51 protein-coding genes (2 of these 51 only partly in view) are annotated in these 57199 nt (G+C 69.1%); 19 read left to right on the forward strand and 32 right to left on the reverse strand.

Annotation, left to right across the window (positions count from 1 at the left end):
* Positions 1-395, forward strand: the 3' portion of a protein-coding gene (locus ASE43_RS01555; protein WP_057159231.1) for an acyltransferase family protein. Its footprint begins 1726 nt before the window's first position; the window shows 395 of its 2121 coding nt (coding positions 1727-2121); its start codon lies beyond the left edge, outside the window; its stop codon occupies positions 393-395.
* Positions 396-413: 18 nt separating this feature from the next.
* Here the strand turns inward: ASE43_RS01555 and ASE43_RS01560 are convergent, their stop codons facing one another.
* Positions 414-1271 (reverse strand): alpha/beta hydrolase, encoded by an 858-nt coding sequence (locus tag ASE43_RS01560; protein WP_057159232.1) that lies wholly within the window; start codon positions 1269-1271, stop codon positions 414-416.
* Between the two features lie 311 nt (positions 1272-1582).
* Between ASE43_RS01560 and ASE43_RS01565 the strand changes: the two genes are divergently transcribed.
* Entirely contained in the window at positions 1583-2404 is an 822-nt protein-coding gene (locus tag ASE43_RS01565; protein WP_162258739.1) for a right-handed parallel beta-helix repeat-containing protein, read from the forward strand.
* 217 nt (positions 2405-2621) lie between these two features.
* Here the strand turns inward: ASE43_RS01565 and ASE43_RS01570 are convergent, their stop codons facing one another.
* The 4 genes from ASE43_RS01570 to ASE43_RS01585 form a co-directional block, all read right to left on the reverse strand.
* Positions 2622-3329 (reverse strand): hypothetical protein, encoded by a 708-nt coding sequence (locus tag ASE43_RS01570; RefSeq protein WP_056174527.1) that lies wholly within the window; start codon positions 3327-3329, stop codon positions 2622-2624.
* Positions 3330-3385: 56 nt separating this feature from the next.
* Positions 3386-6073, reverse strand: coding sequence for a methionine synthase (gene metH / locus ASE43_RS01575; protein WP_056174529.1), 2688 nt, complete (start codon positions 6071-6073; stop codon positions 3386-3388).
* A 136-nt stretch (positions 6074-6209) separates the two neighbouring features.
* Positions 6210-7319 carry a homocysteine S-methyltransferase family protein gene (locus ASE43_RS01580; RefSeq protein ID WP_057159234.1) on the reverse strand — a complete coding sequence of 370 codons (1110 nt, stop codon included), beginning with the start codon at positions 7317-7319 and terminating at the stop codon, positions 6210-6212.
* Between the two features lie 2 nt (positions 7320-7321).
* Entirely contained in the window at positions 7322-8290 is a 969-nt protein-coding gene (locus tag ASE43_RS01585; protein WP_057159235.1) for a metalloregulator ArsR/SmtB family transcription factor, read from the reverse strand.
* Positions 8291-8586: 296 nt separating this feature from the next.
* Here ASE43_RS01585 and ASE43_RS01590 point away from each other — a divergent pair, with 296 nt between their 5' ends.
* From ASE43_RS01590 to ASE43_RS01605, 4 genes are all read left to right on the forward strand, one after another.
* A complete protein-coding gene (locus ASE43_RS01590) occupies positions 8587-9807 on the forward strand; it encodes an acyl-CoA dehydrogenase family protein (protein WP_343123518.1) in 1221 nt (406 codons plus the stop codon).
* 230 nt (positions 9808-10037) lie between these two features.
* Positions 10038-15080 carry an NAD-glutamate dehydrogenase domain-containing protein gene (locus ASE43_RS01595; RefSeq protein ID WP_057159237.1) on the forward strand — a complete coding sequence of 1681 codons (5043 nt, stop codon included), beginning with the start codon at positions 10038-10040 and terminating at the stop codon, positions 15078-15080.
* 144 nt (positions 15081-15224) lie between these two features.
* Positions 15225-15995, forward strand: a complete 771-nt coding sequence (locus ASE43_RS01600; protein ID WP_056174538.1) for an NAD kinase — start codon at positions 15225-15227, stop codon at positions 15993-15995.
* A 210-nt stretch (positions 15996-16205) separates the two neighbouring features.
* Positions 16206-17111: a 5'-nucleotidase gene (locus ASE43_RS01605; RefSeq protein ID WP_056174539.1), complete on the forward strand. Its 906-nt coding sequence runs from the start codon at positions 16206-16208 to the stop codon at positions 17109-17111.
* A gap of 9 nt (positions 17112-17120) precedes the next feature.
* Here ASE43_RS01605 and ASE43_RS01610 read toward each other — a convergent pair whose 3' ends face one another.
* On the reverse strand, positions 17121-17681 hold the full coding sequence (locus tag ASE43_RS01610) for a DUF2939 domain-containing protein (protein ID WP_056174542.1): 561 nt from the start codon (positions 17679-17681) through the stop codon (positions 17121-17123).
* A gap of 219 nt (positions 17682-17900) precedes the next feature.
* Here ASE43_RS01610 and ASE43_RS01615 point away from each other — a divergent pair, with 219 nt between their 5' ends.
* Entirely contained in the window at positions 17901-18122 is a 222-nt protein-coding gene (locus tag ASE43_RS01615) for a hypothetical protein (RefSeq protein ID WP_157499609.1), read from the forward strand.
* A 75-nt stretch (positions 18123-18197) separates the two neighbouring features.
* Here the strand turns inward: ASE43_RS01615 and ASE43_RS01620 are convergent, their stop codons facing one another.
* From ASE43_RS01620 to ASE43_RS01675, 12 genes are all read right to left on the reverse strand, one after another.
* Entirely contained in the window at positions 18198-18884 is a 687-nt protein-coding gene (locus ASE43_RS01620; protein ID WP_057159239.1) for a DUF2461 domain-containing protein, read from the reverse strand.
* A gap of 161 nt (positions 18885-19045) precedes the next feature.
* Positions 19046-20488 (reverse strand): exodeoxyribonuclease I, encoded by a 1443-nt coding sequence (sbcB, locus tag ASE43_RS01625; RefSeq protein WP_057159240.1) that lies wholly within the window; start codon positions 20486-20488, stop codon positions 19046-19048.
* A gap of 4 nt (positions 20489-20492) precedes the next feature.
* Complete coding sequence (locus tag ASE43_RS01630; RefSeq protein WP_057159241.1) at positions 20493-21863, reverse strand: NAD(P)/FAD-dependent oxidoreductase; 1371 nt, start codon at positions 21861-21863, stop codon at positions 20493-20495.
* A gap of 90 nt (positions 21864-21953) precedes the next feature.
* Complete coding sequence (locus tag ASE43_RS01635; RefSeq protein ID WP_057159242.1) at positions 21954-22253, reverse strand: GIY-YIG nuclease family protein; 300 nt, start codon at positions 22251-22253, stop codon at positions 21954-21956.
* A gap of 62 nt (positions 22254-22315) precedes the next feature.
* On the reverse strand, positions 22316-23602 hold the full coding sequence (gene kynU, locus ASE43_RS01640; protein ID WP_057159243.1) for a kynureninase: 1287 nt from the start codon (positions 23600-23602) through the stop codon (positions 22316-22318).
* Between the two features lie 4 nt (positions 23603-23606).
* Positions 23607-23975, reverse strand: a complete 369-nt coding sequence (locus ASE43_RS01645; protein ID WP_057159244.1) for a 5-carboxymethyl-2-hydroxymuconate Delta-isomerase — start codon at positions 23973-23975, stop codon at positions 23607-23609.
* A 9-nt stretch (positions 23976-23984) separates the two neighbouring features.
* On the reverse strand, positions 23985-24995 hold the full coding sequence (locus ASE43_RS01650; RefSeq protein WP_057159245.1) for an amidohydrolase family protein: 1011 nt from the start codon (positions 24993-24995) through the stop codon (positions 23985-23987).
* A gap of 239 nt (positions 24996-25234) precedes the next feature.
* Positions 25235-25765, reverse strand: a complete 531-nt coding sequence (locus tag ASE43_RS01655; protein ID WP_056174560.1) for a 3-hydroxyanthranilate 3,4-dioxygenase — start codon at positions 25763-25765, stop codon at positions 25235-25237.
* Between the two features lie 3 nt (positions 25766-25768).
* Positions 25769-26212 carry a RidA family protein gene (locus tag ASE43_RS01660; protein ID WP_057159246.1) on the reverse strand — a complete coding sequence of 148 codons (444 nt, stop codon included), beginning with the start codon at positions 26210-26212 and terminating at the stop codon, positions 25769-25771.
* Positions 26209-26874 carry a carbonate dehydratase gene (gene can / locus ASE43_RS01665; RefSeq protein ID WP_056174563.1) on the reverse strand — a complete coding sequence of 222 codons (666 nt, stop codon included), beginning with the start codon at positions 26872-26874 and terminating at the stop codon, positions 26209-26211. Before can ends, ASE43_RS01660 begins: the two co-directional genes overlap by 4 nt.
* A 21-nt stretch (positions 26875-26895) precedes the next feature.
* A complete protein-coding gene (locus tag ASE43_RS01670; protein WP_057159247.1) occupies positions 26896-28260 on the reverse strand; it encodes a hypothetical protein in 1365 nt (454 codons plus the stop codon).
* Between the two features lie 8 nt (positions 28261-28268).
* The gene (locus ASE43_RS01675; RefSeq protein WP_057159248.1) at positions 28269-29696 is read right to left on the reverse strand and encodes an aldehyde dehydrogenase; all 1428 of its coding nucleotides are present in this window, start codon (positions 29694-29696) and stop codon (positions 28269-28271) included.
* Between the two features lie 273 nt (positions 29697-29969).
* On the opposite strand from ASE43_RS01675, the gene ASE43_RS01680 reads away from it, so the two are divergent.
* The 9 genes from ASE43_RS01680 to ASE43_RS01720 all read left to right on the forward strand — a co-directional run bounded on the left by ASE43_RS01680 (position 29970) and on the right by ASE43_RS01720 (position 42571).
* Entirely contained in the window at positions 29970-31598 is a 1629-nt protein-coding gene (locus ASE43_RS01680) for a TldD/PmbA family protein (RefSeq protein ID WP_056174569.1), read from the forward strand.
* Positions 31599-31619: 21 nt separating this feature from the next.
* Positions 31620-32954 carry a TldD/PmbA family protein gene (locus tag ASE43_RS01685; RefSeq protein ID WP_056174572.1) on the forward strand — a complete coding sequence of 445 codons (1335 nt, stop codon included), beginning with the start codon at positions 31620-31622 and terminating at the stop codon, positions 32952-32954.
* A gap of 97 nt (positions 32955-33051) precedes the next feature.
* Positions 33052-34677 (forward strand): TldD/PmbA family protein, encoded by a 1626-nt coding sequence (locus ASE43_RS01690; RefSeq protein WP_057159249.1) that lies wholly within the window; start codon positions 33052-33054, stop codon positions 34675-34677.
* Between the two features lie 62 nt (positions 34678-34739).
* Positions 34740-35444, forward strand: coding sequence for a DUF4159 domain-containing protein (locus tag ASE43_RS01695; protein ID WP_057159250.1), 705 nt, complete (start codon positions 34740-34742; stop codon positions 35442-35444).
* 22 nt (positions 35445-35466) lie between these two features.
* On the forward strand, positions 35467-36465 hold the full coding sequence (locus ASE43_RS01700; RefSeq protein ID WP_057159251.1) for a MoxR family ATPase: 999 nt from the start codon (positions 35467-35469) through the stop codon (positions 36463-36465).
* Positions 36466-36490: 25 nt separating this feature from the next.
* A complete protein-coding gene (locus tag ASE43_RS01705) occupies positions 36491-37387 on the forward strand; it encodes a DUF58 domain-containing protein (RefSeq protein ID WP_057159252.1) in 897 nt (298 codons plus the stop codon).
* Positions 37384-38547, forward strand: a complete 1164-nt coding sequence (locus ASE43_RS01710; protein ID WP_057159253.1) for a BatA domain-containing protein — start codon at positions 37384-37386, stop codon at positions 38545-38547. The genes ASE43_RS01705 and ASE43_RS01710 overlap by 4 nt, the downstream gene beginning before the upstream one ends.
* The gene (locus tag ASE43_RS01715) at positions 38544-40718 is read left to right on the forward strand and encodes a hypothetical protein (protein ID WP_057159254.1); all 2175 of its coding nucleotides are present in this window, start codon (positions 38544-38546) and stop codon (positions 40716-40718) included. The genes ASE43_RS01710 and ASE43_RS01715 overlap by 4 nt, the downstream gene beginning before the upstream one ends.
* On the forward strand, positions 40715-42571 hold the full coding sequence (locus ASE43_RS01720) for a hypothetical protein (RefSeq protein ID WP_057159255.1): 1857 nt from the start codon (positions 40715-40717) through the stop codon (positions 42569-42571). The genes ASE43_RS01715 and ASE43_RS01720 overlap by 4 nt, the downstream gene beginning before the upstream one ends.
* On the opposite strand, the gene ASE43_RS01725 is transcribed toward ASE43_RS01720, so the two are convergent.
* The 6 genes from ASE43_RS01725 to asnS form a co-directional block, all read right to left on the reverse strand.
* The gene (locus tag ASE43_RS01725; RefSeq protein WP_057159256.1) at positions 42568-43095 is read right to left on the reverse strand and encodes a hypothetical protein; all 528 of its coding nucleotides are present in this window, start codon (positions 43093-43095) and stop codon (positions 42568-42570) included. The two genes, ASE43_RS01720 and ASE43_RS01725, sit on opposite strands and share 4 nt — an antisense overlap.
* A 13-nt stretch (positions 43096-43108) precedes the next feature.
* Positions 43109-43894, reverse strand: a complete 786-nt coding sequence (locus tag ASE43_RS01730) for an SDR family oxidoreductase (protein ID WP_056174585.1) — start codon at positions 43892-43894, stop codon at positions 43109-43111.
* Between the two features lie 35 nt (positions 43895-43929).
* Positions 43930-44553: an FMN-binding negative transcriptional regulator gene (locus ASE43_RS01735; RefSeq protein WP_057159257.1), complete on the reverse strand. Its 624-nt coding sequence runs from the start codon at positions 44551-44553 to the stop codon at positions 43930-43932.
* A 7-nt stretch (positions 44554-44560) separates the two neighbouring features.
* Entirely contained in the window at positions 44561-44884 is a 324-nt protein-coding gene (locus ASE43_RS01740) for a hypothetical protein (protein ID WP_056174587.1), read from the reverse strand.
* An 11-nt stretch (positions 44885-44895) separates the two neighbouring features.
* Positions 44896-45201 carry a hypothetical protein gene (locus tag ASE43_RS01745; RefSeq protein ID WP_056174588.1) on the reverse strand — a complete coding sequence of 102 codons (306 nt, stop codon included), beginning with the start codon at positions 45199-45201 and terminating at the stop codon, positions 44896-44898.
* 117 nt (positions 45202-45318) lie between these two features.
* Complete coding sequence (gene asnS, locus ASE43_RS01750) at positions 45319-46719, reverse strand: asparagine--tRNA ligase (RefSeq protein WP_057159258.1); 1401 nt, start codon at positions 46717-46719, stop codon at positions 45319-45321.
* A gap of 117 nt (positions 46720-46836) precedes the next feature.
* On the opposite strand from asnS, the gene ASE43_RS01755 reads away from it, so the two are divergent.
* The 3 genes from ASE43_RS01755 (at position 46837) to ASE43_RS01765 (ending at position 50325) form a co-directional block, all read left to right on the forward strand.
* A complete protein-coding gene (locus tag ASE43_RS01755; protein WP_200956195.1) occupies positions 46837-47922 on the forward strand; it encodes a DUF2891 domain-containing protein in 1086 nt (361 codons plus the stop codon).
* A gap of 89 nt (positions 47923-48011) precedes the next feature.
* Complete coding sequence (locus ASE43_RS01760; protein ID WP_056174597.1) at positions 48012-48350, forward strand: iron-sulfur cluster assembly accessory protein; 339 nt, start codon at positions 48012-48014, stop codon at positions 48348-48350.
* A gap of 217 nt (positions 48351-48567) precedes the next feature.
* Positions 48568-50325, forward strand: a complete 1758-nt coding sequence (locus ASE43_RS01765; RefSeq protein ID WP_082607038.1) for a DUF885 domain-containing protein — start codon at positions 48568-48570, stop codon at positions 50323-50325.
* 352 nt (positions 50326-50677) lie between these two features.
* On the opposite strand, the gene ASE43_RS01770 is transcribed toward ASE43_RS01765, so the two are convergent.
* The 8 genes from ASE43_RS01770 to ASE43_RS01805 all read right to left on the reverse strand — a co-directional run.
* A complete protein-coding gene (locus ASE43_RS01770; protein WP_056174599.1) occupies positions 50678-51883 on the reverse strand; it encodes a TraB/GumN family protein in 1206 nt (401 codons plus the stop codon).
* 124 nt (positions 51884-52007) lie between these two features.
* A complete protein-coding gene (locus ASE43_RS01775) occupies positions 52008-52748 on the reverse strand; it encodes a hypothetical protein (RefSeq protein WP_057159260.1) in 741 nt (246 codons plus the stop codon).
* A gap of 235 nt (positions 52749-52983) precedes the next feature.
* Positions 52984-53910, reverse strand: coding sequence for an alpha/beta fold hydrolase (locus ASE43_RS01780; RefSeq protein ID WP_056174605.1), 927 nt, complete (start codon positions 53908-53910; stop codon positions 52984-52986).
* A 22-nt stretch (positions 53911-53932) separates the two neighbouring features.
* Positions 53933-54544, reverse strand: a complete 612-nt coding sequence (locus ASE43_RS01785) for a TetR/AcrR family transcriptional regulator (RefSeq protein WP_056174606.1) — start codon at positions 54542-54544, stop codon at positions 53933-53935.
* A 75-nt stretch (positions 54545-54619) separates the two neighbouring features.
* Complete coding sequence (locus ASE43_RS01790; protein ID WP_235568625.1) at positions 54620-55165, reverse strand: GNAT family N-acetyltransferase; 546 nt, start codon at positions 55163-55165, stop codon at positions 54620-54622.
* A complete protein-coding gene (locus ASE43_RS01795) occupies positions 55162-56049 on the reverse strand; it encodes a carbon-nitrogen hydrolase (protein ID WP_057159261.1) in 888 nt (295 codons plus the stop codon). Before ASE43_RS01795 ends, ASE43_RS01790 begins: the two co-directional genes overlap by 4 nt.
* A 95-nt stretch (positions 56050-56144) precedes the next feature.
* On the reverse strand, positions 56145-56561 hold the full coding sequence (locus ASE43_RS01800) for a hypothetical protein (protein ID WP_057159262.1): 417 nt from the start codon (positions 56559-56561) through the stop codon (positions 56145-56147).
* Positions 56562-56587: 26 nt separating this feature from the next.
* Positions 56588-57199 carry the 3' portion of an agmatine deiminase family protein gene (locus ASE43_RS01805; RefSeq protein ID WP_057159263.1) on the reverse strand. Its footprint extends 420 nt past the window's final position, so the window shows 612 of its 1032 coding nt (coding positions 421-1032); its start codon lies beyond the right edge, outside the window — the gene reads right to left on this strand; its stop codon occupies positions 56588-56590.

A 57199-nucleotide genomic window follows, 5' to 3' on the forward strand; every position in this document is an offset into this window, starting at 1 on the left:
TGGCGCAGCGCGGCGTGCGCATCGTGTTCGAGGCGCCCAAGCCCTTGCTGCGCGCGCCGCCCTACCGCTGTTCGGATTGGTTCAATCGCGACAATCCGATCTGCGCGCGCGGGCTGACCGTGGAGCGCGATTTCCTGCAGCGTTACCGGGCGCCGGCGGTGACGGCCTTGCAGCAGATCGCCGCGCAGGTGCCGGGCGCCAGCGTCTGGGACCCGTTCCCGCTGCTATGCCCCGGCCAGACCTGCGCGGCGCTGCGCGATGGCCGCCCGCTGTATTTCGACGGCGACCACCTCAGCGGCTACGGCAATCGCGTGCTGTTGCCGGGCTTCGCCGCGCACCTGGACGGTTTGAAGACGGGCGCGTCGGCTCCGGCTGTGGCCGCGCCCGCGCAGTAAGGTTCAGGGCGCGCCGGTTCAGGCGGCTTGCATCGCCTGCGTCGCGCCGTCGGCGGCGGCGGCAGGGCGCATGCGCGCGATCATCGCCGCGATCGCCTGTGCGGTGTCCAGCGGCCGCTCCATCGGAAACAGATGGCTGCCTTCTATCCAGGCCCAACGCCCGTCGACCAGACGGCGCGTGGCCGCGCTGCCGGCATGGCGCAGTTCGCGCGAACGCGTGCCGGCCAGGAAGGCCACCGGCACGCGCAGCCGCGGGGCCAGGTCGCCCAGCGCGGTGGTCGGCAGGCTGCGGTAGATCGCGTATTCGGTCTCGCGCACGAACGCCAGTTCGCGGCCGCCGTCGTCGGCGATGCGGGTGCCGTGTTCGACATAGTCCCGCAGCACGCGCGGGTGCCAGCGTGCGAACGCGGGCTTGGCCTGGAAATGCGCGAGCACCGCCTCACGGTCGGGCCAATGCTTGCGTCGCTGTAGGGTCGCGCGCATCGGCATCAGCAGATTGTCCAGGCCGGTGCGGCGGCCGATCGCGACCAAGTGCGCGCGCCAGCCCGCGATCAACGGCGAATCCAGCATCACCACGCCGGCCACGCGCGCGCCCAGCGGCGCGTCGGCCAGGCGGTGCGCGGCGAGCAGGCTGAGGTAGCCGCCCAGCGAGTGGCCGACCAGCCAGATGCGGCGCGCATCGCCAGCCGCGGCATGCACGCGTGCGACCAGTTCCTCGACCAGGTGCGGCCAGTCCGGCGTGACCGGATAGCGCGGGTCGTGGCCGATGCGTTCCGGCCGCTCGATCCGGTAGTCGGCCGCCAGCGCGTCCAGCATCAGTCCGTAAACCGGCGCCGGAAAGCCGTTGGCGTGCGAGAACAGCAGCAGATCGGACATGGCGGGGCGGGGCGAGACGGGCGGAGGATCAACCATACCATTGAGTACGGTTCCGGGGCATCCGCTGGGGACGCGGCGCTGTGGGGACGGAAGTTTTGCCGACCTTCAACCACGAACCGCATTCGCGGCAACGGCGACGATCGAGCGTCGCGCCGTGGCGCGACGCCGCGAACGGACTGTCGCAAGACGCGCACGCCTGGGCGCAGCCGTGGCCGCAAGTCGCGGGCTATGCGACAGCGGCCGCCTAGGATGATCCAGGGCCGATGAGCGGCCCCGCGCCGACCGGCGCGATATCGATCGAGAGGGATTTCATGCGCGTCGTACCGACTCTGGGCCTGGTTTTATCCGGCCTGTTGTGTTCCACCTCCGTGCTGGCCTGCGACACCGTGCTGGCCGCCGATGTTTACGTCATCGACGCGCCCGGCAAGTACTGCCTCAACGCCAATCGCGATCACCCGGTCGCCATCGACGCCTCCGATGTGGAGCTCGACTGCAAGACCCGCACGATTTCGCGCGGCGATCAGCAAAGTAGGCACATCGGCATCGAAGTACGGCGCCACGACAACGTGACCGTGCGCAATTGCCGCGTCGACGGCTATCCGGTGGGCATCGAAATGCTGATCGAGCGCAACGGCCAGCTCATCAACAACACCGTGAGCAACGCCGGGCAGCCGATTTTCGTCTCCGGCAGCCGCGATCCGCAGGGCTCGCGCCTGACCGGCAACCGGGTCGTGGGCTACGAGCGCCAAGGCCACGAGGTTCCAGCCTGGACACCCGCGATCGAAGTGTGGGATCTGCCCAAGTCGCAGCTGATCAACAACGTGGTCGTGGGCTACCGCGGTAACCGCGGCATCCTGATGATGCGTTCGCCCGAGTCGCAGCTCACCGGCAACCAGATGCTGGATTTCCTGGCCGAGGCCGACGGTGTGATCTCGATGCAGGAATCGCCGCGCACCCGCCTGGTGCATAACACCATCGCCCTGCAAACCGTGCGCGGGCGTTCGGCGGTCAGCAGCGATACCAACGACCACACCTGCGTGGAGAACATCGTGGTCAACGCCATGGGCGGCGGTTTCGAGATCTGCGGGGTGTCGCGCTTTAACGTGGTGCAGCCCTGGATCGAGCCGCACTGAGGTAGGCGCGGGCCGCGGATCGCGCGCGTAACGGCGATCCGCGGCCGGCTTGCACGGGTAGGCCGTGCTTGCCGCGAAGGCGGGGGTCCAGTGACTGCAAAGTCAAGCCTGGCGAGGCCCCTGGATCCCCGCCTTCGCGGGAATCACGGCAGCTCGCCTGTGGCGGTCGGGGCGGCGGCAGGGCCGCTACCAGACCGCGGTGTTCGGGCGACGTCGCTCAGCTGAAGCGCGACAAGGCCTCATGGCTAAGCTCGCGCACCGTAGACACGCCCAGGTCGCGCAGGATGCGGTGGGTGCGGTGCGGCAGCGGCGATTCGTCGATGTCGTGCGGGGCGATGTTCTTGCCGGGCACGCCGGGCAGGAATTCGATGCCGGCCGCGGCGTAGCAGTGCTGGACCAGCGCCGAGCAGTACAGCGCGCCTTCCTTGGCCAGCAGGTTGCTGCGCCGGCGCAGGCGCCGGCTGTGCATGGCCATCAGGGTGCCGACCAGCTCGCTGATCGAATAACTGGACAGGCCCGACAGCAGGTCCAGGCCGGCGATCTGGATCTGGCGGATCTGCGTCTCGTCCAGGCCGAAGTCGAGGATGGCGATGTTCGGGAAGGCCTCGGCGTCGTAATAGCGCTCGACCCGGTTCTCCTGCACGCCCAGACGGATCTGGCGGTAGCGCAGGTCCAGGTCGGACTCGATCACCCACCACTGGCCGTCGACGCGGCGCTCGCTGAAGACGAAGGCGTGCGACCACAGGCTGCGGTGACCGTCGTGGGTCAGCGGCGCCTGCGCCTTGCGGATCAGCTTGTTGATGAAGTCGCGGCCGCCGCACAGGCCGATCCGGCCGGGGCCGGCGTATTTCTCGATGAAGGCCGCGTTGCCGAGGTTGTCGTCGTCGGCGTCGGCATCGTGGTGGGGCGGCAGCGTTTCGCTCATCGGTCGTGCTCGGCAAGGGCGGCGGGCGGGACGGTCGACGAGCGCCCCGCGCGGTGTCACTCCGGATCGTAATCCAGATTCGAGGCCAGCCAACGCTCGGCCTGGATCACGCTCACGCCCTTGCGGCGCGCGTAGTCCTCGACCTGTTCCTTGTTGACCCGGCCGACCACGAAGTACTGGCTGCCCGGATGGCTGAAGTAGTAGCCCGAGACCGCCGCGGCCGGGTACATGGCGTAGCTCTCGGTCAGCTGCAGGCCTGCCTTGTTCTCAGCGTCGAGCAGGCGGAACAGGGTGGCCTTCTCGCTGTGCTCGGGGCAGGCGGGGTAGCCCGGGGCCGGGCGGATGCCGCGATAGCCTTCGTCGATCAGGGCGTCGTTGCTCAGGGTTTCGTCGTCGGCGTAGCCCCAGAACTCCTTGCGCACGCGCTCGTGCAGGCGCTCGGCCAGGGCCTCGGCGAAGCGGTCGGCCAGGGCCTTGAGCATGATCGCGTTGTAGTCGTCGTGGTCGGCCTCGAAGCGCGCCACGTGCGGCTCGATGCCCAGGCCGGCGGTGACGGCGAAGCCGCCGATCCAGTCCTGGCGGCCGGAGTCCTTGGGCGCGATGAAATCGGCCAGGCAGAAGTCGGGGCGGTCGACCGGCTTGTCGGCCTGCTGACGCAGGAAGTGCAGCACCGTGCCGGCCTCGTCGCCCAGCACCACGTCGTCGCCGACGCTGTTGGCCGGCCACAGCCCGAACACGGCCTTGGCGCCGATCCACTTCTCTTCGACGATGCGCTTGAGCATCGCGCGCGCGTCGCGGTAGAGCTCGCTGGCCTGGGCGCCGACGACCTCGTCGGTGAGGATGGCGGGGTAACGGCCGGCCAGTTCCCAGGTGTTGAAGAACGGCGTCCAGTCGATGTAGTCGACCAGCTCGGCCAGCGGATAGTCGTCGAACACGTGCAGGCCGGGCTGGCGCGGCGCCGGCGGCGCGTAATCGGCCCAGCCGCCGTCGTAGCGCTGGCCGCGCGCCTTCTCCAGCGGCACCAGGCGCTTGCCGTCGCCGCGGTTCTTGTGACGCTGGCGGATCTCGGCGTAGTCGGAGGCGTTGGCGGCCACGAACGGTTCGCGCAGCTCGATCGAGATCAGCGACTGGGCCACGCCGACCGCGCGCGAGGCGTCCTTGACCCAGATCGTCGGCGATTTGTAGTGCGGATCGATCTTGAGCGCGGTGTGCGCGCGCGAGGTGGTGGCGCCGCCGATCAGCAGCGGCATGGTGAAGCCCTGGCGCTGCATCTCGCGTGCGACGTGGCTCATTTCCTCCAGCGAGGGCGTGATCAGGCCGGAAAGGCCGATCAGGTCGGCGTTCTCGGCCTTGGCCCGGTCCAGGATGGTCTGCGCCGGCACCATCACGCCCAGGTCGACCACGTCGAAGTTGTTGCAGGCCAGGACCACGCCGACGATGTTCTTGCCGATGTCGTGCACGTCGCCCTTGACCGTGGCCATCACGATCTTGCCGTTGGACTTGCCGACTTCGCCGGTGCGCAGCTTCTCGGCCTCGATGTAGGGCAGCAGGTAGGCCACCGCTTTCTTCATCACCCGCGCCGACTTCACCACCTGCGGCAGGAACATCTTGCCGGCGCCGAACAGGTCGCCGACCACGTTCATGCCGGCCATCAGCGGGCCTTCGATCACGTCCAGCGGGCGCGTGGATTCGGCGCGCGCGGCTTCGGTGTCCTCTTCGATCCACTGGTCGATGCCGTGCACCAGCGAATGGCTGAGGCGGTCGCGCACCGGGCGTTCGCGCCAGGCCAGGTCCTCGACCCGCTTCTCGCCCTTCTTGCCCTTGTAGCGATCGGCGATCTCGAGCAGGCGCTCGGTGCCGTCGGCGCGTCGGTTCAGCACCACGTCCTCGACCCGCTCGCGCAGGTCGGTATCGAGATCGTCGTACAGCGGCAGGGCGCCGGCGTTGACGATGCCCATGTCCATGCCGGCGCGGATCGCGTGGTACAGGAACACCACGTGGATGGCCTGGCGCACCACCTCGTTGCCGCGGAACGAGAACGAGACGTTGGATACGCCGCCGGAGATGTGGCTGTAGGGGAAGCGGCGCTTGAGCTCGCGGGTGGCCTCGATGAAGTCGACCGCGTAGTTGTTGTGCTCCTCGATGCCGGTGGCGATCGCGAACACGTTGGGGTCGAAGATGATGTCCTCGGGCGGGAACCCGATTTCCTCGGTCAGCAGCTTGTAGGCGCGCGAACAGATGTCGACCTTGCGATCGATGGTGTCGGCCTGGCCGACCTCGTCGAAGGCCATCACCACCACCGCCGCGCCGTAGCGGCGCACCAGGCGCGCCTGGCGCAGGAACTCGGCTTCGCCTTCCTTCATCGAGATCGAGTTGACGATGCCCTTGCCCTGCAGGCACTTCAGGCCGGCCTCGATCACGCTCCACTTGGAGCTGTCCACCATCACCGGCACGCGCGCGATGTCCGGCTCGGCCGCGATCAGGTTGAGGTATTCGACCATCGCCTTCTCGGAATCGAGCAGGCCCTCGTCCATGTTGACGTCGATGACCTGGGCGCCGTTCTCGACCTGCTGGCGCGCGACCACGACCGCCTCGTCCAGGCGGCCTTCCATGATCAGCTTCTTGAACTGCGCGCTGCCGGTCACGTTGGTGCGTTCGCCGACGTTGATGAAGTTGCTTTCGGGCGTGATCTGCAGCGGCTCGAGGCCGCTGAGGCGGGTCTGGCGGGGGAGTGCGGTGGTCATCGGGTGTGGGATTCGAAAATGCTCTTGAGGCTGGAAGCTGAGGAGTAGCGACGAGAATCTAGTAACGAGTTGCGGTGCGTCCGCTCTTTGCTGGTTTCTCTCTTTACTCGTTACTGACTTATTGCTCGTTACCGATTCACGCCGCCGCGCTGACCAGTTCCGGCAGGCGTCGCGGCGGCATGCCCTTCACCGCTTCGGCGATCGCCGCGATATGCGCCGGGGTACTGCCGCAGCAGCCGCCGACCAGGTTCAGCAGGCCGGCTTCGGCGAACTCGGACAGCACCGCCGCCATGTCCTCGGGGGTTTCGTCGTAGCCGCCGAAGGCGTTGGGCAGGCCGGCGTTGGGGTGGGCGCTGACATAGGCGTCGGCGACCTGGGCCAGCACGTCGACGTGGGCGCGCAGGTCCTTGGCGCCGAGCGCGCAGTTCAGGCCGATCGCCATCGGCTGGACGTGGCGCAACGAATACCAGAACGCTTCCGCGGTCTGGCCCGAGAGGGTGCGGCCGGAGGCGTCGGTGATGGTGCCGGAGATCATCAGCGGCAGGCGCGCGCCGCGCGCGTCGAAGGCTTCCTCGACCGCGAACACCGCCGCCTTGGCGTTGAGGGTGTCGAAGATGGTCTCGACCATGATCACGTCGGCGCCGCCGTCGATCAGGCCGTCGGTGGCCTCGCGGTAGGCGATGCGCAGCTCGTCGAAGGTCACCGCGCGGTAGCCGGGGCGGTTCACGTCCGGGCTCAGCGAGGCGGTACGGCTGGTCGGGCCGAGCACGCCGATCACGAAGCGCGGGCGCGACGGGTCCAGCGCTTCGGCGGCGTCGCAGGCCGCGCGTGCCAGGCGCGCGCCGGTGGCGTTGAGCTCGTACGCCAGGTGCTCCAGGCCGTAGTCGGCCAGCGAGATCGTGGTCGAGTTGAAGGTGTTGGTCTCGATCAGGTCGGCGCCGGCGGCCAGGTACTCGGCGTGGATGCCGGAGATCACCTCGGGCCGGGTCAGGCTGAGCAGGTCGTTGTTGCCGCGCTGGTCGCGCGCGCAGCCGCAGCCTTCGCCGTGCGCATGGCCGGCCTCGGCCTCGGGCGCGCGCAGGCCGTCGTAGCCCTGGGCGAAGCGTTCACCGCGGTAGGCGGCCTCGTCCAGCTCGTGGCGCTGGATCATGGTGCCCATGGCGCCGTCCATCAGCAGGATGCGTGCGGCGAGCGCGTCTTGCAGGGCGTGCGCACGGGTCGGGTTGAGCCAGGGCAGGGTCTTCATGTTCAGGCCTTCTTGGACGGCTTGCGCGCCGACGTTTCGGCGGGGGGCTTGCGCGCGATCAGGGCGATGACTTCGAAATGCGGCGGCCGGCGCTCGCGGGTCACGGTTTCGCAGCTGACGATCTCGAAGCCGGCCTTGGTCGAGAACTTCTGCAGGTCCTTCTCCGAGAAGCCCAGGTTGACGTGGCCGTAGGCCGCCACCACGCCGCGGTGCTCGTGCCGGGCCAGGCTGGTCAGCAGCAGGCGCCCGCCCGGGCGCAGCACGCGCTCGGCCTCGGCCACCGCCTGCGCCGGGTGCTCGGCATAGGTGAGCGCGTGCATCAACACCACCAGGTCGAAGCTGGCGTCGGGGAAGGGCAGCGCATGCATGTCGCCTTCGCGCACTTCGACGTTGTCGAGCCGACGCAGGCGCTCGGACGCGGCGGCGACCACCTTGGTGCTGGCGTCCAGGCACAGATAGCGGTTGGCGTGCGGTGCCAGCAGTTCGGCCAGTACGCCGTCGCCGGAGGCGATGTCGAGCACGTCGCCGGGCTGCAGCAGAGGCACCGCCGAGCGCGCCAGCGCCTCCCAGGTGCGGCCCGGGGAATAGTGGCGTTCCATGTCGCCGGCGACCGAGTCGGCCCAGTTCTGATCGGCCGCGCGCATCGACAGCACCCCGGCCACGCGCTCGGCGTCCTGGCGCAGCAGGGGATCGTCGCTGCCGGTGCTCAGGGTCTGCCAGAGCGCGCGTTGGGCCTGGTCCAGGGCGGCTTCGTCGAAGCGGTAGTAGGCCGACACGCCGGCGCGCCGATCGCGCACCAGGCCGGCTTCCTTGAGCTTGGACAGGTGGGTCGACACGCGCGGCTGGGCCAGGCGGGTGATCGCCGACAGCTCGGCCACGGTCAGCTCCTCGCCTTCCAGCAGGGTCAGCAGGCGCACGCGGGTGGCGTCTGCGAACACCTTGAGTCGGGACGACCAGCCTTCGAGATCCATGGGTTGAGCCTTAGATATGCGGGATTCGGGAGTCGCGACGGAGAGGACAGGGCGGCGCCGGCGCCGCAGCGGGCACGGGCTGGATCCGCGATCGCCGGCCCTGGCTTCCATCAACCTATCGCGATACAGAGATAAGTGTCCTCCGCGCGCCCGAAAGGGTCAAGTCTTGCGCCGCGCGCGATGCAGCTGGCGTTGGGGTGGGAGGTGGGGTTATTCGGCGCGCGCGGCTACAATTCGCATAGCGGCCGCGGAACGATGGCCGCGGCTCGATCCGCGCGCCGGTTTGCGCGGCGCGGATCCCTGTCCCGGGGGCGGTTTCAGGCCGCCGCCACTCCAGAACCAGCAGAGGTGCCGACGTGGATTTTGGCTTTACCGAAGAGCAGTTGATGATCCAGGACGTGGCGCGCCGTATCGCCCAGGAAAAGATTGCTCCCAGCGCCGAGCACCACGACCGGACCGGCGAATTCCCGCTCGAGAACATCCGCACCCTGGGCGAGAACGGCCTGATGGGCATCGAAGTGCCGGCCGAGTACGGCGGCGCGGGCATGGATCCGATCAGCTACGTGCTGGCCATGGTCGAGATCGCGGCCGGCGACGCCGCCCACTCGACCATCGTGTCGGTGAACAACTCGCTGTTCTGCAACGGCATCCTCAAGTTCGGCACCGAGGAGCAGAAGCAGCTCTACGTGCGCGCGATCGCCGAGGGCCGCGAGATCGGCGCCTTCGCCCTGACCGAACCGCAGTCCGGCTCCGACGCCACTGCGATGCGCTGCAAGGCGGTCAAGCAGGCCGACGGCAGCTTCGTGATCAACGGCAAGAAGAGCTGGATCACCTCCGGCCCGGTCGCCAAGTACATCGTCCTGTTCGCCATGACCGACCCGGACAAGGGCGCGCGCGGCATCACCGCCTTCATGGTCGACACCTCGCGTGCGGGCTTCCACCGCGGCAAGACCGAGCCCAAGCTGGGCATCCGCGCCTCGGCCACCTGCGAGATCGAGTTCGAGGACTACGTCGCCCGTGCCGAGGACGTGCTCGGCGACGAAGGCCACGGCTTCAAGATCGCCATGGGCGTGCTCGACGCCGGCCGTATCGGCATCGCCAGCCAGGCCATCGGCATCGCCCGCGCCGCCTACGAGGCCACCCTGGCCTACGTGCGCGAGCGCAAGGCCTTCGGCCAGCCGATCGGCGCCTTCCAGATGACCCAGGCCAAGATCGCCGACATGAAGTGCAAGCTGGACGCGGCCTTGCTGCTGACCTTGCGCGCGGCCTGGCAGAAGGGCCAGACCGAGAAGAACGGCGGCCGTTTCAGCAACGAAGCCGCGATCGCCAAGCTGACCGCCTCCGAGGCGGCGATGTGGATCGCCCACCAGGCCGTGCAGATCCACGGCGGCATGGGCTATTCCAAGGAAATGCCGCTGGAGCGCTACTTCCGCGACGCCAAGATCACCGAGATCTACGAGGGCACCAGCGAGATCCAGCGCCTGGTGATCGCCCGCAACGAAACCGGTCTGCGCTGATCGCCACGGCATGAAACGCATCGATATGAAGCGCATCGGCTCGTATCGAGTCACCGCCTCACCCGGGGATCGCGCTCGCGGTCTGCGGGTATCAAAGACCGTCAAACGCGACGCGGGCCGCCCGGCCCGCGGAGGCGTCGTTCTGCATCAAGCCGTCACGCCAGCGAACTGAATCTCTTCACGGCCCATGCGCGAGCGTGGGCCTCATTCCATCGGACCTCCAAGTTCCCATGAGCAGCAAACCCAAAGCCGCGAAACCGACCGCCCAGGCCGCCTCGAAATCGGCACCCGCCAAGGCCGCAGCCACCAAGGCCACCAAGGCGGCAGCCAGCAAGCCGGTCGCCAAGCGCAACGTCAGCCAGCCCGCCGCGCCCAAGAGCGACGCGGTGTCCCTCGAGCCGATCATCGCCGCGATGCGCAAGCGCCTGCCCAAGGCGCGCCACGCCGAGGCCGAGGCCTTCGCCCAGGCCTTCTACCGCCGCATGAGCGGCGACGAGCTGCCGCAGCACAGCGCCGACGGCTGGGCCGCGCTGGCCAGCGATTTCCTCGAGTTCGCGCGCGCGCGCAAGACCGGCAAGGCGCTGGTGCGCCTGTTCAACCCGACCATCAAGACCCACGGTTGGGAATCGGCGCACACCGTGCTGCAGATCGCCAACGACGACATGCCGTTCCTGGTCGACTCGGTCACCATGGCGCTGGCCGAGCAGGGCATCGGCGTGCACGTGCTGGGCCACCCGGTGGTGACCTTCCGCCGCGACAAGAGCGGCAAGATCGTCGCCGTCGGCGAGGGCGTGGCCGAATCGCTGATGCACCTGGAGATCGACCGCCAGTCGGTCGAGGCCATGCCGCGCGTGCAGAAGGCGCTGGAAGCCGTGCTCGAGGACGTGCGCGCGAGCGTGCGCGACTGGGCGCGGATGCGCGACAAGATGGGCGAGGTCGCCGACGCCCTGGGCGGTCGCAAGCTGCCGGTCAGCGACGACGGCCGCCGCGAGGCGCAGGAGTTCCTGCGCTGGGCCGCCGACAACCATTTCACCTTCCTGGGCTATCGCGAATACGAAGTCACCAAGAAGGGCGGCCAGGAAGTGCTGTGCGCGGTGCCCGACAGCGGCCTGGGACTGCTGCGCGGCCAGGACGCCGGCAAGCCGCGTCCGCTGACCTCGCTGGCGGCGCACTACATGCCGCAGTCGGGTTCGGTCGACGCCCTGATCCTGACCAAGACCAACGCGCGCTCGTCGGTGCACCGTCCGGGCTACATGGACTACATCGGCGTACTCAGCTTCGACGCCGACGGCAAGCCGGTGCGCGAGGAGCGTTTCATCGGCTTGTATACCTCCAGCGCCTACAACCGCCGCCCCTGGGACATCCCGCTGGTGCGCCAGCGCCACGCCTACGTGATGGACAAGTCCGGCCTGTCCTCCGACAGCCACAGCGGCAAGGCCCTGCGCCACATCCTCGAAACCCTGCCGCGCGACGAGCTGTTCCAGTCCGGCGAAGAGGAACTGCTGCGCACCTCCACCGGCATCCTCGGCCTGCAGGAGCGCGTGCGCAGCAAGCTGTTCCTGCGCCGCGACCGCTACGGCCGTTTCTTCTCCGGCCTGGTCTACATCCCGCGCGACCGCTTCAACACCGACGTGCGTCTGCGCATCGAGGCCATGCTCAAGCGCATGCTGCACGGCGAGCAGGTCGACACCACGGTGCTGATCGGCGAATCGCCGCTGGCCCAGCTGCACCTGATCGTGCGGCCGAAGTCGGGCGAGGCGATCCAGATCGACAACGCCGCGATCGAGGCCGAACTGGCCCAGATCGTGCGCGACCGCCGCGACGAGCTGCGCGAGGCCCTGGTCGCCCGCCACGGCGAGGAGCGCGGCCTGGCCCTGATCAACCAGTACGGCCGCGCGCTGCCGACCGGCTACGTCGACGAAGTCTCGGCCGCGGTCGCCGCCAACGACATCGAACACCTGGCCGCGCTCAGCGGTCCGGACGACCTGCGCCTCAACCTGCGCCGCATCGGCAGCGGCGAGGGCGGTCTGCGCTTCAAGTTCTACCGCCAGCACGACGACATTCCGCTGTCGGACGCGCTGCCGATGATGGAGAACATGGGCCTGCGGGTGATCTCCGAGCACCCCTACCGCCTGATCGCCGGCGACACCCCGCTGTACATCCAGGACTTCGAGGTCGAGACCGTCGGCGCCGACGTCGACGTGTCGCGCCTGGACGAGACCTTCGAGGACGCGTTCGGCCAGATCTGGCGCGGCAACGCCGAGAACGACGGCTTCAACCGCCTGATCCTGGCCGCCAACCTGTCCTGGCGTCAGGTCGCGATGTTGCGTGCCTACTGCAAGTACCTGCTGCAGGTCGGCGTGCCGTTCTCGCAGAGCTACGTCGAGGAAACCTTCTTCCGCTATCCGTTGCTGGCGCGCCTGCTGGTCGAGCTGTTCGAAGCCCGCTTCGATCCCTGCACCGGCAAGGAAAGCAAGGCCGATATCAAGGCCGGCATCGAACGCCTGAGCCAGCAGTTGCAAGCGCTGGCCGGCGGCGACGCGGCCGTGCTGGCGGCGCTGCAGCCGGTGATTGAGGCCCGTAACGGCAAGCGCGAGCAGCAGGTCGACGTGACCCGCTCGACCCTGAAGGGTCTGCTCGACCGCGTCGCCAGCCTCGACGAGGACCGCATCCTGCGCAGCTTCATCGGCGTGATCGACGCCACCCTGCGCACCAGCTACTACCAGCGCCCGGCCAACGGCGGCGAGCGCGGTTACGTCAGCTACAAGTTCGATTCGGCGCAGGTACCGGACCTGCCCAAGCCGCGTCCGTACCGCGAGATCTTCGTCTACGGCCCGCGCGTGGAAGGCGTGCACCTGCGCTTCGGCCCGGTCGCGCGCGGCGGTCTGCGCTGGTCGGACCGTCGCGAGGACTTCCGTACCGAAGTGCTGGGCCTGGTCAAGGCGCAGATGGTCAAGAACACCGTGATCGTGCCGGTCGGCTCCAAGGGCGGCTTCTTCGCCAAGCGTCCGCCGGTCGGCGGCGATCGCGACGCCGTGCTGGCCGAAGGCATCGCCTGCTACAAGATGTTCATCAACGGCCTGCTCGACATCACCGACAACATCGTCGACGGCAAGATCGTGCCGCCGCGCGATGTGGTCCGTCACGACAACGACGATCCCTACCTGGTGGTGGCCGCCGACAAGGGCACTGCGACCTTCTCCGACATCGCCAATGGCATCGCCGCCGAGCACGGCTTCTGGCTCGACGACGCGTTCGCCTCGGGCGGTTCGGTCGGCTACGACCACAAGGGCATGGGCATCACGGCTAAGGGCGCCTGGGAGTCGGTCAAGCGCCACTTCCGCAGCCTCGGCCGCGACAGCCAGACCCAGGACTTCACCACGGTCGGCATCGGCGACATGTCCGGCGACGTGTTCGGCAACGGCATGTTGCTGAGCCAGCACATCCGCCTGCTGGCCGCGTTCGACCACCGCCACATCTTCCTCGACCCGAACCCGGATGCGGCCAGGACGTTCAAGGAACGCGAGCGCATGTTCAAGCTGCCGCGCTCGAGCTGGGACGACTACGACAAGAAGCTGATCAGCAAGGGCGGCGGCGTGTACCCGCGCTCGGCCAAGTCGATCCCGCTGTCGCCGGAGATCAAGGCCGCGTTGGGCATCGACGCCGGCGTCGCCGCGCTCAGCCCGACCGAACTGATGAGCGCGATCCTGAAGGCGCCGGTGGACCTGCTGTGGAACGGCGGCATCGGCACCTACGTCAAGGCCAGCAGCGAGTCCAACCTGGACGTCGGCGACCGCGCCAACAACGGCCTGCGCGTCAACGGCAACGAGCTGCGTTGCAAGATGGTGGGCGAGGGCGGCAACCTGGGCCTGACCCAGCTCGGCCGCATCGAGGCCGCGCTGCACGGCGTGCTGCTCAACACCGACTTCATCGACAACTCGGCCGGCGTGGACACCTCGGACCACGAGGTCAACATCAAGATCCTGCTCAACGGCCAGGTCCAGACCAAAAAGCTGACCCTGCCCGAGCGCAACAAGCTGCTGGCCTCGATGACCGACGAGGTCGCCGGGCTGGTGCTCAACGACAACTACCGCCAGAACCAGGCCATCAGCCTGATGGAGCGGATGAGTCTGTCGCGCCTGGGCTCCAAGCAGCACTTCATCCGCACCCTGGAATCGCAGGGCCTGCTCGACCGCCAGATCGAGTTCCTGCCGTCCGACGCCGAGATCGCCGAGCGCAAGGCGCGCGGCCAGGGCCTGACCCGTCCGGAACTGTCGGTGCTGCTGTCCTACTCCAAGCTGGTGGCGTTCCAGCAGTTGCTGGATTCGGACGTGCCGGAAGACCCGTACCTGTCCAAGGAACTGGTCCGCTACTTCCCCGAGCCGCTGCAGAAGAAGTACGCCAAGGCGATGGAGAACCACCGCCTGAAGCGCGAGATCATCGCCACCGCGGTCACCAACTCCACCATCAACCGCATGGGCGCGACCTTCCTGCTGCGCATGCAGGAAGACAGCGGCCGCACCCCGGGCGAGGTCGCCAAGGCCTTCACCATCACCCGCGAGACGCTGGACGCGCGCGAGTTGTGGGCGCAGATCGACGCGCTCGACGGCAAGGTCGCCGAGTCCACCCAGATCGACGCTCTGCAGGTGATCTGGAACCTGCAGCGTTCGTTCACGCGCTGGCTGCTGTCGCGTCCGGGCGCGATTCCGGACATCGCCACCGCGGTCGCGCGCTATCACGACGGCTTCAAGGACATCCGCGCCGGCAAGGGCATCCTCGGCGACGGTCAGCGACCGGTCTACGAGGCCAGCTTCGCCGACTGGAAGGCCAAGGGCGTGCCGGTCGCATTGGCCGACCAGCTCGCGGCGCTGCCCTACCTGGAGCCCAGCTGCGACGTGATCGAGGTCGCGCGCGAGCGCAAGCTCAAGCCGGTCGATGTGGCCAAGGTCCACTTCCGCCTCGGCGAGGCGCTGCGCCTGCCGTGGCTGCTGGAGCAGATCGACGCGCTGACCGTCGACGGCCGCTGGCACGCGGTCGCGCGCGGCGTGCTGCGCGAGGAACTGGGTACCCAGCAGCGCATCCTGGTCGGTCAGGTCCTGGCGATGCCGGGCGCCAGCGCCGAAGCCAAGGTCAAGCAGTGGCTGGAGCGCGACGACGTCTCGCTGCGTTTCACCCTGGCGATGCTCAACGAACTCGCCGCGCAGAAGGCCCTGGACTACCCGACCGCCTCGGTCGCGGTGCAGCGTCTGTCGCAACTGGCCTCGCGCGGCTGATCCACGCGCCCCTCTCCCGATGGGGGAGGGGCGCGGTTTTCCCGCCACGGCTTTGTCTGCCTCCGCTTCCCCGCGGAATCCGTCGTCATCGGCATTTCCCCTGGCGCGGGTTATGCTGCGGTCGCCATCCGTTCGGAGCCGCCGATGACCGCGACGCCTCGCATCGCCTTCCTCGCCAGTCCCATTGACGAAGCGCAACGCGCGCTCGCCGAGCTGATCGCATCGCACGGACAGCACGAGCCGGCCGATGCCGACGTCCTGGTCGCGCTGGGCGGCGACGGTTTCATGCTGCAGACCCTGCATCGCTACGGCAGCCTCGGCAAGCCGGTGTACGGCATGAAGCTGGGCACGGTCGGCTTCCTGATGAACCAACACGGCGAGGGCTTGCTCGAACGCCTGGCCGCGGCCGAACCCGCGGTATTGCGGCCGCTGGAGATGGTCGCGCAGACCGAATCCGGGGCCACCGTCGGCTCGCTGGCCTACAACGAGGTCTCGTTGCTGCGCCAGACCCGCCAGGCCGCGCATCTGCGCATCGATCTCAACGGCCAGACCCGGCTGGACGAGCTGATCTGCGACGGCGTGCTGGTGGCGACGCCGGCCGGCAGCACCGCCTACAACTTCTCCGCCCACGGCCCGATCCTGCCGCTGGGCTCCAGCGTGATCGCGCTGACCCCGATCGCCGCGTTCCGTCCGCGCCGCTGGCGCGGCGCGCTGCTCAAGGCCGACACCGAGGTGCGTTTCCGCGTGCTCGACCCCTACAAGCGTCCGGTCAGCGCCACCGCCGATTCGCACGAGGTACGCGACGTGGTCGAGGTGATGATCCGCGAGTCGCTGGACCGCACCGTGACCTTGCTGTTCGATCCCGAGCACAACCTCGAAGAGCGCATGCTGATCGAGCAGTTCACCAGCGGTTGAGGCGGGCGCCTGCGGCTTCCTGTGGGAGCGGCGTGAGCCGCGATCGTCTCTTCATGGAGTTGCGCGATCGCGGCTCACGCCGCTCCCACTCAGGGATGTGGCCGCGTCGGCAGACGGAGGGCCGACTCGGATCGCGGCTCAAGCCGCTGCTCCGTCGTGCAGGCGCGGCCGTCGCAAGCGCTGAGACGCCGCAGGAGGCACAATAGCCGCATGCCCGACCGCGACGCCGACCCTTTGATCGTAGCGATCTCCTCGCGAACCCTGTTCGACATGGAGGAGAGCCACTTGCTGTTCGAGCGCGAGGGCCTGGACGCCTACGCCAGCTTCCAGCGCCAGCACGAGGACGATCTGCTCGCGCCCGGCATCGCCTTTCCGCTGGTGCGCAAGCTGCTCGCGCTCAACGACGGCGCGCCGGCGGAGGCGCCGCGGGTGGAGGTGATCCTGATCTCGCGCAATTCCGCCGACAGTGGCCTGCGCATCTTCAATTCGATCGCCCACCACGGCCTGTCGATCAAGCGCGCGGCCTTCAGCAACGGCGCGCCGCCGTTCCCCTATATCAAGCCCTTCGGTGCCGACCTGTTCCTGTCGGCCAACGCCGAGGACGTGCGCAACGCGCTCAGCGCCGGGGTCGCCGCCGCTACCTTGCTGCCGGCCAAGGCGCCGCAGCAGCGCCACGACCAGCTGCGCATCGCCTTCGACGGCGACGCGGTGATCTTCGACGACGAGGGCGAGCGCGTGTCGCGCGAGGGCGGTCTGGCCGCGTTCGCCAAGCACGAGCGCGAACATGCCGGCGAGCCGCTGTCGGGCGGGCCGTTCCGCGGTTTTCTGGATGCCCTGCATCGCCTGCAGGCGGCGTTCCCGATCGGCCCGGACGCGCCGATCCGCACCGCCCTGGTCACCGCGCGTTCGGTGCCGGCGCACGAGCGCGTGATCCGCACCCTGCGCGAATGGGGCATCCGCCTGGACGAGGCGCTGTTTCTGGGCGGCCGCGCCAAGGGGCCGTTTCTGGAAGCCTTCGGCGCCGATATCTTCTTCGACGATTCCGAACACAACATCGTTTCGGCGCGCGACCACGTCGCCGCCGGCCACGTACCGCACGGCGTCGCCAACCGCTGAGATCGGCGCTCAGCGAGGCGTGGGCGCGGCGTCGCCGAAGGGCAGGCGGATGTCGCTGAGTTTCCAGCTCAAGCCGGAGCGGGTCAGCACGAACACCACCGGTTCGCCGTCGGCGTTGTTGACCGTGGCGGTGAAGCGCGACGGCGACTCGAAGCCGTACTTGGCGTCCTTGAGCGGATCGGCGGGAATGTTGGGCGCGTAGCTGTCCTGGCCGCGCCCGCCGCCGCCCAGGCGGTTGAACAGGTTGCGGCCTTCCAGCACCGCGCCGATACCGACCGGCGTGGCCAGCGCATCGACCGCGCCGCCAGCGACGCCGCTGGCGATGCGCACCGCGATCGCGCCGAAGGGATTGGCCTGCACGTCCTCGCCGGCCTCGCGCACCAGGTAGTCCTCGAGCTGGGCCTTCAGGCTCAGGCGCAGGGCCGGGAAATCGATGTGCTTGGACAAGGCGGCAGTGTCCTGCTCCTGCACCGCCTTGCGGATCGCGTTGACGGTCAGATACGGGCCGGCGGCGACGTAGCCGACCAGCAACAGCAGCACCAGGACGACGAGGGCGATCCACTTCTTCATACGGGCCTACCGGGCACGGGAAGTGCCCAGCTTAGCGCCGTGGCGTCCGCGCGTGATGAATGTCGGCCTTTGCGGGCGCGACGCGGGCCCGGCGCCCGTCGTGTACGCGCTTGCGTCGAAGCGGGTGCGCGCTGCGCCAGGGCGTGCGCGCGAACGCGACGCGAGCGGCTAAGGTCGTGGTCGCCGGCAATGAGGCCGGCGCACGGCAAGGAGCGAACGATGCGTAACAAGAAACTGATGTGGGCGCTGGGATTGGCGTTGCTGGCGGTGGCGACCGCGGCCTGGGCGATTCCGCCCGTGTACGTGGGCGAGGTGCACGAGTACTACCAGGACGGCCAGCACGTGGGCTGGGCGCAACGCGACTGCAAGGGACGTTTGACCAGCGGCGGCATCGCCACCGAAGACGTGCAGATCAGCTACTTGGTCTGTCCTTTCTCGTAAACGCGGCAAGGCCGGCGTCAGCGGTGGCGGCCAGGCCCGCCGCTGTCGCCTGCGGGCCGCGCCTCGGACTCGTTCTCAGAATTCCAGATCCAGCGCCGCGCACAGGTAGTCGGTGAACGGCGCCAGCCCGCTCAAGTCGGTTTGCAGCGTCTTGAGCAGGCGCGGGCCGGTCATCACCTCATCGTCGATCGCGCGCAGAGCAACGAAGTTCTTGCGGCGCAGGTCGTGGGCGAACTCGAAGTCGTCGGGAAAGCCGCGCGGCATGCGCACCAGCATCTCGTCCTCGTCGAGGTCGAAACGGCGGCGGAACTTGGGATCGTGCGCCGCGGCCTTCCAACTGCCCGGATTGTCCAGGATGAAATGGCGGATGCGGCGCAGCGAATCCGGCTCCGGGTGCCACAGGCCGGCGGCGATGAAGCAATTGCCCGGCTGTAGATGCAGATAGAACGAGGGCGCCTCGACCTGACGGCCGCGCTCGTGGAACAGGCGCGCGCCCTGCCAGGTCTTGTACGGGGTCTTGTCGTTGGCGAAGCGGGTGTCGCGCTGGATCCGGAACAGCGAACCGCCGACGGTCTTGGGCTCGGAGCGGTAGTGCTCGCTGACCCCGGCCAGCACCGGTTGCAGGTCGGTGAGCAGGCGCTGGAACGGCGCGCGCACCTGCTCGTCGTATTCGGCCTTGTGGGCCTGGAACCATTCGCGCTCGTTGTGGCGCGCCAGACCGCGCAGGAACTTGAAGCTGGCGTCGGAGAAATAGCGGCTCATAAGCGAGGAGTGAGCGGGGAGAAGTGAGGAGTGAGCCCGAGATTACCCCGCTTTGGCTCGCCGCTCACCCCTATGCGCTTCAAGACAGGAAATGAGACGCGAGCAACGAGCTGCTGACCGCTTTCGCTCACTCCTCACTTCTCCCCACTCACTCCTGGCTTTCAAGCTAAGCCGGCGTCGATATCGCGGCCCCAGGCCTCGAGTCGATCGAGCAGGGCCAGGCGCGCGCCGTCCTCGGCGTGGGTCTGGCGCAGCGCGGCCAGTTCGGCGTGGAAGCGCTCGAAGTTGTATTCGGCCAGGCCGGCGTCCTGGTACAGGCGCCGACGCCGGTAGTCGTTCCAGCGCTCGTGCTCGGCCGGCGTCAGGGTGTCGGGCCAGTTGCGCGCACGGTAGCGGAACAGCAGTTCGGGCAGGCGCGCGTCGCGGAAACCGAAGCTGGCGACGCCCAATTCGGCCGGCGCGGTGGTGCGCACCTGCGTGAACAAGCGCTTGTCGCCGTCGCCGATGAAGCCGTCGTAGAGCGAGGCGTCGGCGTCTGCGGCCGCACGTTCGCGTTCGGCGCCGTAGACGCGACGCACCTTGTCGGCCAGGGCCGGGCCGACCGCGCGCAGCACCGCCGCGCGGCGTTCGATCACGGCCGGGTCGATCCTCAAGCGTTCGAAGTCGGGTTCGCGCAGGTGGTCCCAGGCGATCAGCGCTGGACAGCGGTTGGTCTGCACTTCCTTCAGCGCGACCCGGGTCTCGCCCTCGGGCAGATCGGCCAGGGGCGTGTACAGACGATCGGCGATCGCGTCGGCGTCCAGGCTGAGCAGGGCGTCGGGTTCCTGATCCAGGTCGAACACGATCACCCGGCTGTCGATGCGCGGATGGCGCGCGATCGGCAGCACCGCGGCCGCGCACAGTCGGCTGGCCGGGAAGCGCTGCGAAACGTGCAGCACCGGTTTCATGCCGACCACGTCGAGCAGGCTGGCGGCGTAGCGCTTGTCGCGCAGGCGCAGGGCGTAATCCCACAGGCGCGGCTGCGCGGCCTTGAACTTGCGCGCCAGGCCGATCAGGGCGCGCACGTCCGACAGCGCCTCGTGGGCGTCGCCGATGCGTACCTCGTTGGCCAGGGCCAGGTGTTCGAGCTTGAACGAGGCCAGGCCGTCCTCGCGCCGCGGCCAGACCAGGCCATCGGGGCGCAGGGCGTGGGCCAGGCGCAGCACGTCGAGCAGGTCCCAGCGCGAATTGCCGCCGCGCCACTCGCGTTCGTAGGGATCGTAGAAATTGCGGAACAGGCCGTAGCGCACGAACTCGTCGTCGAAGCGCAGCGAGTTGTAGCCCAGGCTGCAGGTCTCCGGACGCGCCATTTCGTCGTAGATCAGGGCGAAGGCCTCGGCCTCGCTCATACCCTCGCGCAGGGCGTCCTGCGGCGCGATGCCGGTGATCAGGGTCGCGGTGGGCGAGGGCAGCAGGTCGTCGGCGGGTTTGACGAAGACGCTGATCGGGTCCTCGATCTCGTTGAGATCCGCGTCGGTGCGCATCGCCGCGAACTGAGCGATGCGGGTCGTGCGCGGGTCGGCGCCGTAGGTCTCCAGGTCGTAGAACAGGAAGCTGGCGGGCATGCGTTCAGTCGTCCACGGGTAACGGCGAAAGGCGCGCACGCACCGCTGCGTCGACGCGGTCCCAGTCCAGGGTGTCCAGGCTGTCGTGGCCGCGGGTCAGTTCGACCAGCAATTCGCGCTGCAGGTTGCCGCGCTCGAACGCGACCGCATAGGGCATGCGATGGAAGGTGACCATGGCGTAGCGCGGCATGAAGCGATCGGGATGGCGCTCGGCCAGGCGCCGCTCCAGGGCGCGCTGCAGCAGGTAGTCGTCGTCGTCGACGCGGTCGCGCATCTCCAGGTAGTTCTCCAGCGCCATGGCCTGGATCGCGCGCGCGTTCGGCAGGCGCTGGGCCTGGAACGCGGCGAACGCGGCGGCGCGGTCGGCGCCGTCCTCCAGTTGCTGGGCCAGGGCCACGCAGTCCTCGAAGGCGCAGTTCATGCCCTGGCCGTGGAAGGGCACCATCGCATGCGCGGCGTCGCCCAGCAGCACCGCGCGCTCGTCCAGGTGCCAGCGCTCCAGGTAAAGGGTGGCGAGCAGGCCGGCCGGGTTGCGTTCGAAATCCTGCTCCAGATTCGGGATCAGCGGCAGGGCATCGGCGAAGTCGCGTTCGAACAACGCGCGCGCCTGGGCGCCGTCGCGGATGCTGGCGAAGCTGGGCTCGCCCTCGTTGGGCAGGAACAGCGTGACGGTGAACGTGCGCTCGTCGTTGGGCAGGGCGATGCACATGTAGCGCCCGCGCGGCCAGATATGCAGCGCGTTGGGCTCAACGCTGAAGCCGCCGTCGGGCGCGGGCGGGATCTCCAGTTCCTTGTAGGAGTGGCCGAGGAATTCGGTGCGCTCGCCAAGATCGGTGGCGCGGTTCATCGCCGCGCGCAGCGCCGAGCCGGCGCCGTCGGCGCCGACCAGGCTGCCGAAACCGGCCTCGTGAACGCTGCCGTCGCGCTCGTCCAGGAAGCGCGCGACGCGGGCGTCGAAGTCCACCGATTGCAGGCCGCGATGGAAATGCAGGCGCGCGCCCGCGTCCTGGGCGATCTGCAGCAGGATCAGGTTGAGCTCGCCGCGGTGCACCGACCAGATCACTTCGCTGTCGTCGCGCCCGTAGCGCTGCAGGTCGGTGCGACCGTCGAGGAAATGCACCATGCGCCCGCGCATCATCACCGCCTGCGCCATCACCGCCGCGTCGGCGCCGGCCAGGCGCAGCGCGTGCAGACCGCGCTCGGCCAGGGCGAGGTTGATCGAACGCCCGCCTTGATACCCCTTCAAACGCGGATCGCCGCGCTTCTCGTACACATCCACGTCCCAGCCGCGACGCGCCAGCAAAGTGGCCAGCAGCGCGCCGGCCAGGCCTGCGCCGATGATGGTGAGGTGTTTGTGGGCTGCGGGTGTGTTCAAGGAGGGTTTCCTTGGTTGGGATTCATCGGTCTACGGAATATTTGAGAAACCGAAGTCGTCATTCCCGCGAACGCGGGAGTCCAGCGACTTTCAGCCCCCATGTGCCAAGCCCGGCCACAGGTCGTGCCAATAAGGGTTTTCCTTCTCGATCAGCTCGATCTTCCATTCTCGTCTCCACTTCTTGAGCTGCTTTTCGCGCTTGATCGCGCTTTCGAATGCATCGTGAAGCTCGAACCATACCAACAGATTGACGTCGTACTTCTGAGTAAACCCTTCACCTTGGTGTTCGCGGTGTTCCCAGGCGCGTCGAATCAAGTCCGCGGTGACGCCCGTGTACAAGGTGCCGTTGCGTTCGCCGGCCATGATGTAGACGGCTGGTTGCTTACTCATCGGGCTTGGATGCGAAGCTAAAGTCGCTGGATTCCCGCGTTCGCGGGAATGACGATCCGAAGTTACGCGTTCCTCCAACTTTCCACCGCCCGCACGAATCGCAGCACATCCGCATGCGTGTTGTACAACGGCGCCGGGGAGATCCGGATCACGTCGGGTTCGCGCCAGTCGCCGAGCACGCCGTTCGCGGCCAGGTAGTCGAACAGTGCGCGGCCGGCGTCTCGGCCGCTGAGACCGCGGCCGCCGATCACGCGCAGGGACAGCTGGCAGCCGCGCTGGCCCGGATCGGCCGGCGTGGCGATCTGCAGGGTCTCGGACAAACGCTCGCGGATCAGCGCTTCCAGGTAACCGGTCAGGCGCAGCGATTTCGCGCGCAGGGCCGGCATGCCGACGCGGTCGAACAGGTCCAGCGAGGCGCGCAGCGGCGCCAGGCCCAGGATCGGCGGGTTGCTGAGCTGCCAGCCGTCGGCGCCGGGCGTGGGCACGAACTGCGGACCCATGCGGAAGCGCGTGGCCGCTTCGTGGCCCCACCAGCCGGCGAAGCGCGGACGCTGCGTGCGCGCGTGGCGCTCGTGCACGAAACAGCCGGCAACCGCACCGGGGCCCGCGTTCAAATACTTGTAGTGGCACCACACCGCGAAATCCACGCCGCTGTCGTGCAGGGCGAGTTCGAGATTGCCGACCGCGTGGGCGAGGTCGAAACCGCAGATCGCGCCCTGCGCGCGCGCCACCCGCGCGATCGCGGCCAGATCGAAGGCCTGACCGCTGCGGTACTGGATGCCGGGCCACAGCACCAGGGCCAGACGGTGACCGTGCTCGACGATCGCGCGTTCGATCGCGGCCATCGAATAGGTGCCGCCCGGCTGATCGGGTTCCAGCTCGATCAGATCGGCCGCCGAGTCGTAACCGTGGAAGTCGATCTGCGAGGCCACCGCATGGCGATCGGACGGGAACGCGCCGGCCTCGATCAGGATCGCCGGGCGCTCGCGCGTGGGCCGATAGAAGCTGGCCATCATCAGATGCAGGTTGGCGGTCAGCGAATTCATCGCCACCACTTCCGAGGGCTGCGCGCCGACCAGGCGCGCCAACGGCTCGCGCACCAGCTCGTGGTAGGACATCCACTGGGCCTGACCGGTGAAGTGGCCCTCGACCGCTTCGTGCGCCCACTTGTCCAGCACTTCCTCGACGTGCGCGCGCGCGCCGCGCGGCTGCAGGCCCAGGGAGTTGCCGCAGAAGTAGGCTTGCTCGGATTCGCCGTGGCGCGGCAACAGGAACTGCTCGCGCAGGGTCGGCAGCGGGTCGGCGGCATCCAGCGCCAGTGCGTGCGATTCGGAATATAGGTCGGTCATGGACTCAGGGCAGGTTCGCGTCTAGGACGGTTTTGGCGTAGGCGGGCGCATACAGCTCGTCGACTTCGACGCACAGCTGCACGGACGGATGGTGCGAGGGCAGGCCGCGGCGCAGGGCGTCGAGCGCGATCGCGGACAAGGCGCCGCGCACCGCCTCGCTGCGGCCGGGCAGGATCTTGAGCTGCGCGTGGACGAAGGCGCGGCCGCCGTCGGCGGTGCCGACGCGGTAGTGGTTCAGCAAAAAGGCACGGCTCTTGATCGCGAATTCGTCGAAATGGCCGCTATCCGCGAGCGCGCGATTGAGCTCGGCCAGGGCCGCGTCGGCGTCGTAGCCTTCGAGATTGGCGGTGTACTGCAGGCTCAGATGCGGCATCGCTGGAGCTCAGGCGAAGCGCGCCAAGGGCAGCCCCAGCCATTCCAGGGCGGTGCCGTGGTACAGGCGTGACTGATCCGCCTCCGGCAGCGCCAGCGAGGCGATGCCCGCGCCGGGCTCCTGTTCGCCCAGCGGGAACGGATAGTCGGTGCCCAGCATCACCCGCGACACACCGCAGGTATCGAGCAGGTACTGCAGGGCGCGGGGATCGGCGACCCAGGAATCGAAGTACATCCGTCCCAGATACTCGCGCGGGTTGCGCGGGTTGTCGGTGGCGACCAGGTCGGGGCGCATGTTGAAGCCGTGTTCGATGCGGCCGATGGTGTAGGGGAAGCTGCCGCCGCCGTGGGCCATGCAGATCTTCAGCTTGGGCAGGCGCTCGAGCACGCCGCCGAACACCAGGCAGCAGGCCGCGCGCGACTGCTCGGCCGGCATGCCGACCAGCCAGGGCAGCCAGTACTTGGGCATGCTGGCCGCGCCCATCATGTCCCAGGGGTGCACCAGCACCGCCGCGCCCAGGTCGCTGGCGGCCTGGAAGAACTCGAACAGCTCCGGCGCGTCCAGGTTCCAGTCGTTGACGTGGCTGCCGATCTGCACGCCCTGCAGGCCCAGCTGGTCCATGCAGCGCTCCAGCTCCTGCACCGCCAGACGCGGCGATTGCAGCGGTACCGTGCCGATGCCGGCATAGTGGCGCGGATGGCTGCGGCAGGTCTCGGCCATGTGGTCGTTGAGGGCCTGGTGCAGCTCCAGCGCGTGGTGCGGCTTGGCCCAGTAACTGAACATCACCGGCACGGTGCTGATCACCTGCACCTGCACGCCGAAACGCGCGTAGTCGTCGATGCGTTCCTGCGGGTCCCAGGTCTTGGACCAGATTTCGCGGAAGAACTTGCCGTCCTTGTAGATGCGGTGGCGGCCGTCGTCGGTGTGGTGGATCACCGGGAAACGGTCGTCGCCGAACTTGCGCGCCAGGTCGGGCCAGTCGCGCGGCAGGTAGTGGGCGTGGGTGTCGATCTTGAGCACGGAATGCCGGAAACCTTAATCGCCTGGTGGATTGAGCGTATCAGGCCGGGCGTGGCGGCGAGCTCGCCCGGCTGCGTCGATGAGCGACCGCGGGAACTCAAGGATACGGCCTTCGCCACCGACCGGGATGCGTTCGGTGGGCCGATCGGGCCGCCCGTCCGGCTGAGGCCCGATTGGGGCCCCGAGCGCGGTTGCCGTCCGCAGGGTCGCGCATCGGACCCAACGGCCCCGTGGCGGCCTCAGGTATCCGGCATCACGTACTTGGACGGGGCCGGGTTCAGGTGCCCGCATTGCTTGCAGCTGCGGTGCTCGCGCGAGGCGTAGAAGCGCTCGAACACCGGTGGGAAGTCGGTCTCGATGTTGCGCAGGTGGAAGTACTCTTCGTAGAGCTTGTGGTTACAGCGTTCGCAGAACCACATCAGGCCGTCGTCCTCGTCGGGACGGCGGCGGCGCTCGATCACCAGGCCGATGGAGTCGGGCATGCGCTGCGGCGAATGCGGCACGCGCGGCGGCAGCAGGAAGGTCTCGCCGGCGCGGATCGGGATGTCGCGAACGGCGCCGTCCTCTTGAATGCGCAGCACCATCTCGCCCTCGAGCTGGTAGAACCACTCCGCGCCCTCGTCCCAGTGGTAGTCGGTGCGCTGGTTGGGGCCGCCGACGATCATGACGATGAAGTCGTCGACGTAGATCGTCTTGTTGCCGACCGGCGGTTTGAGCAGGTGGCGGTGTTCCTCGATCCAGGCCTGCAGGTTGATCGGTCCGGGCAGCATGATTTACTCCGCGGGGCGCGCCAGGCGCGCGATGCATTTGAGTTCGATCGCGATCGGAGTCGGCAGCGCGGTGATGCCCAGGGTGGTGCGGCAGGGCGCGCGGTCGATGTCGGGAAAGGCGTCGGCCCAGGCCGCGTTGTAAGCGGCGAAATCGCGGGCCATGTCGGTCAGGTAGACGGTGACGTCGACCAGGTCGTCCCAGCCGGCGCCGCTGGCTTCCAGCACCGCGCGCACGTTGGCGAACACCGCGCGGCATTGCAGGCCGATGTCGTAGGCGATCAGGCGGCCGTCGGCGTCGTGGACGTTGCCGGGTATGCCGTTGCCGGCCGGATCGCGCGGGCCGATGCCGGACAGGAACAGCAGCTCGCCGACCCGGCGCGCATGCGGATACAGGCCGACCGGGCGCGGCGCCGCGTCGGTGCGGATGCTGTCGCCGGCGGCGCTCATCGCGGCGAGCCGCCGTGGGTGGAATGCACGCGCGCGATCGCCGAGTCGTAGGCCGATTGCAGTTCCTCGTGCGCTTCGATGTCCATGCCCAGGTCGTTGACCCGGCCGTTGCGCAGGCTGTAGACCCAGCCGTGCACGGTCAGCGGCTGGCCGCGCGCCCAGGCGTCGCGCACGATCGTGGTCAGGCAGACGTTCTGCACTTGTTCGATCACGTTGAGCTCGCACAGGCGGTCGTGGCGCTCGTCATGATGGGCATGGCTGATGCAGGACACGTGCTTGTCGGCGACGTCGGTGACATGGCGCAGCCAGTTGTCGACCAGGCCGTAGCGATGGCCGTGCAGGGCCGCGTGCACGCCGCCGCAGCCGTAATGGCCGACCACCAGGATGTGCTTGACCTTGAGTACGTCGACCGCGAACTGGATCACCGACAGGCAGTTCAGGTCGGTGTGCACGACCACGTTGGCGATATTGCGGTGGACGAAGACCTCGCCGGGGGCGAGATCGACGATCTGGTTGGCGGGCACGCGCGAATCGGAGCAGCCGATCCACAGGTATTCGGGTGCCTGCTGGCTAGACAGGCGCGCGAAGAAGTCGGGGTCCTCGGCACGCAGCCGTTCGGACCATTCGCGGTTTCGGCCAAGCAGGTTTTCGAGTGAGCTCATGGCGGGTTCGCAGAGTCCGTTTCAGTGGGCGGCGCGGGACGGACGGGCGCAAGCGCGCACGTACGCGGCCTGCGCCGGAGCGCAGACCCGCAAAAGGTGTCGGCCTACAACTTGGCCGCTGCGGTCGCGGACCTTGAGGTCGTAGCGTCCCGGTTTCAGGTACAGCGGCAGGCGATGCTCCGCCGCGCTGAGGATCACGGTCTGGTCGGCCGGTACCGCATCGACGCTTTCGCCGAGATACCGCGCTTCCAGCGCGCACGGCAGGCGTGCCAGACAGGGCCGCAATTCGTCGGACAGATCGATCGGATTGCGTAGGCCGCCCAGGCGCATCCAATCCGGGCGCAACACCGAATCGGCCGTGTCCGGGAACACCACGGTGAGATCGTTGCGTCCGGGCCACAACGTCCATTCGCGGCCGACGCCGCGCTCGAGCAAGACGCTGGGTCGCGTCAGGCGGAATTCCGCGGCGATGCGGTCGGCGATCGAGGCGGCGGTTCCCGGCGGTGCCGGTGTCAGCAGCGCCTGCTCGACGCTGAGCGGCTCGATACCGCTCAGGCGTTGGAACTCCATCGCCATCGGCCGGGTGCGCGGGCCGAAACCTCCCGGCGACTTGTCGATATGCGCGTAACCGGCATGCACCAGCAGCTTGGCGCGCGGGTTGTCGCGGAACACGCGTTCGATCAGTTGCTCGGCCTGGCGGGTTTCGCGCTGCTGTTGAGTCTGGCCGGGCACCCGGATCGAATCGTAGGGCACCAGCACGAAGCCCAGACGCAGCGCCGTGCGAATGATCTCGGCATAGATCGGGTCGCCGCTGTAGTAGCCGGTGCGGGAGTAAAGCGGATAGCCGCGTTGGCGCAGCCCGGTGTCGTCGGCTTCCAGGGTTTCCAACGCCACATGCGTGTAGCCGAGCGCGCGCAGGCGCGGCAACAGGGCCAGGGTCAGGCGGCGGGTGTCGTTGCGGTGATGGGCCTCGTTGATCATCAACACCTGACGCCGCGCGGCGCGCGCAGCGATCCATTCCAGCGCGGGCAGGGCGGTATAACGGCGCCGGTCCGGCAAGCTGAAGCCTGCGGGCGCCTCCTCCCAGAACGGCATCGTGCGGTCGGCGTCGTTGGGTCGGCCGAAGAAGCCGTACTGGGTCGCCAGCATCTGCCCGATTTCGTTAGCCAGGGCCTCGTCCTGGCCGCTGTCGTAGCCGTACGCGAGCAGGAAGCGGCTGTACTCGTCGGGCTGGGCGTTGAATTGGCGATAGAACTCGTCGACCGGGTCCAACGGCGCCTGCTGCGCCTGGGCGAGCAGGGCGACGCCGGACAGCAGCAGGGCGAGTACCGCGGTCAGGGCCCCGCGGATCGAGCGCGGGCGCGATTCGGCGGCGGACGGCGGCATGGACGGGCTCATCCCAGGTGCAGACCCACGTTCTTGGCATCGGTGAAGAAGCGCATGGCCTCGGCACCGCCTTCGCGGCCGAGACCGGACGCGCCGACGCCGCCGAACGGCGTGCGCAGGTCGCGTTGCAGCCAGGTGTTGATCCAGACCATGCCCACGCGCAGTTGCGCGGCCAGGCGATGCGCGCGGTTGAGATCGCGGGTCCAGATCGAGGCCGACAGGCCGTAGTCGCCGGCGTTGGCCAGGGCCAGGGCGTGGCTGTCGTCGTCGAAGGGCTGCAGGGTGACCACAGGCCCGAAGATCTCCTCGCGATTGCTGACGCTGTCCGGCCCCAGGCCTTCGATCACGGTGGGGGCCACGTACCAGCCCGCGCGCTCAAGCGCATGGCCGCCGCACAGGACCTGGCCGCCTTCCTCGCGGGCGCGCGCTAGCGCCAGCAGAACCTTGTCGTAATGCGCCTGCGATACCAGCGGGCCTAGCGTGGTCGCCTCGTCCGCGGGTGCGCCCGCGTGCAGCGCTTGCGCGCGCTCGACCATGGCCTCGCGCACCTCGGCGTAGATCGAACGTTCCACCAGCAGGCGCGAGCCGCACAGACAGATCTGGCCCGAGTTCTGGAACGCCGAGCGCGCCAGGGTGTCGAGCTGGGCGCGCCAGTCGCTGTCGGCGAACACCAGGGTCGGATTCTTGCCGCCCAGTTCCAGCGAGACCTTCTTCAGGCGCGGCGCGGCCAGCGCGGCGATGCGCTGGCCGACCCCGGTGCTGCCGGTGAACGACACCGCGCGCACCGCGTCGTGATTCACCAGCGGCTCGCCGACCTGGGGCCCCAGGCCGTGGACGATGTTGAGCACGCCGGCCGGGAAGCCGATCTCGATCGCGAGTTCGCCCAGCATCGTCGCCGTGGCCGGCGTCACCTCCGAGGGCTTGGCGACCACCGCGTTGCCGGCGGCCAGGGCCGGGGCGATCTTCCAGGTGAACAGGTACAGCGGCAGGTTCCAGGGCGAGATCGTCGCGACCACGCCCAGCGGCGAGCGCAGGGTGTAGTTGAGCCCGGCCTGGCCGTGGTGGGATTCGCTGGCGAACTGGGTCGCGGCGTGAGCGAAGAAGCGCAGGTTGGCGACCGCGCGCGGAATCTCGACCTCGCGCGCGAGTCGGATCGGCTTGCCGGCGTCCTCGGACTCGGCCTGCGCGAACGCATCCAGGCGCGCTTCCAGCGCGTCGGCCAACTTCTCCAGCCAGCGTGCGCGCTCGCTGTGGGGCAGGCCGGCCCAGGCAGGGAAGGCCTGGCCGGCGGCCGCGATCGCGGCCTCGACATCGGCGGCGTCGCCGGCGGCGACTTTTGCATACGCCTGCGCATTGGCGGGGTCGTAGACATCTAGCCAGCGGCCGCTGGCAGGGTCGCGGGACTGTCCGTCGATGCAGTGCCGGAAATATCGCATCCGTCTAGCTTAGCGCGCTGGCCGTCGCGCGCCCATCGGCGGCGTGCGCAGGCGCGTCCGTCCGGCACGCTCGTCCTCGAACGCGCTGCGGCCAAGTTATGCAAAGCGCATGCGCATCCAGGTCCCAGCTTCGCGCCGCGCGGGCATGACCCGGGCCTCTCGGCACTTGACGCGCCGGTTAGCGGCTCTGCACATTCGGACGGACCCTTCTCATCCACGCCCGATGGCGGACGGCGACGTCGACATGCGGGCCTCAACGGCGGAAGAATCAACGTGGACAGACGAGATTTCCTGACGATGTCGGGCCTGGGATTGGCCGGGCTGATGGTTCCCTACGGCAACCTCATCGCCGCCGAGGCGCTGCTTTCGCCGTTGGATGTGGCCAAGAAGAAGGTGCTGGCCGACGCCGCGCTGGGCGCGGCCACCCAGGCCGGCGCCTCCTACTGCGATGTGCGCATCGGGCGCTACCTGCGCCAGTTCGTGATCACGCGCGAGGACAAGGTCCAGAATGTGGTCAACACCGAGTCCACCGGCATCGGCGTGCGCGTGCTGGTCAACGGCGCCTGGGGCTTCGCCGCCACCAACCGCCTCACCAACGACGGCGTGGTCAAGGCCGCGCAGCAGGCTGCCGCGATCGCGCGCGCCAACGCCAAGAGCCAGACCGCGCCGGTGCAGCTCGCCAAGGCGCCGGGCGTGGGCGAGGTGTCGTGGAAGACGCCGATCAAGAAGAATTCGATGGAAGTTCCGCTCAAGGAGAAGGTCGATCTGCTGCTGGGCGTGAACGCCGCGGCGGTCAAGGCCGGCGCCGACTTCGTCAACTCGATGCTGTTCCTGGTCAACGAGCAGAAGTACTTCGCGTCCACTGACGGCTCTTACATCGATCAGGACGTGCACCGGATCTGGGCGCCGATGACGGTGACCGCCATCGACAAGGCCAGCGGCAAGTTCCGCACCCGCGACGGCCTGTCCTCGCCGATGGGCATGGGCTTCGAGTATCTCGACGGCGCCGCCTCGGGCAAGGTGGTCTCGCCCAACGGCGTGGTCAACTACAGCGATTCCTACGACATGCTCGAGGACGCCGTGGCTTCGGCCAAGCAGGCGCGCGAGAAGCTGACCGCGCCCTCGGTCAAGCCGGGCAAGTACGACCTGGTGCTGGACCCTTCGCACACCTGGCTGACCATCCACGAGTCGGTCGGCCATCCGCTGGAACTGGACCGCGTGCTCGGCTACGAGGCCAACTACGCCGGCACCAGCTTCGCCACCCTGGACAAGCTCAAGGACAAGTTCCGCTACGGCAGCGACAACGTCACCCTGTTCGCCGACAAGACCCAGGTCGGCAGCCTCGGCGCGGTCGGCTACGACGACGAGGGCGTCAAGACCAAGCGTTGGAACCTGGTCAAGGACGGCACCCTGGTCGACTACCAGACCATCCGCGACCAGGCCCATATCGTCGGCAAGACCGAGTCCGACGGCTGCTGCTATGCCGACAGCTGGTCCAGCGTGCAGTTCCAGCGCATGGCCAACGTCTCGCTGGCGCCTGGCAAGAACAAGCTCAGCGTCGCCGACATGATCAAGGACGTCGAGAACGGCATCTACATCATCGGCGACGGTTCGTTCTCGATCGACCAGCAGCGCTACAACGCCCAGTTCGGCGGCCAGCTGTTCTACGAAATCAAGAACGGCAAGATCACCGGCATGCTCGAGGACGTGGCCTATCAGATCCGCACGCCGGAGTTCTGGAACGCCTGCACCGCCGTCTGCGACGACAGCGACTACCGCCTCGGCGGCTCGTTCTTCGACGGCAAGGGCCAGCCGGGCCAGGTGTCGGCGGTCTCGCACGGATCGAGCACGGCGCGCTTCAACGGCATCAACGTCATCAACACCGCCCGCAAGCTCGGCTAAGCGACGCCAGGAGAATCCACGATGAGTATCTTTACCGAAGCCGAAGCCCGGACCCTGCTGGAGAAGGTCGTCAAGCTGTCCAAGGCCGACGAATGCACGGCCACGCTGAGCGGCTCGATCAACGGCAACATCCGTTTCGCCCTCAATAACGTCTCCACCAGCGGCATCGTCGACGACGCCGATCTGGCGGTCCAGGTTGCATTCGGCAACCGCGTCGGCGTGGCCACGATCAACGAGTTCGACGATGCCGCGCTCGAGCGCGTGGTGCGCCGCGCAGAGGATCTGGCGCGCCTGGCGCCGGAGAACCCCGAATTCATGCCGGCGATCGAGAAGCAAACCTACAAGCCCAGCAACACCTTCAGCGAAGCCACCGCCGCGATCACGCCCGAGTACCGGGCCAAGGTCGCCGCCGATTCGATCGCGCCCTGCCGCGCCGACAAGCTGACCGCCGCCGGTTTCCTCGAGGACGGCCAGAGCTTCGTCGCCTTCGCCAACAGCAAGGGCAATTTCGGCTATCAGCGCGCGACCAACTTCGACTACACCTGCACCGTGCGCACCGACGACGGCCGCGGTTCGGGCTGGGTCGGCCGCAACCTCAAGAGCGCGGGCGACTTCAAGGTCGACAGCGACGTGCGTACGGCGATGCGCAAGGCCACCGAATCGGCCGAGGCCAAGGCGCTGGAGCCGGGCAAGTACACGGTGATCCTGGAGCCGGCCGCGGCCGCCGGCCTGATCTCGTTCATGATGAATTTCTTCGACGCCCGCCAGGCCGACGAGGGCCGCAGCTTCCTGTCCAAGAAGGGCGGCGGCAACAAGCTGGGCGAGCAGGTCTACGACCCGCGCGTGAACATCGTCGCCGATCCCTGGGACGAGCGCGCCGCGGTCATGCCCTGGGACGGCGAGGGCCTGCCGCGCGAGAAGATGGCAGTGGTCGAGAACGGCAAGATCGCGGCGCTGCGCTACTCGCGCTACTGGGCCAAGAAGCAGGGCAAGCGCGCGGTCGGCACGCCCGGCAACCTGCTGATGGCCGGCGGCGACAAGTCCACCGCGGACCTGATCAAGGGCACCCAGAAGGGCATCCTGGTCACCCGCACCTGGTACATCCGCCTGGTCGATCCGCAGACCGTGCTGCTGACCGGTCTGACCCGCGACGGCACCTTCTACATCGAGAACGGCGTGATCAAGCACCCGGTGAAGAATTTCCGCTTCAACGAGTCGCCGGTGATCATGCTCAACAACATCGAAGAACTCGGCAAGCCGGTGCGCGTGGCCGGCGACGAGTCCTCGTTCGTGATGATGATTCCGCCGATGAAGCTGCGCGATTTCACCTTCACTTCGTTGTCGGACGCGGTCTGACGCCACAGCGCGCGGGCGGCGCCGCCGGTGTCCGGCGCGCCGCCCGTCGCCGACGCGCCAGCCGCGCGTTCCCCCGCTACAGCCGAGCCTGCGACCCGTGCAACGACGCGACTTTCTGAGTTTCACCGGCCTCGGTCTGGCCGGTCTCATGCTTCCCTACGGCCGCAGCATCGCGGCGGAGGCCTTGCTGGAGCCGGTCGACGCCGTGCGTCGGCGCGCCCTGGCCGACACCGCCTTGAGCGCCGCGCGCGAGGGCGGGGCGTCGTACTGCGACGTGCGCATCGGCCGCTACCTGCGCCAGTCGGTGATCACCCGCGAGGCCCAGGTGCGCAACATCGTCAACGGCGAGTCGGCCGGCGTCGGTATCCGCGTGCTCTGCGACGGCGCCTGGGGCTTCGCCGCCACCGCGCGCTCCACGCCCGAGGCGGTGGCCGCCGCGGCGCGCCAGGCCCTGGCGATCGCGCGCGCCAACGCCAAGGTCCAGACCCGCAAGGTCGAGCTGGCGCCGGTGCGCGGTGTGGGCGAGGTGCGCTGGGCCACGCCGGTGCGCAAGAACGCGATGGCGGTGCCGATCAAGGACAAGGTCGAGCTGTTGCTGGGCGTCAACGCCGCGGCGATCAAGGCCGGCGCCGATTTCGTCAATTCGACCCTGTTCGTGATCAACGAGCAGAAGTACTTCGCCTCCACCGACGGCAGCTACATCGATCAGGACGTGCACCGCATCTGGCTGCCGCTGACCGCGACCGCGGTGGACAAGGCCAGCGGCAAATTCCGCACCCGCGACGGTCTGTCGGCGCCGATGGGCCTGGGCTACGAGTATCTGGACGCCGATCCGGCCGGCAAGCACGCCTTGCCTGGCGGCATGACCGGCTACGGCAGTTCCTACGACGTGATGGAGGACGCGGTCGCGGCCGCCAAGCATGCGCGCGCCAAGCTCAAGGCGCCCTCGGTCAAGCCCGGCAAGTACGACCTGGTGGTGGACCCGTCCAACCTGTTCCTGACCATCCACGAGAACGTCGGCCATCCGTTGGAACTGGACCGCGTGCTCGGCTATGAGGCCAACTACGCCGGCACCAGCTTCGCCACCCTCGACAAGCGCGAGCAGGGCTACCGTTACGGCAGCGAACTGGTCAACTTCGTCGCCGACAAGACCCGCCCCGGCAGCCTGGGCGCGGTCGGCTACGACGACGAGGGCGTGAAGACGCGCGAGTGGGACCTGGTCCGCGACGGCATCCTGGTCGACTACCAGGCCACCCGCGACGAGGCGCATATCCTCGGCCACAAGGAATCGCACGGCTGCAGCTACGCCGACAGCTGGTCCAGCGTGCAGTTCCAGCGCATGGCCAACGTCTCGCTGAAGCCCGGCAAGAAACCCCTGAGCGTGGCGGAGATGGTCAAGGGCGTGGAGCGTGGGCTGTACGTGCACGGGCGCGGTTCCTATTCGATCGACCAGCAGCGCTACAACGCCCAGTTCGGCGGCCAGCTGTTCTTCGAGATCAAGAACGGCCAGGTCGTGGGCCTGGTCGAGGACGCGGCCTACCAGATCCGCACGCCGGAGTTCTGGAACGCCTGCGTGGCGGTCTGCGACCAGCGCGATTTCCGCATGGGCGGCTCCTTCTTCGACGGCAAGGGCCAGCCCAGCCAGGTCTCGGCGGTGTCGCACGGATCGAGCACGACGCGCTTCAACGGCGTCAACATCATCAACACCGCGCGTTCGCTGTAGGCGCCGATGCCCAGTGTCGTCGCCCGCAGCCCTCAGGCGCTTCCGAGCGCGGGCGCGTACGCATGAACCGCGCGCAGTTCCTGCGCCTGATGCTGGGCGGCCTGGCCGGCGCGGCCTTGGCCCGGCCTTGGCAGGCGGCCCTGGCTGCGGCCGAGTACGACTTCTGGTTCACCCGTTTGAAGTACGACTCCGGCGACTGGGACGTGGACCAGCGCATGCCGGCCAACCTGATCACCTCGCTGATCGACTACACCAACCTGCGCGTGGATCCCAAGGAGCACGTGCTGGCGCTGGCCGATCCCAAGATGCTGACCGCGCCGTTCTGCTACCTGGCCGGGCACAAGCTGGTCGAGTTCAATCCCGACGAGCGCCGCAACTTCGAGCGCTATGTGCGCAACGGCGGCTTCGTCTTCGTCGACGACTGCAATCACGATATCGACGGCCTGTTCGCGCGCTCGTTCGAATCGCAGATGGCGGCGATCTTCGGCCGCAAGGCGATGAAGAAGCTGCCCAAGAACCATCCGATCTACCGCAGCTTCTTCGTCTTCGACGGCCCGCCCGCGACCGGCTTCGAACTCAACGGCTGGGGCGACGACCTGGTCCACGAGTACCTGCAGGGCATCGAGATCGACGGTCGTCTGGGCGTGCTCTACAGCAACAAGGACTACGGCTGCGAGTGGGACTACGACTGGCGCAACAAGCGCTTCCTGGCCGAGGACAACACCAAGTTCGCGGTCAACATCGTCATGTACGCGCTGACCGCGTGAACGAACCAGCAAGGGCACACCCATGAGCCAGACCCCCAGCGAATCCGACATCCAGGCCGAACTGGCCCAGCTGAGCACGCTGCGCAGCGCGATTGCGCAGGCCATCGTCGGCCAGGACGACGTGGTCGAACAGTTGCTGATCGGCCTGCTGGCCGGCGGCCACTGCCTGCTCGAAGGCGTGCCAGGCCTGGGCAAGACCCTGCTGGTGCGCTCGTTGGGGCAGGCGCTGGAACTGCAGTTCCGGCGCGTGCAGTTCACCCCCGACCTGATGCCCAGCGACATCCTCGGCACCGAGCTGCTGGAGGAGGACCACGGCACCGGCCATCGCCATTTCCGTTTCCAGCCCGGCCCGATCTTCACCAATCTGCTGCTGGCCGACGAACTCAACCGCACACCGCCCAAGACCCAGGCCGCGCTGCTGGAAGCGATGCAGGAACGCACGGTCAGCTACGCCGGCGTCACCCACACGCTGCCGTCGCCGTTCTTCGTGCTGGCCACCCAGAACCCGCTGGAACAGGCCGGCACCTATCCCTTGCCGGAAGCGCAGCTGGATCGTTTCCTGCTGCATATCCGCGTCGACTACCCCAGCGAGCGCGAGGAGCACGACATCCTGCAGCAGACCACCGGCGCGCACAGCGCGCAGGTGCCGCGAGTGATGCACGGCGAGCAGGTGCTGGCCCTGCAGGCGCGCGTGCGCGAGGTGCATCTGGGCGACGATCTGCTGCTGTGGATCACCCGCCTGGTGCGCGCGAGCCGGCCGCGCGACAGCGCCCTGGCCGAAGTGCGGCAATGGGTGAAGTGGGGCGCCGGTCCGCGCGCGGGCCAGTCGCTGGTGCTGGCGGCCAAGGCGCGCGCGCTGCTGCACGGGCGCCTGGCGGCCACCCGCGACGATGTGCTGGCGCTGGCGGCGCCGGTGATGCGTCACCGCCTGCTGCTGTCGTTCGCGGCCGAGGCCGAACAGAAGAGCGCCGACGACGTGATCGCGGCGCTGCTGCGCGGCGTGCCGTTCGCCGGCGCCTGAGCGTCGGGGCAGGGCGGATAGCGCGATGAGCGGCGATCTGATTCCGGCGGCGGTGCGGGCGCGCTTGCGCACCCTGCGCCTGACCTCGCGGCGCGCGGTCGGCGCGCACGGGCTGGGCCTGCACCGCAGCCGCAGCCGCGGCGCCGGCCTGGAGTTCGCCCAGTACCGCGCCTACGAGCCCGGCGACGAACTGCGCCAGATCGACTGGAAACTGTATGCGCGCTCGGACCGCTTCTTCGTGCGCGAAGCCGAGCGCGAAAGCCCGCTGGCGGTGTGGCTGCTGGTCGACGCCAGCGCCTCGATGAATCAGACCGACGCCGCGCGTCCGAACTGGAGCCGACTGGATGCGGCCAAGGGCCTGGCCGCCTGCGTGGCCGAACTGGCCTTGCGCCAAGGCGACCGCTTCGGATTGATCGGCCTGCGCGGCGACGGCTTGCGTCTGCTCGCGCCCGCCAGCGGCCCGCGTCAGCGCGATCGCTTGCTGCTGGAACTGCAGGCGCTGTCCGCGCAAGGCGCCTGGCCCAGCAGCGAGCAGTTGCGCCCGTTGTGGGAACGCATCGGCGCCGACGACCTGGTGCTGATGCTCGGCGACGGCTTCGACGAAAGCGGCGTCGCGGTGGCCGAGCGCCTCGCATCGGCGCGACGCGAGGTCTTGAGCGTGCGCATCCTGACCGCCGAGGAACGCGATTTCCCGTATCAGGGCGGGCACCGCTTCCGCGACCCCGAGACCGGCGAGGAGCTGCTGGGCGACGGCGTCGCGCTGCGCAACGAGTTCCTGGCGCGTTTCGCCGCCGCCCGCGCCGAGGTCGATGCGCGCCTGGATGCCTGCGGTATTCGCCATGCCGAGTACGTGCTCGACCAGGAGCTCGATCTGCCGCTGCGCCGCTTGTTCGGCGCCCGCGACGCCGCGGAGTACGCGTGAGCTTCGCGCTGTTGCTGCCTGCCGCCCTGGCCGCGCTTGCGGCCCTGCTGCTGCCGCTGCTGATCCATCTGGCGCGACGCAGCGAGCAGCGTCCCACCGATTTCGCGGCGCTGCGCTGGCTGCGCCACAAGCCGCGGCCGCGCCACCGCATTCGCTTCGACGAACGCTGGCTGTTGCTGCTGCGTCTGTTGTTGCTGGCCTTGCTGGCGCTGTGGTTGGCGCGTCCGGTGATGCACGGCGCGGCGACCGCGCGGCCCTGGGTCGCGGTCGCGCCGGGGCTGGATCCGCGCACGCTGCAGCTCCCGCCCGATGCGCGCGCGCACTGGCTGGCGCCAGGCTTCCCGAAGATCGACACGCCATCGCCGACCCAGCCGGTCGCGCTGGCCAGCCTGCTGCGCGAGCTGGATGCGACCCTGCCGGCGGATGTGCCGCTGCGTGTGCTGGTGCCGGCGCAACTGACCGGCGCCGATGGCGAACGCCCGCTGCTGTCGCGCAAGATCGAATGGCAGGTGGTGGCCGCTGCGGCGCCGGTCGCGCCGGCCGCGCCGGTCGCGCGCCCGCTCGCGGTGCCGAAGCTCGCGATCCGCTATGCGCCCGAGCGCGCGCCCTCGCTGCCCTACCTGCGTGCGGCGGTGTCGTCGTGGTCGCCGCAAGCCGCCGCGCTCGACGTCGCGGCCGCGACGTCGGCCGCGCCCGGCGACCCGGGCACGCGCAGCCTGCTATGGCTGGCGCCGGGTGCCTTGCCTGCGCCGCTGCTGGAATGGGTAGGGGCGGGCGGTAGCGTTCTGCTCGATGCGGGCGCGCCGCTGCCGGAGGGAACCTCGCCGGTGCCGCTGTGGCGCGACGCCGACGGCGCGGTGCTGGTCGAAGGCGGTCGCTACCGGGACGGGCGCGTGCTGCGCTTCACCCGCGCGCTTACGCCGCAGGCGATGCCGGTGCTGTTGGAACCCGAGTTTCCGCGCCGTCTGCGCGAGCTGCTGAGCGCGCCGGCACCCGAGCCCACGCTCGCGCTAGCCAGCGACTACGCGCCGCGCACCGGCGGCCCGGCCTATGCCGCGCCCGCCCGCGATCTGCAACCCTGGCTGGCCTTGTTGATCGGCCTGCTGTTCGCGCTGGAACGCTGGCTGGCCTGCCGGCCCGGCCGCGGGACGACGCCATGAACGCAACTGACGAACTGCAGCGCTTGTTGCGCGCGGCGCGCTGGCGGCGCGGGCTCGATGCCGTTCGGATGGCCGCGCCCTGGGCGATCGTCGCGGCGGTCGCCGCCTGGCGATGGAGCGGGGGACGGGTCGCGGCCTCGGTCGCGCTGCTGGGTATCGTCGCCGTCGCGCTCCTGGCCTGGCGCCTGGCGCTGCGCCTGGACACGGCCTGGCTCACGCGCCAGCTCAATGCGCGCCGCCGCGATATGGACGACAGCGCCGATCTGCTGTTCGCCGACACGGCGACGCTGGGTGCCCTGCAGCGGCTGCAGCGCACCCGCCTGCAAGGGCGTCTCGAAAGCGTGGCGACGCCCGCACTGGGACCGGTCGTGTCGTCGCGTCGCGCGTGGCTGTCGGCGGCGCTGGCCGGACTCGCCTTGCTCGGACTGTTGCTGTGGCCGCGCCCGAACGATGCGCCCTTGAGCGAACGGCTGGCCGATGCGGTCGGCCTGGCGTCGTCGCCCACGCATACGCGGCTGAGCGAGACCTCGCTGGCGATCGCGCCGCCCGCCTACACGCGTCTGCCGGCGCGCGAGGAAGCGCAACTGGAGGCCAAGACCGTGCAAGGCGCGCGTTTGCGCTGGCGCCTGCGCTTCCAGCCGCAGCCGGGTTCGGCCGAGCTGGTGTTCCACGACGGCCGCCGCCTGGCCTTGCAGCGCCAGGGCGAGGACTGGTCGGCGAGCGCGGTGCTGGAGAAGTCGACGCTGTACCGCATCGTGCTGGATGCGCACGCGCTGCCCTTGCAGCAGCGGCGCCTTTATCGTCTCGATCTCACCCCCGACCGTGCGCCGCAATTGCGCGTGATCGAACCCGACCGCGGCTTGAGCCTGCTCACGCCCGGGCAGCGCGTGTGGCCGCTGGTGTTCGACGCCAGCGACGACTACGGCCTGGCCGCGAACGCGAGCCTGCGCATCACCCTGGCCCAGGGCTCCGGCGAGAGCATCACTTTCCGCGAACAGCGCATCGGCCTGCGCGGCAGCGGCGGCGCCACCGCCAAGCGTTATGCGCATCGTCTGGATCTGGCCGCGCTGGGCTTCGCGGTCGGCGACGACCTGATCGTGCAACTCAGCGTCGACGACAACCGCGCGCCGCAGCCGCAGAGCGCGCGCAGCCCCAGCCTGATCCTGCGCTGGCCGGCGGACCTGGGCCAGGAGGCGACCGGCATCGAAGGCCTGGTCAAGACCACCTTGCCGGCGTATTTCCGCAGCCAGCGCCAGATCATCATCGACGCCGAGGCCTTGTACGCGCAGCGGCGCAAGCTGGCGGCCGCGCAATACGAACAGCGTTCGGACGCGATCGGCGTGGATCAGCGCATCCTGCGCCTGCGCTATGGCCAGTTCCTGGGCGAGGAAGCCGAAGGCGAGCCCAAGCCGCCGCCGACCAACGATGCCGAAGACCTGGCGCATGCGGACGGCGGGCACGACGCCCAAGCGAAGCCCGAGGCCCACGACGATCACGATCACGCGCCGGCGCCGACGCCCTCGCGTTTCGGCGATGCGGGCTCGGTGCTGGAGCAATACGGCCACACCCACGATCACGCCGAGGCCGCGACCTTGCTGGATCCGGAGACGCGCAAGTTGCTCAAGGCCGCGCTGGACGAGATGTGGCAGTCGGAGCTGCACCTGCGCCAGGCCCATCCGGAGACCGCCTTGCCCTATGCCTATCGCGCCTTGCGCTACATCAAGCAAGTGCAGCAGGCCAGCCGCATCTACCTGGCGCGGGTCGGCCCGGAGCTGCCGCCGATCGACGAGAGCCGGCGCATGAGCGGCGAGCGCGAAGGTCTGGCGCGGCGCGGCGATGCGCTGAGCGCGGCCAGCGCGCCCGATGCCAGCCTCGAAAGTCTGTGGCGCAGCCTGGAGACGGCACCTAGCGCGGCGAACGCGACCGTCGACACCGCCGCGCTGGAGCGCTGGCTGGGCGAGCACGAGGCGCGCGTGGCCGATCCGCTCGCGTTCGTAGCCGCGATCGATGCCTTGCGCGAGCGTCCCGACTGCCTGCCGTGCCGCGCGCGTCTGCGCGGTTTGCTGTGGCCGCTGCTGCATCGTCCGCCGGCGGCACTGCCGCGGCGCGAGGACGGCGGCGAAGAAGGGCGGCGCTATCTCGATGCCCTGCGCAAGGAGTCGGCGCCGTGAACCCCGCCTACGTCACGCCGGAATTCGCCTTGGCCGCGCTGCTCGCGCTGGCGGTGTTGGCGGCCTGGGCCGGACTGGTTCTGCGCCAGGCGCGTGCGCCCGCGGGCGGGGGCGCGCGGGGTTGGCGTCTGGGCTTGCTGCTGATCGCGCAACCGCTGGGCGCGATCTTGCTCTATCTGGCGCTGCTGCCGCCGCGCTTGCCGGGCGAAGCCGGCACGATGGTGGTCGCGACCCAAGGCGTCGCCGATTTCGCCGAGGGCGTCGCCGGCGACGTGCGTGTGGTTCTGCCGGAAGCGCCCGCCACGTTGGAAGGCGAGCGCGTGCCCGACCTGGCCACCGCCTTACGCCGGCATCCCGGCACGCGGCGCTTGCGCGTGATCGGCGCCGGTCTGGAGGCGCGCGATCTGGATGCCACACGCGGCCTGGCGATCGAATTCCGGCCGTTGCCCTTGCCGCGCGGCCTCACTGGACTGTGGCTGCCGCGCCGGATCGCCGCCGGCGACGATTTCGTCGTGCATGCGCGCGCCCATGGCCTGGCCGGCGGCAGCGCCGAACTGCTGGATCCGGCCGGGCAACGCGTCGATCGCGTGGCTGTGGACGCGAACGGTGCCCTGGCCCTGAGCGGCAGTGCGCGCGGCGCCGGCCTCGCCCCGTTCCGTCTGCGCCTGCTCGATGCCCAACGCAAAGTCGTGCAGGACGTCGAGCTGCCGCTGAGCGTCGCCGCCCAGACCGCGCCGCGCATCCTGATCCTGGCCGGTGCGCCCAGTCCCGAACTCAAGTACCTGCGGCGCTGGGCGCTGGACAGCGGCGCCGATCTGCACACCCAGATCAGCGTCGGCGGCGGCCTGCAGTTGGGCGATGCGCCGATCGCGCTCAACGCCGCCGGCCTCGCCAACTTCGATCTGGCCGTGTTGGACGATCGCAGTTGGGAGGGCCTGGGCGCGGCCCAGCGCGCGGCCCTGATCGAGGCCATGCGCAACGGCCTGGGCGTGGTCCTGCGCGCGACCGGGCCCTTGTCCGAAAGCACGCGCGCGCAATGGCGTGCGCTGGGTTTCAACGTCGACGCCGGTCGCGATGCCGCGAACGCCAAGCTCGCGCTGGACGGCGGCGCCGACGAAGACGCGATCCGCGCACGCCTCGGCCCCGGCAGCGCCGACGCGCCGCGCGCGCGCGACGAGGCCGTGCCGGAGACGCCGGTGCTGAGCCGGCGCGTGCTGCGACTGGAATCGCCGCGGACCCAGACCCTGCTGCGCGATGCCGGCGGCGTCGCCTTGGCGGTGTGGCGCGAGCAAGGGCGTGGCCGCGTCGCCCTGTGGACGCTGACCGACAGCTTCCGCCTGGCCCTGGCCGGCCGCGGCGATCTGCATGCGCGTTTGTGGAACGACTTGCTGGCCACGGTGGCGCGTGCGCAGAGCGGCGGCGCGCCGGACATCGACACCGAAGAAGCGCGACCGCACCGGCGCATGCGCCTGTGCGGCCTGAGCGCGGGCGCGCGCGTGTCCGCGCCGGACGGCAGCGAGCTGGTGTTGCCGATCGATCCGGCCAGCGGCGCGGCGCGCTGCGCCGCTTACTGGCCGCGCCTGCCGGGTTGGCACACGTTGCGCCAGGGCGAGCGCGCCTGGCCGTTCGCGGTGCGCAGCGCCGACGAAGCGCCGGGCCTGCGCGCGAGCGCCTTGCAGGCCGATACGCTAGCGCTCGCCGCGCAGCCGTCTTCGCGCTCCGACGCCTCGGATGCGTCCGCGAACGCGCATCGCGGTCCGTCCTGGCCCTGGTTCCTGGCCTGGCTGCTGTTCAGCGCGGTGTTGTGGTGGTTCGAGCGTTCGCGCTTTGGACGCGTGCAGGCGACGGTCTAAGCGGGGTCGAGTATTTCGACGCCGCTGGTTGCCGATAAACGAAAGGACTGCCAGCCACCGGGCGGATCCCACTCGCCAGCCCCGACGATCTCGGTAGCGGTCACGCTTTCCACGACGACGCCGTCGATGCCGAGCATCGCGCTGCGCCATTCCAGCACGCCGTCGCGATCGAAGCTGAAGAGGCGCTGCGCGGATGCGACGAGCAGGCGCGCCTCGCCGGCGCTCAAGTTGCCGAAGTAGCTGTCGAGCTCAAACTCGCTCGTGCTGCGATCGCGTAGATCGATGAAATGGACCCGGTGGCCGCTGCCGATTACGAGGTAATGCGACCAGATCGCGTGAGCTTCGAAGCCGTGGTATTCGTCCCGATGCTGATACAGATCGACGCGCGCGAACGGACGATCCTCCGCACAGACCACGAAGACTTTGTCGGCCTCATTCGCGGTTGTGCTCGTGCGACCGACGCGGATCGGCTCTATCGCCAGCCAGGGCGTATCGAGATGACCACCGAGCGCAACGGAGTACATGCCGGGTCGCGGCTTAGATCGACTGCATGCGACCACCGTCCACCGCCAGGCTCACGCCGTTGACGTAAGCGGCGGCGGGCGAGGCCAGGAAGGCGATGCTGGCGGCGATCTCGGCGGGCTGGGCGAAGCGGCCAGCCGGCACTGTCTTGCGCATGGTTTCGATGATCGCTTCTTCGGATTGCCCCGAGCTACGAGCTCGGTCGCCGATGATCTGGGTGATGCGACCGGTCTCGGTGTAGCCGGGCAGCACGTTGTTGACGGTGATGCCGAAGGGCGCCAGTTCGCGCGACAGGGTCTTGGCCCAGCTCGCGACCGCGCCGCGGATGGTGTTGGACACGCCCAGGCCGACGATGGGTTCCTTCACCGAAGTCGAGATCACGTTGACGATGCGGCCCCAACGCGCCGACTGCATGCCCGCAAGCACCGCCGCGACCAAGGTCTGGTTGGCGAGCAGGTGGCGGTTGAAGGCATCCAGGTAGGCGTCGAGCTGGGCGCTGTGGGCGGGTCCGCCGGGCGGGCCGCCGCTGTTGTTGATCAGGATGTGCACCGGCCGACCGGCGGCGAGGGCTTCGACCTGGGCGCGCAGGCCGGCGGTGTCGGAGACGTCGGCGGCGATCCAGCCGTGCTGCTGCGCCGCGCGCGTGGGCAGGGCCGCGACCACCGCTTGCAGCGCGTCGGGCCGGCGCGCGAGTACGGTGACGTCGGCGCCGAGCAGGGCCAGTTCGTGCGCGGCGGCGCGGCCGATGCCGTCGGAGCCGCCGCATACCAGGGCGTGTTTGCCGGTCAGATCGAGGTCCATGGCGGTGCTCCGGTTGCGATACGGCGTGAGAGAGATCAGGCGTCGGGCAGGGCGGCGCGCATCAGCGCGGCGACCTCGGTCGCGTTCTCGCCGCCCAGCGCGTCCAGCCGCTCGGCCACCGCGACCCGGTTGGCGAGCGGGTGGTTCTGGCTGAGCTTGAACTTGAGCGTGGCGCGTTCGACTTCGAAACGAAAACCGACGATACCGCGCAACTGCCGGCGCAGGTCGTCGCGCTCAACCTCGAAGCGCCAGTCGCTGTCGACTTCGGCCTCGTGTCGCACGCTGAGATCGTCGACCAGGCGCGCGAGCTCGGCTTCGTCGTCGTAGGTCTCCAAACGCCCGTGCAGATGCGCGACCGCGTAGTTCCAGGTCGGCACGCGCGCGGCTTCCTCTTTGTCGGTGTACCAACCCGGCGAGATGTAGGCGTGCGGCCCATGCACCACGGCCAATGCGGGCCCGGCGTGCTGGGATTGCGGATTCGGTTTGGCCCAGTGCCCGCGCAGTTGGATGCGCTCGCCGTCGCGGTGGTACAGCACCGGCAGGTGCGAGAGCGTGGGCTCGCCGTCGCGCACGCTGATCAGACTGATGAAGTTGTCGCGCGCGAACAGTGCGTCCAAGGCGGCCAGATCGGTCTCGGCGAAGGCGCGCGGCAGGTACATGCGTTGCTCAGTGCCGCTGCGGCAGCTTGCGCACCATCAGCTCGCGCAGCACCTCGTCGTCGTCGGCGCGCGGCGGGGTCAGTTCGTCCACCGCGAAACCGCGTTCGGCCGCATCTTCGTCGTCCAGACCGTCCAGCGACACGAACTCGGCGTCCATCAGGGCCGCGCGGGCCGTGTCCTCGCTGTCGTAGGCCAGGGTATTGCCGTCGCTGTCGAACACCTCCGCGGTGCCTGCCTCGCGCACGCGCAGGCGCGCCCAGATCACGGTGCGGCCCAAAGTGGCCAGCCACCATTCCTCGCGCAGGGTGTCGTTCACAGCTTCATCGTTCATGGAGGCATCGCTCATGGCAGCACCGTGGACAGCGCCCACAGCAGGCCGGCGCAAACCAGGCCGGCGATGATGGTCAGCAGCGACAGCCGGGCCGGATTGGCCAGGCCGTCGAGGTTGCGGTCGTTGGCGCTGCGGTAGCCGCGACCCAACAGCCAGCGCCAGGCCGAGGGATTGGCGAACGCGCCCGCGCCGAGCTCGCGCTGCAGGTCCGGATGGCGGTCGCGGATGTGCACCAGCGACAGCGGCCAGAAAATCACGAAAGCGCAGAAGCCGGCGATGGCGACGGCGACGAACAGCAGGGCTAGAAACAGGATCATTGCGGCAGGGATTCGGGATTGGGGATTAGGGATTCGTGAAAGCAGGATGCGCGGCCAGGGGCGATTCCGTCCTTGTCGTTGCGAATCCCGAATCCCAAATCTCTAATCCCTGTTTCATCAGAACTCGGCACTACCAGGCGCGCGCGGGTAGGGGATCGCGTCGCGGATATTGCTCAGGCCGCAGACGTAGACCACCAGGCGCTCGAAGCCGAGGCCGAAGCCGGCGTGCGGCACCGTGCCGTAGCGGCGCAGGTCGCGGTACCAGCCGTAGTGGGTCGTGTCCAGGCCGAACTGGGCGATGCGCGCATCGAGCACATCCAGGCGCTCCTCGCGCTGGCTACCGCCGATGATCTCGCCAATGCCCGGCGCCAGCACGTCCATCGCGGCGACGGTCTTGCCGTCGTCGTTGAGGCGCATATAGAAGGATTTGATGTGCTCGGGGTAGTTGGTGACCACCACCGGACGGCCGACGTGCTGCTCGGTCAGCCAGCGCTCGTGCTCGGTCTGCAGGTCCAGGCCCCATTCGACCGGGAAGTCGAACTTCTGCCCCGACTTCTGCAGCAGGCCGATCGCATCGGTGTAGTCGATGCGTTCGAACGGCGCGTTGACGAAGGCTTCCAGGCGGGTGATCGCATCGGGCTGCACGCGCTCGGCGATGAAGGCCAGGTCGTCGCCGCGCTCGTCGAGCACCGCGCGGAACATGTACTTGAGGAAATCCTCGGCCAGGCGCGCGTTGGCGGCCAGGTCGTTGAAGGCGACCTCCGGCTCGATCATCCAGAACTCGGCCAGGTGGCGGGTGGTGTTGCTGTTCTCGGCACGGAAGGTCGGCCCGAAGGTATAGACCTTGCTCAGCGCCAGCGCATAGGCCTCGGCGTTGAGCTGGCCGGACACGGTCAGGAAGGTTTCCTTGCCGAAGAAGTCGCGCGAGAAATCGACCTCGCCGTCCTTGCCGCGCGGCAGGTTGGCCAGGTCCAGGGTCGAGACGCGGAACATCTGGCCCGCGCCCTCGGCGTCGGACGTGGTCACGATCGGGGTGCTGATCCAGTTGAAGCCGTTCTCGTGGAAGAAACGGTGCGCGGCCTGGGCCAGGCTGTGGCGGATGCGGGTGACCGCGCCGAACAGATTGGTGCGCGGGCGCAGGTGGGCGAACTCGCGCAGGTACTCCAGCGTGTGCTGCTTGGGCTGCATGGGGTAGGTCAGCGGCTGTTCGACCCAGCCCACCACCTCCAGCGCGCTGGCCTGGATCTCGTAGCTCTGGCCCTGGCCCTGCGAGGCCACCAGGGTGCCGGTGGCGATCACCGAACAGCCCGTGGTCAGGTGCTTGATCTCGCTGTCGTAATTGGCCAGCGCCGCCGGCGCCACCACCTGGATCGGCGCGAAGCAGGAACCGTCGCTGACATTGACGAAGCTGAGCCCGGCCTTGGAGTCGCGACGGGTACGCACCCAGCCGCGCACCGTGACTTCACCGCCCGCCGGGACCTTGCCTGCGAGTGCCTGTTCGACGCTGACCACCGTCATGGGATTCCTGCCTCGGAACGCTGTTCGATAAGAACCGGGGATGATAACGGATCGGCGCGGCCCGAAGCGCCGACGGCGCCGCTACACTCGGGCCAGGATCGGGCAGGGGAGTGGGACATGCGACGAGGCTGGATGGTGGCGCTGCTGTGGCTGTGCGCCGCGAGCGCGTGGGCGCAGGCGCCGGCGGCGCTGGACGAAGCCCGCGCCGCGCGCTTCGCCAAGCTGGCGCTGGATTGCGTGCAACGCGAGTACCCGAACAAGCTGTCGCACCAACTGCGCAGCGACGCCGACGCGCTACCCCCGCGCAAGCTCTATCCGGCCTTCTACGGCTGCTACGACTGGCACTCCTCGGTGCACGGGCATTGGCTGCTGGCGCGCCTGCTGCAGCGTTATCCGCAGGCCGAGTTCGCCGCGCCCGCGCGGCGCGCCCTGGCCGCCAACCTGACCGCGGCCAACATCGCCGGCGAGCTGGCCTATCTGCGCGCCGGCAGCGACGAATCCTTCGAACGCCCCTACGGGCTGGCCTGGCTGCTGCAGCTGGGCACGCAGCTGCGCAGCTGGGACGATCCGCAGGCGCGGCAGTGGGCCGCGGCGCTGGAGCCGTTGGAGCGCGAGGCCGCCGGGCGCCTGCTGCGTTGGCTGCCCAAGCTGACCATGCCGATCCGGGTCGGCGAGCATTCGCAGACCGCGTTCGCGTTCGGCCTGGCCCTGGACTGGACCCAGGCCAGCGGCGATGCGCGCCTGCGCGAGGCGCTGCTGGCGCGCGTACGCCAGTTCCATCTGAACGATCGCGACTGCCCGATCGCCTACGAACCTTCCGGCCAGGACTTCCTCTCGCCTTGTCTGGCCGAGGCCGACCTGATGCGGCGCGTGCTGCCGCCGGCCGAATACGCGCGTTGGCTGAAGGCCTTCCTGCCCGGGATTCCGCGCAAGGCCGACGCCGGTTGGCTGACCCCGGGCGTGGTCCTGGACCCTACCGACGGCAAGCTCGCCCACCTGGACGGCCTAAACCTGAGCCGGGCCTGGATGCTGGAAGGCATGGCGCGCGGCCTACCTCCCGGCGACCGCCGCATTGCCGCCCTGCGCGCGGCCGCCGCGCGCCATCGCGACAGCGGCCTGGCCGCTGTCAGCGACGCGCACTATGCCGGCGCGCACTGGCTGGGCAGTTTCGCCACCTATCTGCTGCTCCCGCCTGGAACTTGAAACGCTGCGTCCCGGGGCCATATCGGTAGGGCCCAGGCCGTCGCCGCGGCCCGCCTGTTACCATGACCGCCTAGCAACGAGAGTCCCCGATGTCCGTCAGCCTCGCCCCCGCCGCCCTCGAACGCGTCCGCCATTTCCTGGCCGAGGCGCCCGATGCCTTGGGCCTGCGTTTCGGCGTGACCCGCACCGGTTGCTCGGGTTGGCAGCACATCGCCGATCTGGCCCGCGACCAGCGCCCGGGCGACACCGTGTTCGAGCAGGACGGCGTGCGCATCTACGTCGATCCGATCAGCCTGCCGCTGGTCGACGGCACCCGCATCGAGTTCATGAAGCAGGGCCTGGGCGAGCAGTTCGTGTTCCAGAACCCGAACGTGAGCGCCGAATGCGGCTGCGGCGAGAGCTTCACCACCGCCGCCGACGCGGCCTGAGCCCGCGCGACCCGGCCGGGTCGCGACCTCCCCTGACGATTCCGATCCCGCGCCGTGCGCGGCGGGTCGCCTCGTCTCGACCGCGACTGAAACCTCGCCCGCCCGCGCGCAGACCCAGCCTGTCCGAATCGGTCCGATAGTGCCGACATTGACTTTCGGCCTAGCGCCGATGCGCAAGTCGCGGGCTAGACTCGGGATCCGCTTCCAGGGGATCGCCATGTTCCGCAAGCTCGTGTTCGCCGCGCTCGCCGCGGCCGTGTTCGTCGCGCCCGCGCATGCGCAGAATGCCGACGCCCGCCTCAAGGCCTATTTCGAGGCCGAGTGGGAGCGCGGCCTGGTCGAGAGCCCGGAAGGCGCCAGCTACAACGGCGACAACCGTTTCAACGACCGCTGGACCGACCGCAGCCTGGCCGCGATCGCGCAGCGCGAAGGCGCCGACCGCGATGCGCTGAGCCGGCTCAAGGCGATCGACCGCGCCGCCCTGTCGGCCGACAGCCAGCTCGACTACGACACCTACGCCTGGAACCTGGAGCGCAACATCGAGCGCCAGAAGTTCCGCGAGTACCTGCAGCCGGTCGGCCACCAGGGCGGCGTGCAGACCGCCGACGGCATCGCCGAGGTGCTGCCCTTCGCCAGCGTCAAGGATTACCGCGACTGGCTGGCGCGCTTGAACGCGCTGCCGGCCACGATCGAACAGACCACCGTGCTGATGCGCGAAGGCCTGAAGCAGGGCAGCACGCCGCCGCGCGTGCTGATGCAGCGCGTGCCGGCGCAGATCGCCTCGCAGATCGTCGACGACCCGGCCAAGAGCGCGTTCTACCGTCCGTTCCTGCGCTTTCCGGCCACGGTGCCCGAGTCCGACCGCGCCGCGCTGCAGGCCCAGGCCAGGCAGGCGATCGCCGAGCGCATCGTGCCCGCGTACCGCAAGTTCGCCGCCTTCTTCAACGACGAATACCTGCCCAAGACCCGCACCGGCATCGCCGTGGCCGAGCAGCCCGACGGCAAGGCCTATTACGATTTTCTGGCGCGCTACTACACCACCACCGACCTGAGCGCCGAGCAGATCCATCAGACCGGCCTGCAGGAAGTCGCGCGCATCCGCGCGCAGATGGAGCAGGTCAAGGCCGAGGTCGGATTCAAGGGCACGCTGGCGGAGTTCTTCGCCTACCTGCGCAGCGATCCGAAGTTCTTCTACAAGACGCCGCAGGACCTGCTGACCGCGTATCGCGCGCTCTCCAAGCGCATCGATCCGGAGCTGGTGAAGGTATTCCACACCATCCCGCGGCAGCCTTATGGCGTGCGCCCGATCCCCGACAACATCGCCCCGGACACCACCACCGCCTATTACCAGCCCGGCGCCGTCGATGGCAGCCGCGCCGGTTTCTACTACGTCAATCTGTACAAGCCGGAGGTGCGCCCGAGCTGGGAAATGATGGCCTTGTCGCTGCACGAGGCCGTGCCCGGCCACCACTTCCAGTTCGCGCGCGGGCTGGAGCTGCCGGAGCGGCCGATGTTCCGCCGCACCGCCTACTTCGTCGCCTACGGCGAAGGCTGGGGCCTGTACGCCGAGCAGCTCGGCTACGACATGGGCCTGTACGACGATCCCTACGACCGCTTCGGCCAGCTCACCTACGAGATGTGGCGCGCGGTGCGCCTGGTGGTGGACACCGGCATGCACGCCAAGGGCTGGAGCCGCGAGCGCGCGATCGCCTACTTCAAGGACAACGCCGCCAAGACCGACCAGGACATCGTCAACGAGGTCGACCGCTACATCGGTACGCCGGGGCAGGCGCTGGCCTACAAGATCGGCCAGCTCAAGATCTCGGCGCTGCGGGCCAAGGCCAAGGCCGCGCTGGGCGAGCGTTTCGACCTGCGCGCGTTCAACGACGAAGTGCTGGCGACCGGCTCGGTGCCGCTGCAGGCGCTGGAGGCGCATATCGATGCGTGGATCGCGGCGGAGCAGGGCAAGCGCTGAGCTTGCTTGGCTGCTGGGGAAAAGCAAATCCCCCTCAATCCCCCTTTTTCAAAGGGGGAAGACAAACAGGTGCGATGCGGGACTTTCCAAAGTCGACGGTTCCCCCCTTTGAAAAAGGGGGCTAGGGGGGATTTGCTCCACCCGCTCTCAGGCGCATATCGACGCGTGGATCGCGGCGGAGCAGGACAGGCGCTGAGCGCGCTCGGCTGCTGGGGAAAAGCAAATCCCCCTCAATCCCCCTTTTTCAAAGGGGGAAGACAAACCGGTGCGATGCGGGACTTTCCGAAGTCGACGGTTCCCCCCTTTGAAAAAGGGGGGCTAGGGGGGATTTGCTCCACCCGCTCTCAATCGATCACCCGATCAACTTGCCCAACATCCGCAACCCACCCGTCCACACGCCGATCGCGGTACCCAGGCTGGTCAGGAAGAAGTTCAGCAGCACGCGCGCGACCCGGTTGCGCCACCAGCCGCGCAAGGTCTGGACGTCGTCGCGCAGGGCCATGAAGTCGGCGTAGGTGGGCTTACGTACCCAGGCCTCGGTGAGCGCGCTGAGCGTGCCCGAGGCCAGGGCCGGGTGCAGCGGGGTGATCGGCGAGGCCACGAACGCGACCAGGATGCTCAGCGGATGGCCGCCGGCGACCGCGCAGCCGATCGCGCCGAGCACGCCGGTGGCCAGCACCCACTGCAGCAGCAAGTCGGAACCGACGTCGATGCCGCCGCGCCAGAAGCCCCAGGCGAAACCGCCGAGCACGAACGCGGACAGGATGATCGTGAACCAGGGAATGCTGCTCTTCTGCGGCAGCGATTCGAGTTCCTCGCGCACCGTCGCCGGCGCGCGGGTTTCCTCGCGCAGGTGCTGGGCCAGGCCCTGCAGGTGGCCGGCGCCGACCACGGCCAGCACTTCTCGCGCGTCGCCGTGCGATTCGCGCAGGCGCGCGGCCATGTAGCGGTCGCGCTCGGCGATCACGCTTTCGTACAGCTGCGGGCTTTCGCTGGCGAATTCGCCGAAGCTGGATTCGAGCATGTCGCCTTGCTTGAGCTTCTCGATCTCCTCTTCGCCGACCTCCTCGTCGACGAACAGCGCCGCCAGCAGGCCGCCGCCGAGCTTGGCCCGGCCCCACCAGCCCAGCTTGCTGGAGGCGCGCTTGAAGGTCAGGCCGACCTCGCGGTCGATCAGGTGCACGGGCAGGTCGCGCTGGCGCGCTTCCAGCACCGCGCGCTTGAGTTCGGCGCCGGGCTCGATGCCCAACTGCTCGGCGAGCCGGCGCTGGTAAGCGGCCAGGGCCAGGTTGGCCGCGAACAGCGCGGTCTTGCCGGTGCGCAGAACCTGGATCAGGTCCAGGCGCGCGAGCGCGTCGGGGTCGGTGAGCGCCTGCAGGCGCTGCGGGTCCAGTTCCACCGCGACCGCGTCGTAGGCGCCGCTGCCGATCGCGTCGCGCACCGCGTCCACGCTGGCCTGCGACACGTGCGCGGTTCCGAGCAGGGTATAGCGGACGCCGTCGCGTTCGACGATGGCATGGGGTTGGCCGTGCAGGCCGTCGCTGATCGGTGCATTCATTCGGTGATTGGGCGCCGTACGGGGGCTGGCACAGGAAGGCCGGCAGGATAGAGGCTGGGGGAGATAGCGGCAAACCGCGTAGGTCCGACCGCGGCCGGGCCCGGAAGTGCCCGGGCCGGCGCGATCACTGATCGCGCGCGTCGAACGGGGCCCGATACCAGAACACCAGGCCCAGCGCGAGCAAGACCGCGCCTATCCAGCGTAGCCAGCGCGGCCACGCCGGCGCGGGCTGGAGCAGGTCGAGCTGGCTCACGAACAGGGTCTCGCAGGCGCCGTTGCCGGTGTCGTCGCGCGACAGCGAGGTGCCGCGCACGAAGTTCATGCCGGCCTGGTGCTTGTACACCGCCAACTGGCCGCGCAGGCGCACCTGGTCGCCCACGCGCAGGTCGCGGATGCGTTCGGCGATGTCGCTGCGCTCGGTCAGCAGATGATTGTTAGACAGGGCGCGGGTGTGTTCGGGCCCGATCGCGGCGTCGCCGCCGTAGCGGAAATTACAGGTCCACTGGCCGTTCCAGAACGCCATGCGCTCGTAGGCGCCGTCGCTGGCGTTGGCGCCCCAGACCAGGCACAGGTCGGCGACGTTGAGGTGGTCGTTGGCGCGGGTGTGGAAGCTATCCCAGAACGTGTCCGAGTCGTGCCGGCTCACCACCAGGCCGGTGATGTCGTAGTCGGCGACCGGCTCGATGCGGTAGTCGACATCGCCGGCGCGCACCGAGAACGGCGCCTCCTCGACCGCGCGTTGGCGCGGTTCGGTCAGGACCTCGGGCAGCAGCAGGCCGTGCTCGGGCACGGTGTCGCGCTTGAGGTAGCCGAACGCGAGCAGGCCGGCGCCGAGGATCAGCAACAGGCGGACCGGGGAGATCACGGGCGCGCGCTCCTGCGTGCGTCCGAGCGTGCGCGTCGGGCGTGGGTGTGCGTAGCCGAATTCACCGCGTCTTCCCCTGGTTTCGCCGCGGCCCGCGGGCCGCCAGCGCGCAGAGTAGAAGCAAGCGCGGCGCCGGAACAAGAGCGGCGTCGCGGCTCAGGGCGCGGCGCCGGCGCGGCGGCTCATCGGCGGCAACGCGGCGCGGGTATCGGTGGGCGCCGCGCCGCCTGCGCGCTCACGCCCAGCCGTAGGGCAGGTTGGGGCTGGACACCATGCGATCGCCGACGCACTCGCCGTGCAGGAAGCGCAGGCCGGCGTCGATCACGCCGCGGTCTTCGAGCACGCGCTTGTGGCCCAGCCCGGTGGTGCTGAGCAGGCGCGAGTCGGGCCAGTAGCGCGCGTAGCGTTCGCCCTCCGACCACGGCACTTCACGGTCGCCCAGGTCGTGCACGATCAAGGCCGGGCTGGCGATCGCCGGTGCGTTGAGGTGCGCCTGTTGTTCCTGAAAGCCGATGCCGATGCGCGCCTCGAAGTAGGCGAACATGCGCCGACACAGGTGCTCGCCGATCCAGACCAGATCGGCGAAACGGTGGGCCGCCGCGACCGGGTCGGCGGCGGGCGCGATCAGCACCGCGCGCTCGGCGCGCAGGCCGCGCGCCATCGCCAGCAGGGTCGCCGCGCCGCCCAGCGAATGGCCGATCACCGCCGCCGCCGGGCCGTAGTGGCGGCCGACCGCGAGCAGGTGGTGGGTGAAGTCGGGCAGGGTGCTCTGACGGCCGGGGCTCTTGCCGTGCGCGGGCTGGTCGAACGCGACCACCGCGTAGCCGTCGCCGCGCAGGCGCTCCAGCCAGGGCGCGATGCGGGTGCCGTGGCTGGACCAGCCGTGCGCGAACAGCACATAGGGCTGGCGCTGCGGATCGCCCCAGACGTAGGTGACGATGCGATGGCCGTCGACCTCCAGTTCGCCCTCCTGGGCGCCATGGCTGGGCGCGGCCAGCGCCCGGCTGCGCGAGGACGCGAACGGGGTGCTGAACAAGCGCGCGGCGCGCTGCACGGCCGCTTCGGGCGCGAAACGGCTGCCGATCAGGAAGCCAAGGCGGACGCCGTAGAGTTTGATAAAACTACGAACGGTCGTGCTAATTTTGGAGATAAGCGGGTACATGGCGGAGCCTCTCTGCGCGAGCTCAGGCGGTGGGGGAGGAGTAGGAACGGATCAGGCGTTCGAACGCGCGGTGGCCGCGCTCGACGCTGGCTTCGAAGCCGAACAGGCCGGCGTCGTGGTGCACGACCAGGGCCAGCCCATAGATCTCGAACGCCAATTGGTGGGCGTCGGTGTCGGCCTGCAGTTCGCCGGCATCGACCGCCATCTGCACGGCGCGCGCGATGTCGTTGCGCCAGCGGGTTTCGTGCTGCAGCACGCGATCGCGCAGCACGCCGGGGCGGTCGTCGTACTCGTTGACGGCCGACAACAGCACGCAACCGCCGGAGGTGTGGCGGGCCCAGTCGAACCAGGCGGCGATGATGGCGCGCAGGCGCGGCAGACCGCGCTTGGCCTTCAGCGCCGGCAGCAGCACGTACTCGAGGAAGCGCTGGCCGGCGGCGTCGAGCACCGCCAACTGCAGGTCCTCGCGCGAGCCGAAGTGGGCGAACACGCCGCTCTTGGACATGCCCACCGCCTGCGCCAGCGGACCGATCGACAGGCTCTCCAGACCGCCGCCGATGGCGATGCTGTAGGCCCGGTCGATGATGGCGTCGCGGGTGGCGGCGCCCTTGCCGGTGGCGGTCAGATTGGACATGGCTGAGAAAATAGCACGTTCGTTCGTTTTGCGCCTACCGCTCGTCGGCAGAATGGCAAATTCAGCGTGCGCGACTCAGCGCGATTCCGGCGCCGCGCCATCGCCCGGACCCAGCGGGCGCAGCATCTGCACGGTATCCAGCCAGCGCCCGTGCTTGCGCCCCAAGCCTTGGAACACGCCCACGGTGCGAAAGCCCAGGCGCTCGTGCAGGGCCACCGAGGCGGCGTTGGAGCCGTCGCCGATCACCGCCACCATCTGCCGATAGCCGCGCGCCTCGCAGTCGGCGATCAGCGCCTGCAGCAGGGCGCGGCCGACGCCGCGGCCCTGGCAACCGGGCTGCACATAGACCGTGTCCTCGACCGTCCAGCGGTAACCCTCGCGGCTGCGGTAGCTGCTGGCGTAGGCGTAGCCGGCAAAGCCGCCATTGAGTTCGGCGACCAGATAGGGATAGCCCTGAGCCAGCACACCCTGCCAGCGCCGCGTCATCTCGGCCAGGTCCGGCACTTCGTATTCGTAGGTGGCCACGCCCTCACGCACTTCCAGCGCATACAGGGCGGCGATCGCCGGCAGATCGCCGGCGACGGCGGCGCGGATCAGCGGCGCGGCGGCCACCGCGCTCAATCGCGATAGCGCTTGAGCAGGTCGCCGTAGGCGTCGATGCGGCGGTCGCGCAGGAACGGCCAGATCCGGCGCACGTGCTCGCTGCGCTGCAGGTCGACCTCGGCCATCAGGATCTCGGGCTCGGCCTGGGCGGACTGGGCCAGGAACTCGCCCTGCGGGCCGAGCACGTGGCTGGTACCCCAGAAGTCGATGCCGGACGCGCCTATCGGCGACGGCTCGTGGCCGACCCGGTTGCAGCTCAGCACCGGCAGGCCGTTGGCGACCGCGTGGCCGCGGTGGCTGAGCACCCAGGCGTCGCGCTGGCGGTCCTTCTCGGCCTGCTCGTCGCTGGGATCCCAACCGATCGCGGTCGGATACAGCAACAGCTCGGCGCCGGCCAGCGCCATCAGGCGCGCGCCTTCCGGGTACCACTGGTCCCAGCACACCAGCACGCCGAGGCGGCCGACCGAGGTCTGGATCGGCTCGAAACCGAGGTCGCCCGGAGTGAAGTAGAACTTCTCGTAGAAGCCCGGATCGTCCGGGATGTGCATCTTGCGGTACTTGCCGGCGGTGGAGCCGTCGGCGTCGAAGACCACCGCGGTGTTGTGGTACAGGCCGGCCGCGCGGCGCTCGAACAGCGAGCTCACCAGGACCACGCCGTGCTGCTTGGCCAGCCCGCCCAGACGCTCGGTACTGGGGCCGGGGATGGTCTCGGCCAGGTCGAATTCGTCCACCGACTCGTGCTGACAGAAGTAGGGGCCGTTGTGCAGTTCCTGCAGCAGCACCAGCTTGGCGCCGCGCTTGGCGGCTTCGCCCACGCGGTCCTCGATATTGGCGAGGTTGGCCTCGCGCGAGCCGTGGTCGCGGTCCTGGATCAGGGCGACGGGGAGAGTGGTCTTCTTCATGGGCGGATTCGTATGGGCGGGCCCGGCAAGCCGGAGCGGCGGCGTAGCCTGGCATTGTAAGGCTTGCGGGTCTGCGACAGCCCGAGTAGCGGTCGCTATTGCTGGGCCGCCTCGGGCGGCCAGAGGGCCGGACGCCCCGCACGCAGGAAATCCAGCAACTCGTCTTGCGACACGCCCTGATTGACCCAGCGTAAAGGCTGGGCCCGCAGCACGGAGTGCGCATAGGCCAAGGCCTGCGCCGGCTCGTCCGCGACCATCGTCGGCTCAGGCTGTGCCTCGTAAAGGTCGTGCAGATCGCACAGCGCGTAGAGGTCCAGCGATGTTTCGCTGAGCGATCCGCCGACATCGGCGGCGTGGTACTCGCGGACTTCGATCCCGGCCTGGGTCGGGCACAACTCGATCCAACGCACCGATCGTTCGCCGAGTGGGCCGACGCTGCCGCCCATGAACTGTTCCAGCGTCGCACCGCGTCTCAGGGTCGACTCCAGGAAGGCCGGCGCGAGGTGACGCATTCCGCGGCGCCGGCTGCCGGAATCGCTTAGACCAGCCCGGCCGGCAGCTGCATGGTGATGCAGTGCAGGCTGCCGTTCTGCCAGATCAGCGAGCGGCAGGGCACCGCCACGATCTCGCGATCGGGGAAGGCCTGGGCGAGTACCGCCTGGGCGTCGGCGTCGGCGGCATCGCCGTAGGCCGGCATCAATACAGCTCCGTTGACGATGAGGAAGTTGGCGTAACTGGCTGCTAGCCTTCGATTTTCGTCGATGATCGGCTGCGCCCACGGCAGCGCGAACAGGCGATAGGGCTGACCGTCGCGGGTGCGCAGTGCGGCCAGCTCGGCGGCCATGGCCTGCAGTTCGGCGTAGTGCGAGTCGGTCGGGTCGTCGCAGCCCTGGTAGACGATCGCGTCCGGGCCGGCGAAGCGGGCCAGGGTGTCGATATGGGCGTCGGTGTCGTCGCCCTCGAGGTAGCCGTGGTCCAGCCACAGCACGCGGTCCTGGCGCAGCCAGTCGGCCAGTTTGGCGGTGATCTCTTCGCGGCTGGCGTCCGGATGACGCTCGTGCAGGCACTGCCAGGTGCTTAGCAGGCTGCCCGCGCCGTCGGTTTCGATGGCGCCGCCTTCCAAAGCAAAATCAATGCTTTGGCGCTCACT

It is taken from the genome of Lysobacter sp. Root983 (genome assembly GCF_001429345.1).
GTDB lineage: Bacteria > Pseudomonadota > Gammaproteobacteria > Xanthomonadales > Xanthomonadaceae > Lysobacter.

Coding starts and splice junctions, on each gene's coding strand:
- ASE43_RS01560 (WP_057159232.1), bottom strand. CDS start 1,271: ATGTCCGATCTGCTGCTGTTCTCGCACGCCAACGGCTTTCCGGCGCCG.
- ASE43_RS01565 (WP_162258739.1), top strand. CDS start 1,583: ATGCGCGTCGTACCGACTCTGGGCCTGGTTTTATCCGGCCTGTTGTGT.
- ASE43_RS01570 (WP_056174527.1), bottom strand. CDS start 3,329: ATGAGCGAAACGCTGCCGCCCCACCACGATGCCGACGCCGACGACGAC.
- metH (WP_056174529.1), bottom strand. CDS start 6,073: ATGACCACCGCACTCCCCCGCCAGACCCGCCTCAGCGGCCTCGAGCCG.
- ASE43_RS01580 (WP_057159234.1), bottom strand. CDS start 7,319: ATGAAGACCCTGCCCTGGCTCAACCCGACCCGTGCGCACGCCCTGCAA.
- ASE43_RS01585 (WP_057159235.1), bottom strand. CDS start 8,290: ATGGATCTCGAAGGCTGGTCGTCCCGACTCAAGGTGTTCGCAGACGCC.
- ASE43_RS01595 (WP_057159237.1), top strand. CDS start 10,038: ATGAGCAGCAAACCCAAAGCCGCGAAACCGACCGCCCAGGCCGCCTCG.
- ASE43_RS01600 (WP_056174538.1), top strand. CDS start 15,225: ATGACCGCGACGCCTCGCATCGCCTTCCTCGCCAGTCCCATTGACGAA.
- ASE43_RS01605 (WP_056174539.1), top strand. CDS start 16,206: ATGCCCGACCGCGACGCCGACCCTTTGATCGTAGCGATCTCCTCGCGA.
- ASE43_RS01610 (WP_056174542.1), bottom strand. CDS start 17,681: ATGAAGAAGTGGATCGCCCTCGTCGTCCTGGTGCTGCTGTTGCTGGTC.
- ASE43_RS01615 (WP_157499609.1), top strand. CDS start 17,901: ATGCGTAACAAGAAACTGATGTGGGCGCTGGGATTGGCGTTGCTGGCG.
- ASE43_RS01620 (WP_057159239.1), bottom strand. CDS start 18,884: ATGAGCCGCTATTTCTCCGACGCCAGCTTCAAGTTCCTGCGCGGTCTG.
- sbcB (WP_057159240.1), bottom strand. CDS start 20,488: ATGCCCGCCAGCTTCCTGTTCTACGACCTGGAGACCTACGGCGCCGAC.
- ASE43_RS01635 (WP_057159242.1), bottom strand. CDS start 22,253: ATGAGTAAGCAACCAGCCGTCTACATCATGGCCGGCGAACGCAACGGC.
- kynU (WP_057159243.1), bottom strand. CDS start 23,602: ATGACCGACCTATATTCCGAATCGCACGCACTGGCGCTGGATGCCGCC.
- ASE43_RS01645 (WP_057159244.1), bottom strand. CDS start 23,975: ATGCCGCATCTGAGCCTGCAGTACACCGCCAATCTCGAAGGCTACGAC.
- ASE43_RS01655 (WP_056174560.1), bottom strand. CDS start 25,765: ATGCTGCCCGGACCGATCAACCTGCAGGCCTGGATCGAGGAACACCGC.
- ASE43_RS01660 (WP_057159246.1), bottom strand. CDS start 26,212: ATGAGCGCCGCCGGCGACAGCATCCGCACCGACGCGGCGCCGCGCCCG.
- can (WP_056174563.1), bottom strand. CDS start 26,874: ATGAGCTCACTCGAAAACCTGCTTGGCCGAAACCGCGAATGGTCCGAA.
- ASE43_RS01670 (WP_057159247.1), bottom strand. CDS start 28,260: ATGCCGCCGTCCGCCGCCGAATCGCGCCCGCGCTCGATCCGCGGGGCC.
- ASE43_RS01675 (WP_057159248.1), bottom strand. CDS start 29,696: ATGCGATATTTCCGGCACTGCATCGACGGACAGTCCCGCGACCCTGCC.
- ASE43_RS01685 (WP_056174572.1), top strand. CDS start 31,620: ATGAGTATCTTTACCGAAGCCGAAGCCCGGACCCTGCTGGAGAAGGTC.
- ASE43_RS01695 (WP_057159250.1), top strand. CDS start 34,740: ATGAACCGCGCGCAGTTCCTGCGCCTGATGCTGGGCGGCCTGGCCGGC.
- ASE43_RS01700 (WP_057159251.1), top strand. CDS start 35,467: ATGAGCCAGACCCCCAGCGAATCCGACATCCAGGCCGAACTGGCCCAG.
- ASE43_RS01705 (WP_057159252.1), top strand. CDS start 36,491: ATGAGCGGCGATCTGATTCCGGCGGCGGTGCGGGCGCGCTTGCGCACC.
- ASE43_RS01715 (WP_057159254.1), top strand. CDS start 38,544: ATGAACGCAACTGACGAACTGCAGCGCTTGTTGCGCGCGGCGCGCTGG.
- ASE43_RS01725 (WP_057159256.1), bottom strand. CDS start 43,095: ATGTACTCCGTTGCGCTCGGTGGTCATCTCGATACGCCCTGGCTGGCG.
- ASE43_RS01730 (WP_056174585.1), bottom strand. CDS start 43,894: ATGGACCTCGATCTGACCGGCAAACACGCCCTGGTATGCGGCGGCTCC.
- ASE43_RS01735 (WP_057159257.1), bottom strand. CDS start 44,553: ATGTACCTGCCGCGCGCCTTCGCCGAGACCGATCTGGCCGCCTTGGAC.
- ASE43_RS01740 (WP_056174587.1), bottom strand. CDS start 44,884: ATGAACGATGAAGCTGTGAACGACACCCTGCGCGAGGAATGGTGGCTG.
- ASE43_RS01745 (WP_056174588.1), bottom strand. CDS start 45,201: ATGATCCTGTTTCTAGCCCTGCTGTTCGTCGCCGTCGCCATCGCCGGC.
- asnS (WP_057159258.1), bottom strand. CDS start 46,719: ATGACGGTGGTCAGCGTCGAACAGGCACTCGCAGGCAAGGTCCCGGCG.
- ASE43_RS01755 (WP_200956195.1), top strand. CDS start 46,837: ATGCGACGAGGCTGGATGGTGGCGCTGCTGTGGCTGTGCGCCGCGAGC.
- ASE43_RS01760 (WP_056174597.1), top strand. CDS start 48,012: ATGTCCGTCAGCCTCGCCCCCGCCGCCCTCGAACGCGTCCGCCATTTC.
- ASE43_RS01765 (WP_082607038.1), top strand. CDS start 48,568: ATGTTCCGCAAGCTCGTGTTCGCCGCGCTCGCCGCGGCCGTGTTCGTC.
- ASE43_RS01770 (WP_056174599.1), bottom strand. CDS start 51,883: ATGAATGCACCGATCAGCGACGGCCTGCACGGCCAACCCCATGCCATC.
- ASE43_RS01780 (WP_056174605.1), bottom strand. CDS start 53,910: ATGTACCCGCTTATCTCCAAAATTAGCACGACCGTTCGTAGTTTTATC.
- ASE43_RS01785 (WP_056174606.1), bottom strand. CDS start 54,544: ATGTCCAATCTGACCGCCACCGGCAAGGGCGCCGCCACCCGCGACGCC.
- ASE43_RS01795 (WP_057159261.1), bottom strand. CDS start 56,049: ATGAAGAAGACCACTCTCCCCGTCGCCCTGATCCAGGACCGCGACCAC.
- ASE43_RS01800 (WP_057159262.1), bottom strand. CDS start 56,561: ATGCGTCACCTCGCGCCGGCCTTCCTGGAGTCGACCCTGAGACGCGGT.